This window comes from Blautia sp. HCP3S3_H10_2, from assembly GCF_052122375.1.
Classification (GTDB): domain Bacteria; phylum Bacillota; class Clostridia; order Lachnospirales; family Lachnospiraceae; genus Blautia_A.
Genome location: NZ_JBQKCL010000019.1, coordinates 1 through 57,671 on the forward strand (window position 1 = coordinate 1; position 57,671 = coordinate 57,671).

The 57,671-nt window shown below is 42.9% G+C and carries 49 protein-coding genes and 1 other annotated feature (1 of these 50 running past the window's edge); of the genes, 44 read left to right on the forward strand and 5 right to left on the reverse strand.

Going from position 1 to position 57,671, the window contains the following annotated elements:
• Positions 1 to 478: 478 nt before the first annotated feature.
• The 18 genes from ACTQWB_RS16825 to ACTQWB_RS16910 all read left to right on the forward strand — a co-directional run bounded on the left by ACTQWB_RS16825 (position 479) and on the right by ACTQWB_RS16910 (position 25,780).
• Positions 479 to 1,891 (forward strand): MATE family efflux transporter, encoded by a 1,413-nt coding sequence (locus tag ACTQWB_RS16825; protein ID WP_441502645.1) that lies wholly within the window; start codon positions 479 to 481, stop codon positions 1,889 to 1,891.
• A gap of 116 nt (positions 1,892 to 2,007) precedes the next feature.
• Complete coding sequence (locus ACTQWB_RS16830) at positions 2,008 to 3,582, forward strand: diguanylate cyclase domain-containing protein (protein WP_441502644.1); 1,575 nt, start codon at positions 2,008 to 2,010, stop codon at positions 3,580 to 3,582.
• A gap of 64 nt (positions 3,583 to 3,646) precedes the next feature.
• Complete coding sequence (locus ACTQWB_RS16835) at positions 3,647 to 3,895, forward strand: kinase (protein WP_441502643.1); 249 nt, start codon at positions 3,647 to 3,649, stop codon at positions 3,893 to 3,895.
• Between the two features lie 43 nt (positions 3,896 to 3,938).
• On the forward strand, positions 3,939 to 4,127 hold the full coding sequence (locus ACTQWB_RS16840) for a DUF6472 family protein (RefSeq protein ID WP_294669490.1): 189 nt from the start codon (positions 3,939 to 3,941) through the stop codon (positions 4,125 to 4,127).
• Between the two features lie 66 nt (positions 4,128 to 4,193).
• Positions 4,194 to 4,329, forward strand: a sequence feature (ribosomal protein L10 leader region).
• A 30-nt stretch (positions 4,330 to 4,359) separates the two neighbouring features.
• On the forward strand, positions 4,360 to 4,875 hold the full coding sequence (gene rplJ / locus ACTQWB_RS16845) for a 50S ribosomal protein L10 (protein WP_441502642.1): 516 nt from the start codon (positions 4,360 to 4,362) through the stop codon (positions 4,873 to 4,875).
• A gap of 67 nt (positions 4,876 to 4,942) precedes the next feature.
• A complete protein-coding gene (gene rplL, locus ACTQWB_RS16850; RefSeq protein ID WP_118583314.1) occupies positions 4,943 to 5,314 on the forward strand; it encodes a 50S ribosomal protein L7/L12 in 372 nt (123 codons plus the stop codon).
• Positions 5,315 to 5,449: 135 nt separating this feature from the next.
• Entirely contained in the window at positions 5,450 to 7,705 is a 2,256-nt protein-coding gene (locus ACTQWB_RS16855) for a right-handed parallel beta-helix repeat-containing protein (protein ID WP_441502641.1), read from the forward strand.
• A gap of 173 nt (positions 7,706 to 7,878) precedes the next feature.
• A complete protein-coding gene (rpoB, locus tag ACTQWB_RS16860; protein ID WP_441502640.1) occupies positions 7,879 to 11,733 on the forward strand; it encodes a DNA-directed RNA polymerase subunit beta in 3,855 nt (1,284 codons plus the stop codon).
• A 17-nt stretch (positions 11,734 to 11,750) separates the two neighbouring features.
• On the forward strand, positions 11,751 to 15,476 hold the full coding sequence (rpoC, locus tag ACTQWB_RS16865) for a DNA-directed RNA polymerase subunit beta' (protein ID WP_441502639.1): 3,726 nt from the start codon (positions 11,751 to 11,753) through the stop codon (positions 15,474 to 15,476).
• 678 nt (positions 15,477 to 16,154) lie between these two features.
• Positions 16,155 to 17,390: a glutathione S-transferase C-terminal domain-containing protein gene (locus ACTQWB_RS16870; protein WP_441502638.1), complete on the forward strand. Its 1,236-nt coding sequence runs from the start codon at positions 16,155 to 16,157 to the stop codon at positions 17,388 to 17,390.
• Positions 17,391 to 17,428: 38 nt separating this feature from the next.
• On the forward strand, positions 17,429 to 18,286 hold the full coding sequence (locus ACTQWB_RS16875; protein WP_441502637.1) for a transporter substrate-binding domain-containing protein: 858 nt from the start codon (positions 17,429 to 17,431) through the stop codon (positions 18,284 to 18,286).
• A 107-nt stretch (positions 18,287 to 18,393) separates the two neighbouring features.
• Positions 18,394 to 18,912 carry a GNAT family N-acetyltransferase gene (locus tag ACTQWB_RS16880; RefSeq protein ID WP_441502636.1) on the forward strand — a complete coding sequence of 173 codons (519 nt, stop codon included), beginning with the start codon at positions 18,394 to 18,396 and terminating at the stop codon, positions 18,910 to 18,912.
• Positions 18,913 to 18,984: 72 nt separating this feature from the next.
• Entirely contained in the window at positions 18,985 to 19,737 is a 753-nt protein-coding gene (locus ACTQWB_RS16885; protein ID WP_441502635.1) for an amino acid ABC transporter permease, read from the forward strand.
• Positions 19,724 to 20,482: an amino acid ABC transporter ATP-binding protein gene (locus tag ACTQWB_RS16890; RefSeq protein WP_441502634.1), complete on the forward strand. Its 759-nt coding sequence runs from the start codon at positions 19,724 to 19,726 to the stop codon at positions 20,480 to 20,482. The genes ACTQWB_RS16885 and ACTQWB_RS16890 overlap by 14 nt, the downstream gene beginning before the upstream one ends.
• A 113-nt stretch (positions 20,483 to 20,595) precedes the next feature.
• Positions 20,596 to 21,705, forward strand: a complete 1,110-nt coding sequence (locus ACTQWB_RS16895) for a M20/M25/M40 family metallo-hydrolase (RefSeq protein ID WP_441502633.1) — start codon at positions 20,596 to 20,598, stop codon at positions 21,703 to 21,705.
• Positions 21,706 to 21,924: 219 nt separating this feature from the next.
• Complete coding sequence (locus ACTQWB_RS16900; protein WP_441502632.1) at positions 21,925 to 23,721, forward strand: serine/threonine-protein kinase; 1,797 nt, start codon at positions 21,925 to 21,927, stop codon at positions 23,719 to 23,721.
• Positions 23,714 to 24,529, forward strand: coding sequence for a PP2C family protein-serine/threonine phosphatase (locus ACTQWB_RS16905; RefSeq protein ID WP_441502631.1), 816 nt, complete (start codon positions 23,714 to 23,716; stop codon positions 24,527 to 24,529). Before ACTQWB_RS16900 ends, ACTQWB_RS16905 begins: the two co-directional genes overlap by 8 nt.
• Positions 24,530 to 24,538: 9 nt before the next feature.
• Positions 24,539 to 25,780 carry a hypothetical protein gene (locus ACTQWB_RS16910; protein WP_441502630.1) on the forward strand — a complete coding sequence of 414 codons (1,242 nt, stop codon included), beginning with the start codon at positions 24,539 to 24,541 and terminating at the stop codon, positions 25,778 to 25,780.
• 217 nt (positions 25,781 to 25,997) lie between these two features.
• Here the strand turns inward: ACTQWB_RS16910 and ACTQWB_RS16915 are convergent, their stop codons facing one another.
• Together ACTQWB_RS16915 and ACTQWB_RS16920 are read right to left on the reverse strand one after the other, a co-directional pair.
• Positions 25,998 to 27,299: a serine hydrolase gene (locus ACTQWB_RS16915; RefSeq protein ID WP_441502629.1), complete on the reverse strand. Its 1,302-nt coding sequence runs from the start codon at positions 27,297 to 27,299 to the stop codon at positions 25,998 to 26,000.
• 64 nt (positions 27,300 to 27,363) lie between these two features.
• Positions 27,364 to 28,155, reverse strand: a complete 792-nt coding sequence (locus ACTQWB_RS16920; RefSeq protein ID WP_441502628.1) for an N-acetylmuramoyl-L-alanine amidase — start codon at positions 28,153 to 28,155, stop codon at positions 27,364 to 27,366.
• A 427-nt stretch (positions 28,156 to 28,582) separates the two neighbouring features.
• Here ACTQWB_RS16920 and rpsL point away from each other — a divergent pair, with 427 nt between their 5' ends.
• From rpsL to ACTQWB_RS16980, 12 genes are all read left to right on the forward strand, one after another.
• Entirely contained in the window at positions 28,583 to 29,002 is a 420-nt protein-coding gene (gene rpsL, locus ACTQWB_RS16925; RefSeq protein WP_117854826.1) for a 30S ribosomal protein S12, read from the forward strand.
• 158 nt (positions 29,003 to 29,160) lie between these two features.
• Positions 29,161 to 29,631: a 30S ribosomal protein S7 gene (gene rpsG, locus ACTQWB_RS16930; RefSeq protein WP_207664929.1), complete on the forward strand. Its 471-nt coding sequence runs from the start codon at positions 29,161 to 29,163 to the stop codon at positions 29,629 to 29,631.
• 17 nt (positions 29,632 to 29,648) lie between these two features.
• Positions 29,649 to 31,772: an elongation factor G gene (gene fusA / locus ACTQWB_RS16935; protein WP_441502627.1), complete on the forward strand. Its 2,124-nt coding sequence runs from the start codon at positions 29,649 to 29,651 to the stop codon at positions 31,770 to 31,772.
• A 155-nt stretch (positions 31,773 to 31,927) separates the two neighbouring features.
• On the forward strand, positions 31,928 to 33,121 hold the full coding sequence (gene tuf / locus ACTQWB_RS16940) for an elongation factor Tu (RefSeq protein ID WP_118583298.1): 1,194 nt from the start codon (positions 31,928 to 31,930) through the stop codon (positions 33,119 to 33,121).
• Between the two features lie 544 nt (positions 33,122 to 33,665).
• The gene (locus ACTQWB_RS16945) at positions 33,666 to 34,628 is read left to right on the forward strand and encodes an Rpn family recombination-promoting nuclease/putative transposase (RefSeq protein WP_441502626.1); all 963 of its coding nucleotides are present in this window, start codon (positions 33,666 to 33,668) and stop codon (positions 34,626 to 34,628) included.
• 392 nt (positions 34,629 to 35,020) lie between these two features.
• Positions 35,021 to 35,653: a GyrI-like domain-containing protein gene (locus ACTQWB_RS16950; RefSeq protein ID WP_441502625.1), complete on the forward strand. Its 633-nt coding sequence runs from the start codon at positions 35,021 to 35,023 to the stop codon at positions 35,651 to 35,653.
• Positions 35,654 to 35,714: 61 nt separating this feature from the next.
• Complete coding sequence (locus tag ACTQWB_RS16955; protein ID WP_441502624.1) at positions 35,715 to 36,122, forward strand: GNAT family N-acetyltransferase; 408 nt, start codon at positions 35,715 to 35,717, stop codon at positions 36,120 to 36,122.
• 494 nt (positions 36,123 to 36,616) lie between these two features.
• Entirely contained in the window at positions 36,617 to 37,912 is a 1,296-nt protein-coding gene (ltrA, locus tag ACTQWB_RS16960; RefSeq protein ID WP_441502623.1) for a group II intron reverse transcriptase/maturase, read from the forward strand.
• Positions 37,913 to 38,138: 226 nt separating this feature from the next.
• Positions 38,139 to 39,086 carry a helix-turn-helix domain-containing protein gene (locus tag ACTQWB_RS16965; RefSeq protein WP_441502622.1) on the forward strand — a complete coding sequence of 316 codons (948 nt, stop codon included), beginning with the start codon at positions 38,139 to 38,141 and terminating at the stop codon, positions 39,084 to 39,086.
• 762 nt (positions 39,087 to 39,848) lie between these two features.
• Positions 39,849 to 40,316 carry a GNAT family N-acetyltransferase gene (locus ACTQWB_RS16970; protein ID WP_441502621.1) on the forward strand — a complete coding sequence of 156 codons (468 nt, stop codon included), beginning with the start codon at positions 39,849 to 39,851 and terminating at the stop codon, positions 40,314 to 40,316.
• A 169-nt stretch (positions 40,317 to 40,485) separates the two neighbouring features.
• Entirely contained in the window at positions 40,486 to 42,231 is a 1,746-nt protein-coding gene (locus ACTQWB_RS16975) for a nucleotide exchange factor GrpE (RefSeq protein WP_441502620.1), read from the forward strand.
• Between the two features lie 44 nt (positions 42,232 to 42,275).
• Positions 42,276 to 42,791, forward strand: coding sequence for a cysteine hydrolase family protein (locus ACTQWB_RS16980; protein WP_441502619.1), 516 nt, complete (start codon positions 42,276 to 42,278; stop codon positions 42,789 to 42,791).
• Positions 42,792 to 43,019: 228 nt separating this feature from the next.
• On the opposite strand, the gene ACTQWB_RS16985 is transcribed toward ACTQWB_RS16980, so the two are convergent.
• The 3 genes from ACTQWB_RS16985 to ACTQWB_RS16995 form a co-directional block, all read right to left on the reverse strand.
• Positions 43,020 to 43,532 carry a hypothetical protein gene (locus ACTQWB_RS16985; protein ID WP_441502618.1) on the reverse strand — a complete coding sequence of 171 codons (513 nt, stop codon included), beginning with the start codon at positions 43,530 to 43,532 and terminating at the stop codon, positions 43,020 to 43,022.
• 70 nt (positions 43,533 to 43,602) lie between these two features.
• Complete coding sequence (locus tag ACTQWB_RS16990; protein ID WP_441502617.1) at positions 43,603 to 44,082, reverse strand: RNA polymerase sigma factor; 480 nt, start codon at positions 44,080 to 44,082, stop codon at positions 43,603 to 43,605.
• A gap of 260 nt (positions 44,083 to 44,342) precedes the next feature.
• Positions 44,343 to 44,801: a MerR family transcriptional regulator gene (locus ACTQWB_RS16995; RefSeq protein ID WP_441502616.1), complete on the reverse strand. Its 459-nt coding sequence runs from the start codon at positions 44,799 to 44,801 to the stop codon at positions 44,343 to 44,345.
• Positions 44,802 to 44,985: 184 nt separating this feature from the next.
• Between ACTQWB_RS16995 and ACTQWB_RS17000 the strand changes: the two genes are divergently transcribed.
• The 14 genes from ACTQWB_RS17000 to ACTQWB_RS17065 all read left to right on the forward strand — a co-directional run.
• On the forward strand, positions 44,986 to 45,429 hold the full coding sequence (locus ACTQWB_RS17000; protein WP_441502615.1) for an SseB family protein: 444 nt from the start codon (positions 44,986 to 44,988) through the stop codon (positions 45,427 to 45,429).
• 158 nt (positions 45,430 to 45,587) lie between these two features.
• Complete coding sequence (locus tag ACTQWB_RS17005) at positions 45,588 to 46,229, forward strand: DUF5052 family protein (protein ID WP_441502614.1); 642 nt, start codon at positions 45,588 to 45,590, stop codon at positions 46,227 to 46,229.
• 325 nt (positions 46,230 to 46,554) lie between these two features.
• The gene (locus ACTQWB_RS17010; RefSeq protein WP_441502613.1) at positions 46,555 to 47,532 is read left to right on the forward strand and encodes a hypothetical protein; all 978 of its coding nucleotides are present in this window, start codon (positions 46,555 to 46,557) and stop codon (positions 47,530 to 47,532) included.
• A gap of 107 nt (positions 47,533 to 47,639) precedes the next feature.
• On the forward strand, positions 47,640 to 47,870 hold the full coding sequence (locus tag ACTQWB_RS17015; RefSeq protein WP_441502612.1) for a helix-turn-helix domain-containing protein: 231 nt from the start codon (positions 47,640 to 47,642) through the stop codon (positions 47,868 to 47,870).
• Positions 47,860 to 48,834, forward strand: coding sequence for a hypothetical protein (locus tag ACTQWB_RS17020; protein ID WP_441502611.1), 975 nt, complete (start codon positions 47,860 to 47,862; stop codon positions 48,832 to 48,834). The genes ACTQWB_RS17015 and ACTQWB_RS17020 overlap by 11 nt, the downstream gene beginning before the upstream one ends.
• Before the next feature lie 121 nt (positions 48,835 to 48,955).
• Positions 48,956 to 49,684, forward strand: a complete 729-nt coding sequence (locus ACTQWB_RS17025) for a GDSL-type esterase/lipase family protein (protein WP_441502610.1) — start codon at positions 48,956 to 48,958, stop codon at positions 49,682 to 49,684.
• Between the two features lie 358 nt (positions 49,685 to 50,042).
• Entirely contained in the window at positions 50,043 to 51,635 is a 1,593-nt protein-coding gene (locus tag ACTQWB_RS17030; RefSeq protein WP_441502609.1) for a peptide ABC transporter substrate-binding protein, read from the forward strand.
• Between the two features lie 99 nt (positions 51,636 to 51,734).
• A complete protein-coding gene (locus tag ACTQWB_RS17035; RefSeq protein ID WP_441502608.1) occupies positions 51,735 to 52,769 on the forward strand; it encodes an ABC transporter permease in 1,035 nt (344 codons plus the stop codon).
• Between the two features lie 2 nt (positions 52,770 to 52,771).
• Positions 52,772 to 53,695 (forward strand): ABC transporter permease, encoded by a 924-nt coding sequence (locus ACTQWB_RS17040; protein WP_441502607.1) that lies wholly within the window; start codon positions 52,772 to 52,774, stop codon positions 53,693 to 53,695.
• Positions 53,696 to 53,703: 8 nt separating this feature from the next.
• Positions 53,704 to 54,702, forward strand: a complete 999-nt coding sequence (locus tag ACTQWB_RS17045; protein WP_441502606.1) for an ABC transporter ATP-binding protein — start codon at positions 53,704 to 53,706, stop codon at positions 54,700 to 54,702.
• Positions 54,692 to 55,669, forward strand: coding sequence for an ABC transporter ATP-binding protein (locus ACTQWB_RS17050; protein WP_441502605.1), 978 nt, complete (start codon positions 54,692 to 54,694; stop codon positions 55,667 to 55,669). The genes ACTQWB_RS17045 and ACTQWB_RS17050 overlap by 11 nt, the downstream gene beginning before the upstream one ends.
• 55 nt (positions 55,670 to 55,724) lie before the next feature.
• Positions 55,725 to 56,486, forward strand: coding sequence for a DeoR/GlpR family DNA-binding transcription regulator (locus ACTQWB_RS17055; protein WP_441502604.1), 762 nt, complete (start codon positions 55,725 to 55,727; stop codon positions 56,484 to 56,486).
• A 118-nt stretch (positions 56,487 to 56,604) separates the two neighbouring features.
• A complete protein-coding gene (locus ACTQWB_RS17060; RefSeq protein WP_441502603.1) occupies positions 56,605 to 57,354 on the forward strand; it encodes a copper homeostasis protein CutC in 750 nt (249 codons plus the stop codon).
• Between the two features lie 82 nt (positions 57,355 to 57,436).
• On the forward strand, positions 57,437 to 57,671 hold the beginning of the coding sequence (locus ACTQWB_RS17065; RefSeq protein WP_441502602.1) for a transglutaminase domain-containing protein. 2,258 nt of this gene lie beyond the right edge of the window; only the first 235 of its 2,493 coding nucleotides appear in the window; its start codon is at positions 57,437 to 57,439; its stop codon lies beyond the right edge, outside the window.

Consider the following 57,671-nt stretch of genomic DNA (forward strand, 5'->3'; position numbering starts at 1 on the left):
GTGCAGTAATGCACGGAGCTGACTGTTACTAATAGGGTGAGGGCTTGACCAAAAAGCGAGGAAGCGGTCAAGACAGGAAAGAAGCGGACGGAAGCAAGCTTGCTTGTGGACAGAAGCGGATTGACTGGCTTGAACATTTGCGAAGCAAAAGGCACTGAACGACAAAGTCGCGAAGTGACCGCTGGACTTCCAAGCGGACGCATGGTAAAATGATTCCATTAGGATGTAAGCATGTATGTAGTTTTGAAGGTACAGTAATGAAGACGGTAGCCGGTTGGTTATCGTTTTTTTATTATTTACTCTACCTTTTTAAAGGGTATTCTGTTAATATGATGAAGGAATACATCAGAGTCTGTTTGAAAAATCATAAAAGTCTTTTTCAAACATATTCAATAGTTTTCAGAAAATCCCCCAAAAAGCTGACCCAGCAGACGGAAAAAGGATCTGGAGGTCATATTTTAGAATAGGAAGAAATAAAATGAACTTAACGAAAAAAAGATTTCCTGGATCAGAACAGGGAACAAAAGAGATGCTGCCAGTCATTTTTTCCCTGGCGTGGCCAACTATGCTGGAACAGCTGATGCAGACTGCTGTGCAGTACATGGATACTGGTATGGTCGGAGTGCTTGGAACAAGTGCCACAGCAGCAGTCGGTGCCACAAGTACGGTAAACTGGCTGATTGGAAGCACGATTTCAGCGATCAGTGTAGGTTTTCTTGCGTATATATCCCAGGCAATGGGAGCTGGAAGAAAAGAACAGGCAAGAAAAGCCTCTGGACAGGCGGTGATGACTGTTTTAATTGTTGGAATTTTATTTACACTTCTGACAATGGGACTAAGCAGCAAGGTACCAGTATGGATGCAGGTAGATCCTTCTATAAGAAAAATGGCTGCATCCTACTTCTTGATTTTATATTCACCTATGCTTTTTAGAACGGCCAATATTATTTTCGGAACAGTTTTACGGGCTGTAGGTGATACGAAAACACCTATGCAGGTCGGTGTAGCCTTTAATATTATCAACATCGTGCTGAACTTTTTTCTTATTTATTCCACAAGAACAATAAGCGTCTGTGGAAAAACACTGGTGATTCCTGGTGCAGGATGGGGAGTACAGGGGGCTGCAGCGGCAAGTGCAATTGCCTATACGATAGGAGGAATTGCCATTACATATAAATTGTGGAAACATGTGGAAATTTCTCCTAAAGGACAAAGCTTTCTGCCAGATGCTGCTGTGCTTCGTCCTTGTCTGAAGGTGGCGATTCCCAATATGTTTCAGAGATTTGCCACATCCCTTGGTTATGTAGCGTTTGCTTCTATGATCAATTCTCTTGGTGAAACAGCTACAGCAGCCCATACGATCGCGAACACAGTGGAGTCTGCCTTTTATATTCCGGGATATGGGATGCAGACTGCAGCTGCTACACTTGCGGGAAATGCATTAGGTGCCAATGACAATAAGAAACTGAATAGTCTGGCGAAAGCAATTCTACCTCTGGAAGTAGGCCTGATGATTATTTCTGGAAGCCTGTTGTTTATTTTTGCGCCAGTACTGATAAGATTGTTTTCATCAGATATCCAGGTAATCAGACTGGGAAGCACAGTGCTTCGTATGGTAGCTGTTTCTGAGCCTTTTTATGGAGTGCCTATTGTAATAGAAGGAATGATGCAGGGAGTTGGAAAAACGGTTACGCCTTTTGTATTCAATGTGGCAGGAATGTGGGGAGTCCGGATCCTTGGTACTTTCCTATGCATTCATTTACTGGGAATGGGGCTTATTTCTGCATGGGCATGTATGATTGGGCATAATATGCTGCTGTTCGTTTTGTTTACTATGCACTATATCAGTGGAAAATGGAACCCGATGAATAAACAAAAAGCACAAGCTTGACAGTGTGGCTGACAGGCACTATACTAAAAATAGTAGCAATTATTTGGCAGATTGATGAAAATTTGTCAAATGACTTTCGGTAAAAAATATTTTGCTTGGAGTGGACGTCAGGTAATATGAAGAATAATGTGAATGATAATCCAGAAAACCGAATGAAACGACAGTGGCTTGCAATTGTTGCAGTCTGTCTTGTGGTAATGACTTTCCTGACTGTGTTTCTTATGAACAGATATAGGACGAAGACAGAAAAAGTTTTTGCGGAACTGATGGAAGAATCCCTGTTATCTTCACATTCGGAAGCTGTGACAGAAATAGAGGGTTATCTGAATGAATCAGAGGATCAGGAAGATATAGAAGCTGCCTGGGAGAAGCTGGATAAAGATGAGAGCAACATTTTTCATTATATATGTAATTCTGAGGGAGAAATTCTGGCTGGAGATATGATAATTTTTGATATTAAGTATACGGTCGCCACAGAATTACGTTCAGTTCATGTAAAAGATAAGAAAATCGCGGAAGTAGAGGAAGAACTTAAGAATCTGACTTCAGGAGAACCGTATCTGTTTTCTCAATTAGAGAAATCAGATGTATATCTGGTAGCATCTAAATTAGAAGGCCGTGATTGCATTCTGGTTTCCGGATACCGTTCCGGTAAAATGCAGAATTATAAATCAGTACTTATTAAAGGAAATCGCATGCTTATTTTCGTACTGCTTGGCTGTGTTGCTATTATGGTTGTTCTGACTGCACGGTTATATCTGAAGCAGCAGAAGCGGGTTATGAAGGGACAGGCAAGATACGATATTTTATCAGAGTTTTCAGATACAGTATTATTTGAATATGACTGTCTGGACAAGACTTTGGTATTTACACCTAATATTACTACTTTATTTGGCCTGAAAGAAATTGGACCGATTCATCCATTTGAGGAGAATTCTGATTTTACAATGGTACATCCCGATGATGTAGGAAAGGTCAAGAATCTATTATCTACAATCGGTGAAGATAAGGACGAAATCGATGATTTCGTAATTCGTTTTAAGGATAAGAATGGAAATTACCGTTGGGTGCGCTGGATGGGCCGGCTGGTAAGAGGCCGTCTTGGTACCCCACAGGCATTTCTTGGAAAAATATCGGACGTGCAGGATGAAATGACCAAAGAGCAGGATCTTCGTGAGAAAGCTTCTATAGACGGGCTTACCGGGGCTCTTAACCGTAAGTTTGCAGAACAGAAGATTAATGAGCTTATGCAGAATAAGGATTGCAAAGGGTATCTGTTTATGCTTGATATTGATGATTTCAAGACAGTAAATGATACAATGGGACATGCAATCGGAGATCTTGCACTGATCACTTTGGTAAAATATCTGAAAGAGCATTTCAGAAGAGATGATATTGTGGCAAGACTTGGCGGAGATGAATTTATTGTATTTATGACCAATACAGAGCAGGCGGCTGTAGCAGAGGCGAAAGGTCAGGAGATTCTGAACATTCTGGCAGAATCTGAGACCACACCGCATTTTACCGTAAGCATTGGCGCGGCAGCTTATCCAGCAGCAGGAAAGGATTACGAAAGCCTGTACCTTGCAGCTGATCATGCGATGTATGTTTCCAAAAAGTCTGGAAAGAACAGAATTCATGTAGATGATGGCATAACAGAAGCGGCACCTGAACATAAAATTGATAGCTGACGGTTTGTGCGTAACCGAAGCATATAGACAACAAGGCATAATGACGAAAAGAAAGGTGAGAAAAATGCGGTTACAGATTGTACAGGATGCATTAAAAAAGAAAAACATTAAATACGAGTATACAGAAATTGATGGATGTGGAAGTCTTGATTTTCTGTTTCGTGGACTGAAATTCCATGTATGGGAGTACGAGGATCGCGTCTGGGGAGCTGAGACCAATATTTATGAAGCCGGGCGCAGCCAGGATATCGAAGGTGATTATGAAGAAGTAATCACAAAAGAAATCCTGTCATGGCCAGATATGATGCAATAAAAGATATAATGCAATAAATCTGTAGGAAGGCTGACTATATAAGATGAAAAAGAAGCAAGGCGCAAATTGCGAATATTGTGTCAATTATTCTTATGATGATGATTATGAATGCTATACCTGTGAAATGAATCTGGACGAAGATGAAATGTACCGGTTTATTACAGGAACTTATCATGACTGCCCGTATTTCCGGATGGGAGATGAGTACCGTGTAGTGCGGAAACAGATGTAAAAAAATAGGTGAAAAAATAGTATAAATAATCGAAAAAACTATTGACAAAGAAAAAAGAACATGGTATCTTATTATAGAACGCTGCCGAAGACAGTAGGTGCCGTAAGGCATAAGGATTAAAACGCCTACCGAGGACTAAGTATTCTTATTAAGAATTACGTTAAGCCTTGCTGTCTTACAGCAAGGCTTTTTTTGGCGGTATATCAAATTCTATAAGGAGGTGTACCATTTCATGGCAAAAGTAGAACTGAAACAACCAATCGTAGAAGAAATCGCTAACAACATTAAAGACGCACAGGCAGTCGTACTTGTTGATTACAGTGGTCTTACAGTTGAGCAGGATACTATTTTACGTAAAGAGTTAAGAGAGTCCGGCGTACAGTACAAGGTTTACAAGAATACTTTAATGCGTCGTGCATTCGAAGGTACTCCATGTGCAGATCTTGACAAGCACTTACATGGAACAAACGCTATTGCAATTTCTGCAACAGACGCTACTGCTCCTGCAAGAATCCTTGCTAAATTTGCAAAACAGTATCCGGCACTTGAGTTAGTTGCAGGTATTGTTGAGGGTAACTACAACGATCAGGCAGGAATCCAGGCACTGTCCCAGATCCCGTCCAGAGAAGAACTTCTTGGCAAATTGCTTGGAAGTATCCAGTCTCCTATCACCAACTTTGCTCGTGTTCTTAATCAGATCGCAGAGCAGGGCCAGGGCGCAGAGGCTGAGGCACCAGCAGCAGAATAATCTGATTATCTGTAGCTGAATCCAATTACCGATTTTACAAAAATATTAAAAATGGAGGAAAATTATAATGGCAAAGTTAACAACAGCTGAGTTTATCGAAGCAATCAAAGAGTTATCTGTATTAGAGTTAAATGATTTAGTAAAAGCTTGCGAGGAAGAGTTCGGTGTATCCGCAGCAGCAGGCGTTGTTGTAGCAGCAGCAGGTGCTGGTGAAGCAGCAGAAGAGAAAGATGAGTTTGACGTAGAGCTTACAGAAGTAGGTCCTAACAAAGTTAAAGTTATCAAAGTTGTTCGTGAGATCACAGGCTTAGGTCTTAAAGAAGCTAAAGAAGTTGTTGATGGTGCTCCGAAAATGGTTAAAGAGGGCGCTTCCAAAGCAGAGGCTGAGGATATCAAAACTAAACTTGAGGCTGAAGGCGCTAAAGTTACTCTTAAATAATTTAGGTGTATTTAAGCGAACCATGCTCCCCGCAGAAGTCTGTCGTGCAGGCCACTGCGGGGGTTTTTTTGTGTAACAGGAAATTCCGTTAGAGTTTCCTGCAATCAGGATTCTTTTTATGCAAGGAGATTCTGAATGAATATAAAAATATTTTTGACTGTAACATTACTGGGAGTGTCTTTATATCTGGGAGGCAGTTCTGTTATATATGCTGAATCAGCAGAAAATGTGACGGAGAATTTTGAAGACAGCTTTTCAGATTGCGATATTGAGCCAGAAATGGAAGAGGATGAGACTGGCTTCTATGGCGGAACAGATGAGGTGGGATTTTTTTCAGCAGATGAGTCTGATAATGATTTTGAAGAGGAGCCAGAAGAAACTCCGCTTACACCTGTACCTTCTGGTAATGAACAGCAGATTCTGGCGGCTATTCCAGAAGGCGCTGCAGTGGTGACTTTAGATGTGGCTGATGGAAGTGATATTACCGAAACTTTGGATACAGTGCTTCACTTTATGGGGCAGAGAGCTACAGATGAAACTCCTTGTACGGTAATCATTCCTCCGGGAAGCTATCTGATTTCCGGAACTATCCATATGTACAGCAATCTTACTCTTTATGCAGAAGGAGCTGTGCTGACGAAATCCTGCACAGATAAGCATGTAGTCCTCAGACTGGGAGATGACATACTTTCTGCCGGAGGTTATGATGGATATCACAATATCACCATTGAAGGCGGAACCTGGGATCTGAATTATCCGGTTGTCGAAGATAAGGAAGGTACAGGCGGGGTTGTAGGCTTCAGGATTGGACATGCCAGACACGTAACTGTGAAGAACGTAACATTTCTAAACAATTTGAAATCTCATTTTCTTGAGCTGGCAGGTACGGAAGATGTAACTGTGACTGGCTGTATATTTCGGGGATATTGGCAGGAATATGAAGGCGGCGGACAGGAATGCATTCAGCTGGATGCATGTCTGGACTATATTTTTCCAGGATATCAGCCCTTTGATGGAGCAGTCTGTGAGAATGTCAGGATTACGGATAACGTTTTTGAGAATGTGTTTGCAGGAGTGGGCAGTCACAGCATGATCTACGACAGACCATACCGGAACATCGTGATTCAGGGGAATACCTTTCGAAATGTGAAAAAGAGAGCTGTCTGGTGCCTGAATTACGTGAATTCTGCTGTGGAGGACAATATAATAGAGAATGCAGGCGGTGGAGTGCTTGTGAGCTGCATGTATTTTCCGAATACCCATCTTATACAGGGAACTGTTGCAGGAATGGAAGAAAACCACCAGAGTGCGGGCATTTCCGTGAAAAATAATCAGATTTCTATTTCTTCAGTGAGCCAGATCAATGGAAACACATGGAGAGGATATGGAATTGAAGTCCAGGGAGCCTGGGTAAGTGACAGCTCAAAGGCACAGGCTAAGGGAATTCCGGCAGGTATTTATAAGGAAAACGGTGTTGCAGTAAAGGGAAATATGATCACAGGGACTGGAAATGGAATTCGCCTTTATCTTGCTGATGGCTGTACAGTGGAAGATAATCAGATGAAGCTGCAAAAAACTGCATCCTTTTCTAACATGGGAATTTATCTGTCTGCTTCTTCTAAAAATGTGATAAAAGATAATCAGGTATCAGGTTGTAAAAATGTAGGAATCTACGCTTATGACGGAGGAAAGCTGGGGACTCCGTCCACACAGAACCATGTCCTGGAAAATGTGATTTCAGGTATTGGCGGCGATGGAATTCTTATAGAAAATGGCTCTGACGGGTGTGAAGTAAGCCGGAACCGTATATCCTCCGGAAAAAAGAACGGAATTGTTCTCTGGGGCAGCGAGGACTGTCAGATCACAGCTAATCAGGTGAAAGGCTGTATGCTGGACGGAATACATGTGGAAAATATTGGAAATGCTGTTATAAAATCTAACAGGGTTACGAATGTGAATGGCAGAGGGATACAAGTGATCGCAAGTCAGACCGGAAAACTTTATGGAAATATGGTTACTGGCAGCAAAAAATGCGGTTTATATGTAAGCAGATCAAAGATTTCCGGAAACAAAAAGAACCATCTGGAGAATAATGGCAGTACTTATGCAATTTATGCGAAAAACAGCACTGGAATCATTTCCGTGAAAATGCCCACTGCGTCTAAGATCACCAGAAAGTCAGTGAAGATTACAGGCAAAGCGGCGGGGGGAAAGAAGCTTACAATTTATGCAGTAAGCAGAAAAAAGAATAAAAAAATCGGCACAGGAAGCATCAATTCCAAAAAGAAATATAATATTTCTATCAAAAAACAGAAAAAAGGAACGAAGCTTCTCTTTGTATTATCGGATAAATATGGAAACCTTTCTTATAGTAAGAGAAAAGTAAAATAAATTATAATTATTCAGCAATTACAAATAAAAAAACAACAGAAAAATGCTTGACAGGCTTTTTTTGTTGTGCTATAGTGAAGAATGCTATATTATGGCAAGATATGCCTACTATGCTTTTGCAGCAAAGCAGGCTGATGTTGTAATAAATAAAATAAAACAGGGGTGAAACGTCAATGGAAAAAAACAGAATTCGTTCTGTAAAAACTGGAAAAAGCATGCGAATGAGCTACCAGAGACAAAAAGAAGTCCTGGAAATGCCGAACTTGATCGAGGTCCAGAAGGATTCTTACCAGTGGTTTCTCGACGAAGGATTGAATGAAGTATTCGACGATATTTCTCCAATCGCAGACTACGGCGGAAAGCTCAGTCTTGAATTCATCGGCTTCACATTTGATGAAAAAGAGGCTAAATACACCATCGAGCAGTGTAAAGAACGTGACGTAACTTATGCCGCACCTTTGAAGGTTCGAGTGAGACTGATTAACAAGGAAACAGAAGAAATCAAGGAACACGAGATTTTCATGGGAGACCTGCCGATCATGACTGCGACAGGAACTTTCGTCATTAACGGTGCTGAGCGTGTTATTGTCAGCCAGTTAGTACGTTCCCCTGGAATCTATTATGCCATTGCACACGATAAAATCGGTAAAAGACTGTTTTCCTGTACAGTAATTCCTAACAGAGGAGCATGGCTGGAATATGAGACCGACTCCAATGATGTATTCTATGTACGTGTGGACAGAACCCGTAAGGTTCCGATCACTGTACTGATCCGTGCACTTGGTGTTGGCTCCAATGCAGAGATCATCGATCTGTTTGGTGAAGAACCGAAGATCCTTGCAAGTTTTACAAAAGATACTTCTACGAATTACGAAGAAGGTCTTCTGGAACTGTATAAGAAAATCCGTCCAGGTGAGCCGCTTGCTGTTGAGAGCGCAGAGAGCCTGATCAATGCGATGTTCTTTGATCCGAGAAGATATGATCTTGCCAAGGTCGGACGTTATAAATTTAATAAGAAACTTCATTTTAATAAACGAATTGTTGGCCATAAACTGGCTGACGATGTAGTGGAAGACTCCACAGGAGAGATCCTGGCAGAGGCTGGCACCATCGTTACCAGAGAACTGGCAGATGCCATTCAGAATGCTGCAGTTCCATTTGTATGGATCCAGGGCGAAGAAGACCGCAGAATTAAAGTTCTTTCCAACTTAATGGTAGATATGCATCATTATCTGCCAGAAATCGAGAACCTGGAGGAGCTTGGTGTTACAGAGTTAGTATACTACCCTGTACTCGAAAAAATTCTGGAAGAAAATGACACACTTGAGGACAGAATTGCTGCTATCCGCAGAGATATCCATGATCTGATTCCAAAGCATATTACAAGAGAAGATATTTTTGCTTCTATTAACTACAATATGCATCTGGAATACGGCATTGGAAATGATGACGATATCGACCATCTGGGCAATCGTCGTATCCGTGCGGTTGGTGAGCTGCTTCAGAACCAGTACCGTATCGGTCTTTCCAGACTTGAGCGTGTGGTTCGTGAAAGAATGACAACACAGGATGTGGAGACAATCTCCCCACAGACCCTGATCAATATCAAGCCTGTAACAGCTGCTGTAAAAGAATTCTTTGGTTCTTCCCAGCTGTCACAGTTCATGGATCAGAACAACCCGCTTGGTGAGCTGACCCATAAGAGACGTCTTTCCGCACTTGGACCTGGCGGTCTGTCACGAGACAGAGCCGGATTCGAGGTTCGAGACGTTCACTATTCCCATTACGGAAGAATGTGCCCGATCGAGACCCCTGAGGGTCCTAACATCGGTCTGATCAACTCTCTTGCATCTTATGCGAAGCTGAATCAGTACGGATTTGTTGAGGCACCATACCGTAAGATCGATAAAACAGATCCTATGAATCCTCGTGTAACCGACGAGGTTGTTTACATGACAGCAGATGAAGAGGATAATTACCATGTAGCACAGGCGAATGAGGCGCTTGACGAAGAGGGACATTTCGTTCGTAAGAACGTTTCCGGTCGTTACCGTGAAGAGACTCAGGAGTATGAGCGTCAGATGTTTGATTACATGGACGTATCTCCTAAGATGGTATTCTCTGTTGCTACAGCCCTGATCCCATTCCTTCAGAACGATGATGCGAACCGTGCGCTGATGGGATCTAACATGCAGCGTCAGGCCGTTCCGCTTCTTACTACAGAAGCACCAGTTGTTGGTACCGGAATGGAAGCAAAGACAGCTGTTGACTCCGGTGTTTGTGTAGTTGCAAGAAAGTCTGGTACTGTACTTCGCTCTACATCTACCGATATCAGCATCAAGAATGATGACGGAACAAGAGATGATTATCATCTTACCAAGTTCCTCCGCAGTAACCAGAGTAACTGCTACAACCAGCGCCCGATCGTTAACCAGGGTGAACATGTTGAAGCTGGTGATGTTATCGCAGATGGCCCGTCTACATCCCAGGGAGAGCTTGCCCTTGGTAAGAACCCTCTGATCGGATTTATGACCTGGGAAGGTTATAACTACGAGGATGCTGTACTGTTAAGTGAGAAACTTGTACAGAACGATGTTTATACATCTGTTCACATTGAAGAATATGAAGCTGAGTCCCGTGATACCAAGTTAGGACCGGAAGAGATTACCCGTGACGTTCCTGGCGTTGGTGATGACTCACTGAAAGATCTTGATGAGCGCGGAATCATCCGTATCGGTGCTGAGGTTCGTTCAGGTGATATCCTTGTAGGTAAAGTAACTCCTAAGGGAGAGACTGAGCTTACAGCAGAGGAGAGACTCCTTCGTGCAATCTTTGGTGAGAAGGCACGTGAAGTACGTGACACTTCCCTTAAAGTACCGCACGGTGAGTATGGTATCGTTGTAGATGCCAAGGTGTTCACAAGAGAAAATGGTGACGAGCTGTCTCCAGGAGTAAACCAGTCTGTACGTATTTATATTGCACAGAAGAGAAAAATCTCCGTTGGTGATAAGATGGCTGGTCGTCATGGTAACAAGGGTGTCGTTTCCCGTGTACTTCCGGTTGAGGATATGCCATTCCTTCCGAACGGACGTCCGCTGGATATCGTGCTGAACCCTCTGGGTGTACCTTCCCGTATGAACATCGGACAGGTCCTGGAGATTCACTTGAGTCTTGCTGCCAAGGCACTTGGCTTTAACATTTCCACACCGGTATTCGATGGCGCAAACGAGAATGATATCCAGGATACACTGGAGCTTGCAAATGACTATGTAAATACAGAGGATTTTGAAGAGTTCCGTGAGAAATACAAAGATATTCTGGCACCTGATGTTATGCAGTATCTGGATGAGAACAAAGCCCACAGAGCACTGTGGAAGGGAGTTCCGATCTCCAGAGATGGTAAGGTACAGCTCCGTGATGGACGTACCGGCGAGTTCTTCGACGGCCCGACCACAATCGGACACATGCATTATCTGAAGCTGCATCATCTGGTTGATGATAAGATCCATGCCCGTTCCACAGGTCCTTACTCTCTGGTTACACAGCAGCCTCTGGGTGGTAAAGCCCAATTCGGTGGACAGCGTTTCGGAGAGATGGAGGTTTGGGCTCTGGAGGCATATGGTGCATCCTATACACTCCAGGAAATCCTGACAGTTAAATCCGATGATGTAGTCGGTCGTGTGAAGACTTATGAAGCAATCATCAAGGGCGACAATATTCCTGAGCCTGGTATTCCGGAATCCTTTAAGGTTCTTCTTAAAGAGCTCCAGTCCCTGGCACTGGATGTACGTGTGCTCAAAGATGACCAGACAGAAGTTCAGATCATGGAGAATGTAGATTACGGCGAAACCGATCTTCGTGCAGTTATCGAGGGAGATTCCCGTGGACACAGAAGAGAGGAATCTTTCAGCAAACACGGCTATACCAAGCAGGAGTTTGATGGAGAGGAACTTGTTGATGTGGACGAGGATGACGAAGAGGATTATGAATCCGAAATCGATGATTCCTACGATGACAGCGAAGAATAGAAAGGGGAAAAGAATACATGGCAGAATCAACCAATACCAATGAAACATATCAGCCAATGACTTTTGATGCCATTAAAATCGGACTGGCGTCCCCGGAAAAGATCAGAGAGTGGTCAAGAGGTGAGGTTTTAAAACCAGAAACCATCAACTACCGTACCTTGAAACCGGAGAAAGACGGACTTTTCTGTGAAAGAATTTTCGGACCGAGCAAGGACTGGGAGTGCCACTGTGGTAAATATAAGAAAATCCGCTTTAAAGGTGTTGTCTGCGACAGATGTGGCGTTGAGGTTACCAAATCTTCTGTTCGTAGAGAGCGTATGGGACATATCGAGCTTGCTGCTCCTGTTTCCCATATCTGGTATTTCAAGGGTATTCCGTCCCGTATGGGACTTATCCTGGATCTGACTCCAAGAACACTGGAGAAAGTCCTTTACTTTGCAAACTATATCGTACTGGATCCGGCAGACTCCGGACTCCAGTACAAACAGATCCTTACTGAGAGAGAATATCAGGATGCACGTGAGTCATACGGAAATAATTTCCGTGTAGGCATGGGTGCGGAAGCTATCAAGGAACTGCTTATGGCAATCGATCTTGAGAAGGATTCTGCTGAATTAAAGGCAGAGCTGGTTAAGGCAACAGGCCAGAAGCGTGCAAGAATTATCAAACGTCTTGAGGTTGTTGAGTCTTTCCGTGAGTCAGGAAACCGTCCTGAGTGGATGATCCTGGATGTTGTTCCTGTAATTCCGCCAGATCTTCGTCCTATGGTACAGCTGGATGGTGGACGTTTCGCAACATCTGACCTGAATGATCTGTACAGAAGAATCATTAATCGTAACAATCGTCTGAAAAGACTGCTGGAGCTTGGCGCTCCGGATATCATTGTCCGCAATGAGAAACGTATGCTTCAGGAAGCAGTTGACGCCCTGATCGACAATGGCCGTCGTGGCCGTCCGGTAACAGGTCCTGGAAACAGAGCCCTGAAATCCCTTTCCGATATGTTGAAAGGTAAATCCGGTCGTTTCCGTCAGAACCTTCTTGGTAAGCGAGTTGACTATTCCGGACGTTCCGTTATCGTTGTAGGACCTGAGCTGAAGATTTACCAGTGTGGTCTGCCGAAAGAGATGGCTATCGAGCTGTTTAAGCCTTTCGTTATGAAAGAACTGGTAGCAAATGGTACCTCTCACAATATTAAAAATGCCAAGAAGATGGTAGAGAAGCTTGAGCCAGCTGTATGGGATGTGCTGGAAGATGTTATCAAAGAACATCCGGTTATGCTGAACCGTGCACCTACACTGCATCGTCTGGGTATCCAGGCGTTTGAGCCAATCCTTGTAGAAGGTAAGGCAATTAAGCTTCATCCACTTGTTTGTACCGCATTCAACGCTGACTTCGATGGTGACCAGATGGCTGTCCATCTTCCACTTTCTCAGGAAGCACAGGCAGAGTGCCGATTCCTGCTTCTGTCTCCGAACAACCTGCTGAAACCTTCTGATGGTGGTCCTGTTGCCGTTCCTTCACAGGATATGGTCCTTGGTATCTATTACCTGACACAGGAAAGACCTGGAAACAAGGGAGAAGGCAAGTTCTTCAAGAGTGTGAACGAGGCAATTCTGGCATATGAGAACCAGGTAATCACATTGCAGTCCAAGATTCTTGTCCGCTGCAGCAAGGTTATGCCAGATGGAAGCACAATGACAGGCAATGTACAGTCTACACTGGGACGTTTCCTGTTTAATGAGATCCTGCCGCAGGATCTTGGATTTGTTGACAGAAGTGTTCCTGGAAATGAGCTTCTTCTTGAGGTTGACTTCCTGGTTGGTAAGAAACAGCTGAAACAGATCCTTGAAAAAGTAATCAATACTCATGGAGCAACAAAGACAGCCGAGGTTCTGGATGATATCAAGGCTATGGGTTATAAGTATTCTACAAGAGCTGCCATGACCGTATCTATTTCTGATATGACCGTGCCGCCGCAGAAGCCTGAGATGATCAAGGCTGCACAGGATACTGTAGATAAGATCACCAAGAACTACAAACGTGGTCTTATTACTGAGGAAGAGCGTTATAAAGAGGTTGTTGATACCTGGAAGAAGACTGATGATGAGCTTACTCATGCACTTCTGACAGGACTTGATAAGTATAACAACATCTTCATGATGGCTGACTCTGGTGCCCGTGGATCTGATAAGCAGATCAAACAGCTTGCAGGTATGCGTGGATTGATGGCTGATACAACCGGACATACCATCGAGCTTCCTATTAAGTCAAACTTCCGTGAAGGTCTGGACGTACTGGAATACTTCATGTCTGCGCATGGAGCACGTAAAGGACTTTCCGATACAGCTCTTCGTACAGCCGATTCCGGATACCTGACAAGACGTCTTGTTGATGTATCCCAGGATCTGATCGTACGTGAGATGGACTGCTGTGAGAACAGAGCAGAGATTTCCGGTATGTATGTTAAGAGCTTTATGGATGGCAAGGAGGAGATTGAGAGCCTTCAGGATCGTATCACAGGCCGTTTCTCCTGCGAGACCATTAAGAATAAAGAGGGCGAAGTCCTTGTAAAAGCAAACCATATGATCACTCCGAAGCGTGCTGCCCGTATTATGAAAGAGGGCGTGGATAACATTACCGGAGGTGCTGTAGAACAGGTTAAGATCCGTACCATCCTGAGCTGTAAGTGCAAGGTTGGTGTGTGTGCGAAGTGTTATGGTGCCAACATGGCTACTGGTGAGCCGGTACAGGTTGGTGAGTCTATCGGTATCATCGCTGCACAGTCTATCGGTGAGCCTGGTACACAGCTGACCATGCGTACTTTCCATACTGGTGGTGTTGCCGGTGGAGATATCACACAGGGTCTTCCTCGTGTCGAGGAGCTTTTCGAGGCAAGAAAGCCGAAAGGACTTGCTGTTATCACTGAAATCAAAGGTGTCGCTACGATCAACGATACCAAGAAGAAGAGAGAGATCATTGTAACAGATCCAGAGACTGGTGATTCCAAGACCTACCTGATCCCATACGGTTCCCGTATCAAGATCATGGATGGCCAGGTTATGGAAGCCGGTGATGAACTTACAGAAGGTAGTGTAAACCCGCATGATATCCTTAGAATCAAAGGTGTCCGTGCTGTTCAGGATTACATGCTCCGTGAAGTTCAGCGTGTATACCGTCTCCAGGGTGTTGAGATCAATGATAAGCATATCGAGGTTATCGTTCACCAGATGCTGAAGAAGATCCGTATCGAAGATAACGGAGATTCCGAATTCCTGCCAGGAACACTTGTTGACTTCCTTGAGTATGAGGAAGTAAATGAGAAACTGGAAGCAGAGGGATTACGTCCGGCTGTTGGTAAACAGGGAATGCTTGGTATCACCAAGGCATCTCTTGCAACAGATTCCTTCTTATCTGCCGCTTCCTTCCAGGAGACCACTAAGGTTCTGACAGAAGCTGCAATCAAGGGTAAGGTTGACCATCTGATCGGTCTGAAAGAGAACGTAATCATCGGTAAACTGATCCCGGCTGGTACAGGTATGAAGTGCTACAGTGATGTAGAACTTGATACAGGAATGCCAGAGGAGCCAGAAGAAATCGAATTCGAAGAAATGGATGATGACCAGGAAGTTCTGGATGTAGCAGAAGAATCTGAAGAGCTGGAGAATGAAGAGACTCCGGAAGAGACAGAGGATGCTGAGGAAACATTCGAGGACGAAGATTCCGCTGACGATAGCGAAGAATAATATCTTCTATTGACAGATATAAGAGAAAAATGGTTGCGAAGAATCGTAATCATAAATGAAATAGGGACTCCCCCAGAGAGACGAAATGTTTCTTTGGGGGAGCTTTTTTAGATTTTCTACATATAATCCAAAATTGCTATAGCTTATACCTATAGCCAGTTCTATGAAACTGCAATCCCCAAAATCACAATTAAGGGTTGCATATTCCGAAAGTCTGCTCTATAATAACAACATCAAGAGAAACATATAAAACATATCAAGTTACTAGGAAAGGAGAAACCAGAATGACAGTATCAATTAGAACAATGGAAATGTGTTGCAGCATAAAGATGAAGAAAGAGACCATGTGTTGTTGCTGTTGTTGTGTCTCCATGATGAAAGAATAAAATTAAATCAGTTTTATATACATATGCGTTAATACCATAAGACGAACAAAGAATTTTTTGAAGCAGGTATCCGGATATGAGCCTGTTATTTTTTTACCCATTTTGTAACTGTTCAGAGCCAAGCGGATTTTTGTGCAAAAGGGTGAATCATGCTTGCATGAATGAACACTTTTGCACAAAAATCCATTTGGCGGATACGCCACACCGACGAAATGCAAAGCATTTTGGAGGTTGGCTCTGAATAGTTACTTTTTATAAAAATGAAAATTCAGAATACACGGAGGAAAATAAAATGAGTGGATGTGGATGCAGTTTTTCAGCAGTAGAAGATGTGAAAGAAGAAGTAAAATATACAGATGAACTTGCGGAACAGTTTGCAAAGGAAGTTGGAGTTGATCCAAGACCAAATGAAACCTTAGTAGAAATTGACGAGCGTGGTGCTTTTATCAGACAGCCAAATGCATTTATCCAGCCCTTTGGAGATGAAGAGGGAGATTTAAAGGCAGAGGCGAATCGCTACGGAATCTACTGGGCCACCGGATGTAACTGGTCAAACAGACCAATTATCGTAAGGGATCTTCTGGGACTTCAGGATGTGATCTCAGATACCAGGGTGACACATTCCGGAGAGACAAACAAATATGGACATGCATTTGGAGATCAGCCAGGATTTAAGGATCCGAAAACAGGAGCTTATTTCCTCAGCGAGTTTTATAAGAGAGCGAACCCGGATTTCAAAGGAAGAGCCACAACCCCAACACTGGTAGACATCAAAGAAAAGAAAGCAGTGAACAATGATTATCACCGGCTGACGAATTACATTGAAGTTCAGTTCCGTCCATTCCAGCCAAAGGATGCGCCAGACCTTTATCCGAAAAAATTCCGCAAGGAAATCGATGAATTTAACGACTGGCTGTTCCCACATGTGAACAATGGACATTACCGCATGGCGTTTTGCCAGTCACCGGAGGCATATGATGAAGCTTATGAAGATTTTTATGAATCACTTGAAAAACTGGACAAGAGGCTGGAGACAAACCGTTTCCTCTTCGGAGATTACATTACAGACAGCGATGTCCGCGCTTATGTTACCCTGGTACGCTGGGATGTAAGCTATTTCCACAACATAGGACCGGTGAAAAAGCCGATCCGTGATTACAAAAATATCTGGGGTTACTTAAGAGAGCTCTATGCGATCCCTGCTTTCCGTCATGGAAGTGATCCACAGGTATTGGCACTGGATGGCCCGAGAAAGAAACTTGGAGAAGTTCTTTTCCGCGGATATAATGACAGAATCCTTTTAAAAGTAGATTTTGAAAAAGTCTGGGCAACAGATGGTGAGAGAAGAAAATTAAGCAAAACACCAGATGAAGTATTCCTTCGTCATCCGGAAGGAGAGACATACGAAGATTACGCCGGACCGATTTCCAAGACAATCTGGAACAGACCGAAATGGGAAGACAGAAATCCGAAGAATGGAATCCTGTCCGTGGATGCTTCTATCAATCCACTGAAGGGTCTTTTATAAAAAATATACAGTATAAAATCAAAGTGAGGAAAACGATTATGAAAAATTTAAATAAAATCACAGCTGCTTTGTTGACAGGTATCCTGGCAGCAAGTCTGACAGGCGGTGTTGTAAGCGTATTTGCAGATTCAGATGTAACAGTAATAAAAGGTGTTACAAGTGGTTCCCTGGCTCCTTATTTTTATGTAGGAGATGACAATCAGCTTACAGGCGTGGACATTGATATTGCGAATGAGATTTTTAACCGTCTTCCACAGTATGAGCTTCAGATCGATACAGCAGATGCCCTTCAGGGAGTGATCAGCGGCCAGTATGATATTGCAATCAACAACTATGGATACACCGATGAGAGAGCAGAATCCTATTATTTCTCTTTCCCATACAAAACAAGCTTCAACGAATACATCCAGAGAGCAGATGATGAACCTCTTACATCTCTTCAGGATCTGGCTGACAGAGGCTATAAGATTGAACTGACAGCAGGCAGTCTTACAGCCAATGCGCTGGAAAACTGGAATAAGGAGAATCCGGATCATCAGATCGAAATCATCTATGACAATACCAATTTCCAGGTTCGTTATCAGAATATTGTAGATGGAAAGACAGACGTAGCCATTGATGATGGTCCGTTGATCGATAACCTTCTTCCAAACTTTGGACTTGAGGGACAGCTGGTAGCAAATCCAATTGATGAGGAAACAGAGGATTTCCTTTTCCCACAGAATAATACCTACTTCCTCTTCGGAAAAAATGAGGAAGGTGCAGCACTCCGTGATGATGTGGATGCAGTGCTCAAAGAGATGAAAGAGGACGGTACACTGGCTGAGATCACCGAGAAATATCTGGGAAGAGACACAAGCCCGGATGAGAAATATTTCGAAGAGACAATTAATTAAGAATGAGAAAAAATGTTAATTCACGGAAATGATTTTTACCGGAAAAACAGAAGAGTTTTGCATTAAAAAAATATGGAATAAACTTAAGATTTAGAAGGAGAAACGTCATGGTGGAAATTTACCGTATTGAAAAAGGGGCAGAAGCCTGGAAATATAAAGCTTATGATTATGTGAGGACGGATGCCTTTTGTGTGGGACAGAACATTCCCATTGAGATCGAGTTTTCACATGACGAAAAAGAAGAGGAGCTACAGGCGGTGCTTCTGGTAGAAGACCATAAGCCTGTGGCTGGCTGCCGAATCGCTTTTCCTGACGAGAAGACCGGCAAGATCGAACGTGTCTGTGTTGTCAGAGAGAAACAAAAAGGCGGTTACGGCAGAATCCTCATCGGGGAAGCCGAAAATTGGCTGAAAGAATATGGCGTGAATCACATTGTGATCAACAGCCAGGACCGTGCTGCTGGTTTCTATGAGAAGGTGGGATACAAGCTGAATCCAGATGTAAGCCCGGATGTGTACGATACGCATCATAAAGAAGAGAAAGAAACTAAACCGGATCTGCCAAAAGCGCAAAAATCTCCGATCAGTCTGGGTTTTACATGTGTGCTGGTTGAGAAATATTTATAACGCAGAGACAAAAGGTTAGAAATAGTTACAATATGTTTTTCTTACAGAAATATAACTTGCAGGAGAAAAATCATGGGAAAATTATTTGACGTATCACTGGTATTTACTTCGATTCCGGAATTACTGGAAAAATTACCGATCACCCTGGAGCTGGCTGTGCTTTCCATGCTTCTTGGATTGCTTCTGGGACTTGTGATGGCGATCATTAAAATGAAAAAGATCAAAGTGCTGACACAGATTACCAACCTTCTGATTTCTCTCCTTCGGGGAACACCTGTAATCGTGCAGCTGTATGTGGCATTCTTCGGAATCCCGATGTTTTTTAAGGTAATCAACCAGAAATTTGGAACGGATCTTGCAGTTGCTGACATTCCGGGAATTGCATATGCAATGGTGGCATTGGGACTTAATCAGGCTGGCTTTATGGCAGAAATCATCAGATCCGCACTTCAGTCAGTAGATAACGGACAGATCGAAGCAGCGCATGCTCTGGGAATGACATATGCACAGGCATTGCGACGGATCATTCTTCCGGAAGCCATTGAAGTTGCCCTTCCCACACTTGGAAATTCCCTGATCAGTATTATTAAAGGAACTTCGCTGGCATTTACCTGTGCAGTTGTGGAAATTACAGCACAGGGCCAGATCATTGCAGGAAGAACATACCGTTATTTCGAAGTATATGTATCCCTGGCAATTATTTACTGGGTAATAACCCTGATCATTGAGCAGGGAATCCGCATTATTGAAAATAAGATCCGTATTCCGGATCAGGTAGAACTGGTAAACGTAGCAGAGGAGGATAACAAAAATGATAAAAATTGATCATTTATCCAAAAAATTTAATGATAATGTTGTCCTGGATGACATCAGCCTGGAAATCAAAGAAGGCGATGTGGTAGGAATCATTGGTCCCTCCGGAACAGGAAAATCTACACTTCTCCGCTACGTAAACCGTCTGGAGACTCCGGAAAAAGGAACTGTGACGATCGGGGACAAAGTCATCGATCTTTCTGTAAAAAAACCAAAAGATCTGTTATACTTAAGGCAGAATACAGGAATGGTATTTCAGAGATTCAATCTTTTCGAGAAAAAGACAGCACTTGAAAACGTAATGGAAGGGCTGATCGTGGTTAAAAAGATGCCGAAAGAGCAGGCACGTGAAATTGCAGTAGAACAGCTGAAGCTGGTTGGAATGGCACCCTGGGCAAATCATTATCCCAAACATCTTTCCGGTGGACAGCAGCAGCGTGTGGCCCTGGCACGAGCCCTTGCAATGAAGCCACAGATCCTGCTTCTGGATGAGCCGACCTCAGCACTTGATCCAGAGCTGGTAGGCGAGGTACTGGATGTGATCCGTAAAGTTGCAGCTCAGGGATATACCATGCTTCTGGTATCCCATGAGATGAATTTTATCCGCCACGTGTCAAACAGAGTGATTTTTCTGGACAAAGGCCATGTGGTAGAGGACGGAACACCGAAGGAAGTCTTTGAACATCCCCAGAATCCAAGAACGCAGGAATTCTTCCGTAAGATGAATATTATGGCTCAGCCGGAATATATGATCTGATACCCAAGGAATCGAAAGGAAATATGTGACTGCTTAAATTCAGCTTGAACAGTCAGGAAAAATATAAAGGAGATAAAACAGCTGTTTGTGATACAGCTGTTTTTGCAGTTGATATGAGAACGAATGAAAAAATAGCAGAAGTATTTGGTAAACTGGTATCTATTGATTCCCCTTCGCTAAAAGAACGTGAGATGGCAGACCACCTGAAAAAATTATTTGGAGAGATCGGAATCCAGCTTGAAGAAGATCACACTCAGGAGATAACCGGTTCTAATGCCGGAAATCTTTTTGCAAGGCTGGAAGGTGAAGCTGGATCAGAACCTCTTCTTTTCGGAGTTCACATGGATACGGTAGAACCATCCAGAGGAAAGAAAGCCATTTTTCATCAGGATGGAACCGTCACAAGTGATGGAACGACTGTTCTTGGGGCGGATGATCTGGCTGGTGTTACAGCTATTTATGAAGCTGTCCTTTATCTGATGGAATATAAGATTCCGCACAGGACTGTTGAAATTCTTATCACAACCGGAGAAGAATTATACTGCAAAGGTGCCAATGCCTTTGATTATAGTAAGGTACGCGCAAAAGAAGCATATGCATTGGACCTTAGTGGGAAAATCGGGGCAGCAGCTTATGCAGCGCCTACTTTGATCTCTTTTTCAGCCACTGTGCAGGGAAAAGCAGCTCACGCCGGATTTTACCCGGAAAAAGGCATCAACAGTATCCAGGCAGCAGCTAAAGCAATCGCCCGTCTTTCCCAGGGAAGGATTGATGAAAATACGACTGCTAATGTAGGTCTGTTTTCCGGTGGAACAGGAACCAACATTGTGTCCGAATCCTGTACCATAGGAGGAGAAATCCGAAGCCTGAATCATGAAAAGGCAATGAAAATCCTGAATGAATATCACCAGATTTTCAAGGAGGAAGCCGGAAGGATTGGAGCGGCTTTAAAATGGGAAGAAAAGCTGAATATCATTGCATATGAAACAGCACTTGGTGGAAAAACTGCTGAAAATTACCGCAGGGCGGTGGAAAAAGCAGGACTTACAGCAGAATTTGAGAAAACCTTTGGGGGAAGTGACAACAATGTATTTGCCCAGCATGGAATTGAGGGGCTGGTAATCGCAACCTCTATGAACCAGGTGCATAGCTGCGGCGAATACTGCAGTATTCCGGAAATCCGACAGGTGTCGGAAATCCTGGTGAATCTGTGTGCGTTATAACGATTGGAATTGCGATGGGAATCCTGCCTGGCAGGATTCTTTTGGCTTATATCTCTGTTTATATAAATGAAAGCCTGCAGCCTGAAAATCCGGATTGCCGCCGGGATTTTGGCGGTAAAATATGGATAGGGGAAAATACAGCCGGGACTATCATTTGTGATAGAATTCCTGTATAATAATTTTTATAAACACTCTTTCGGGGAGGAGGAACATACGGGTATGGACAAAGATGTTCCGGTTTCCGTCTGGCCAGAATGGGAACTTGTAGAAAAAATAGGGGAAGGCTCCTTTGGAAAAGTATATAAAGCGAAGCGGACAGAGCATGGCCGCTCTTTTTACTCCGCGATCAAGATCATATCAATACCAGGTAATAAAGGGGAGCTGGACAGCGTACGTTCAGAGATGAATGATGAGCAGTCTACCAGGGAGTATTTTCGGAATATGGTAGAGGACTGCATTCAGGAAATATATACAATGGAGCATTTTTGCGGAAATTCCCATGTGGTCTCATTCGAGGATTTCAAGGTAGTGGAGTACCTAGATGAGATTGGCTGGGACATTTCCATCAGAATGGAATATCTTACCAGCTTTATGGACTACTGCACAGGCAAAGAACTCACGGAGAAGGAAGTGATCAAGCTTGGCTGCGATCTTGCAATGGCGCTGATCTATTGCCGTAAGCTGAATATCATCCACCGGGATGTGAAGCCGGAGAATATTTTCGTGTCCAGATTTGGGGATTTTAAGCTGGGAGACTTTGGAATTGCCAGGGAACAGGTGCATACCATGAGTAATATGTCCAAGAAGGGCACTTATTCCTATATGGCGCCTGAGATATACAAGGGGGAGAAGTACGACAGCAGTATCGATATTTATTCCCTTGGAATCGTATTGTATAAACTGATGAATCAGAACAGGCTGCCATTTCTTTCCCTGGATAAGCAGCTGATTACATACCGGGATAAGGAGAATGCACTGGCGCGAAGGATGGCGGGGGATAAGCTGCCCGCACCGGCGAATGCAAGTGCTGCTTTTGCCCATATTATCCTGAAAGCCTGTGCATATGATCCGAAGAAGCGTTACAGGAAGCCGGAGGATATGCTCCGGGATCTGGAGAGCTTACGGCTGGCACCTGTGAATGCGGCAAAAGAATGGGAGAAATCCCAGTGGGAGCTTGCAAATTCCAGTGAGCTTGAGCGTGACCAGAGAAGATATGCTCCGCAGGAGACTGAGCAGGACGATATGGAGAGAACCCATATCGCAGAATCCCCACAGATTGAGAAAGCAGTACGGGATGAGGTTGCGAGGGGGAGCAGAGTAGACTCTGAAGATGCTTCGAAAGCAAAAGTTTCGAAATCGAAATCTTTAAAGGAAAACTCTTCAAAAGAAAAGTACTTAAAAGAAAAATCCTACGGAAATTCGTCTGCTGTTTCGAAGTGGGAGAAAAATGAACACTGGAATCAGGATAGGAGAATTTCTCCATGGACAGTGTCCCTTACAGTTGTAGCTTTGGCAGCATGTATTATCATCGGGGGCTACATGAAGCTGATCCATGATGAAGACCGTAAGGCCCAGAATTCCGGGAAGCTTATGGAGGCACTGGAAGCCAATGATAACAGTACTGCCCAGATCGATGAATTTTCCACTGCGATCCAGACAATTAAGGAACAGGCGAATACGATCGTAAGCGAACTGCCTGACTGTAAGGAAGTTGGCAAGGAGGGAGACCGCCTGCGTTATTACGACAGTAATGGGAAACTGGTGGAGGCATTGATCTATCCGGAGACTTCGGAGGATGGAGTGTACGAGGAATACTATTACTGGGATGAACGGTTGTTTTTTGCCTACGTATGGACTGGCAATAAAGAAGAACTGTATTATTATGATAAGCGTGGGAAACTGATCCGCTGGATCGATACAGACGGAACTGTCCATGACAAAGAAAATGACAGCACAGAGTATACCAAGCGTGGAGAGAAATACTGGAAAAATGCATTGGAGCAGCTGGATGAATAGAATGACATATCATATTAACTATGCTTATACCTGCCATACAGGGAAAGTGCGACTAAATAATGAAGATAATTTCTGGTGCTGTGGCAGGCTTTTGCCGGCGGATAACCAGGGAATAGAGGAAATCTGTGCCGGAGTCCGGCTGCGGGAAAGTCTTCCGGTACTGGCTGTTTTTGACGGCATGGGTGGGGAGAGCCAAGGCGAGATGGCAGCCTGGCTGGCTGCGGATACATTATCCCGTTTTTTTAAGGAAAACAAGGGGATACTCCGTAAAGAACCAGGGCGTTTTCTTGCAGAAGCCTGCAGGGATATGAATCAGGCCGTGTGCAGCTATGAACGGGAACAACGAATTTTTGCTATGGGAACAACGGCAGCCATGATCGCTTTTGGAAAAAAGAAGACTGCTATTTGTAATCTGGGAGACAGCCGGATTTACAAGCTGTCTGGCGAAAAGTTTTCCCAGATATCCAATGATCATGTGCTGAAAAGCTATATGTTTGGAAAAGCGCCTTTGACCCAGTTCCTTGGAGTGGAAGAAACAGAGATGGAGCTTGAGCCTGCCATAGAAACGTTTCCCTATGTAGAAGGCGAACGGTATCTGCTTTGCTCTGACGGTGTGACGGACATGTTGACAGATTCTGAAATCGAAGAGATTATGAAGATGGATATTCCTGTCGAAGATAATGTGAGACTTCTTCGTGACAAGGTGTTGGAGAAAGGGGCCAGAGATAATACAACGATTATTATGTGTGAAGTGAAGCCTGACAGGCGCCCGCTTAGGACCTGGCTCAGGCAAAAAGAGAATAAATGAAGGTGATTTATGATGAGAAACCGAATGCAGGATCTTGATTTTGAACAGACGGTAGCTTTTGACTCTGTAAAAGATTTTGAGTTTACAAGAAGAGCTGCCCAGAGATTCCGTCAGGTTGTCAGCCTGGATGGATTTGAAGATGAGGATGCGGATGTAATTTTCCACTATTTATATAAAGAAATGGAGCTGGTTTCCTTTGGAGATCATCTGAAGCGGTATATATATGAACGGGCAGGTATTGAGGAGCCTTTCGCAGAAGTGCCGCAGGAGGTTTTCAGGGATATTGCGGTAGATTCTTTTAAGGAGACCTATACGCCGAAATCTATGAATCCGACCTCAACCAAGCTTCCGGCACTTGTGAATAACTGGCTTACCCAGGCTTCGGTGAAAAGGGAGACGGTATTTCTGCTGGGATTCGGACTTCGTATGAGTGCGGAGGATGTGTCGGATTTCCTTACCAGAGTGCTGAAAGAGCAGGATTTTGATTTCCATAATCCGGAAGAAGTGATTTACTGGTATTGTTATATGAAGCAGCTTCCATATAGCAAAGCGGAAGAGTATAAAGAAGCATACAAATCCATGGAGCCGGCTGCAGATAAAGAAAAAATCCAGGAAGTGATCAGCGGGGAATTTAATATTGATACAGAAGAGAAGCTTCTTAAATATCTGGCATGTCTGAAAGCTGGCTGGGATGATCCTATGAATGAGAAAAGCCAGGCATTTCAGGAGTTCCTGGGTCTTCTGGAGCATGCAAAGAGGATTATTGCAGCAATGTACCAGAAGGACGAGGAAGAGAAAGGCAGAAATAAGATCTGGAAGCCAGAGAATATTACCCCTTCCGATCTGGAAAAAGTAATCTGTAATGGTATTCCCATTAATAAGATGGGCAATCTGAAGAAAATGTCAGCTTCCATTCTGGCGAAGCATTTCAGCCAGAAAAGATTCAGCAGACAGAGGATTACGAATATTTTGAACCATAAATTCCCTGTGGAGCGTTTTGATTTGCTTACGTTGGAGTTTTTTATCGTGTCTCAGGAGATGGAGGATGATGATCCTTACGACCGGTATCATCATTTTATAGAGGAAGCACAGCAGATTCTGAAAAAATGTGGAATGAGCGAGATCTATATTGTAAATCCATATGAGTGTTTCCTTCTCATGTGTCTTCTTACAGATTGTCCGCTGGCTGTTTTCTCAGAAATCTGGGAAATGTCCTACGAGGAGAATACAGAAAAGGGAAAAGCAGAGTAATCCGGATACATCGGAAGATATTTGAATGGTTACGGAAATTTAAAAGCCATGATAGAGGGAATGTACATATTTCAGCAAGTGGGAATATGTACTTCACTGCTATCATGGCTTTATTATTTATGCAATAGGAAATTCTGTTGGAATCTCCTATTACATAAAAAGCCCTGCCGGGCAGGATTCTTCCTTGTAATAGAAGCTGTTTGAAAATGTTTCTGTCTTAGTCATTATAGTACAGATAAATACTCCGGCTAAGTCGGGCAATGGTGTTCTGGGCATCACCTGCGCTGGAGAGATTCTGGGAAAGGAAGCAGAGAACCAGATCATTTTGTCCTGAGGTATTATAAAGGATTCCGGCATCATTTTCTACGTCAGAAAGCTCGCCGGTTTTATGCGCAACACTGACTCCTTCTGGCAGGGCTGCTGGAATCTTATTATTTCTCTGCTGCTGTTTCAGAAGAGCGTACATATCGTCAGCATGGGAAAGCCCAGATGTGGCAGCAGTACCGGAACAAATCTGGTAGATTTCTTTCAGAAATTTTCCACAGTCATATGCCGAAGTGTAATTATCTCCAAATTCATTGCTTGCAAGAAGAAGACGGCCCATAGAGGTACTGGTATAGCCATGAGCCTGGCAGAAGCTGTTTACCTTCTGCATGCCGGCTGCACTGTCTCCGCCGCCAAGACAGGATACCAGACTGTTGGCTGCCTCATTGTCACTGACGGTGATCATCGGTGTCAGATAAGAATTCAGGGTATCGGCTCCATATTGCTGGGAAAGGGAGTCATAGTTCTCATATACAGCCCCCATGATAAACAGCTTGATCAGGCTGGCTGCCTGCATAGGAATATTGTTAATGGTGGCTTCCGAACCGCCTGCAAGATCACAGATGTAAACACTCCAGGAGCCATTTCCGGCAGGAAGCTGTACAGTGATCTGCGCTGTCAGTGTATCCATTTTTTCATCAGACTTGTTGGCAAAAGCGGAATCTCCATGAGAAGGAGAGATCATTCCGTTATCGGCAGGGGTATTTGAAGGAGTACCTGGGGAATCAGCAGACTGGGAAGAGTCAGAAGCATCTTTTGAATCTGCTTCGGCTGTGTGGGAAGAATCTGTCCCTTCTATGCCGGCCTCAGATGCCTGCGCAGGACCTGCTGGTTCAGATGTCGCTTCTGGTGTCTGGTAAGGAACGGTTGCCTCTTCTTGTTCCGGAAGAACTTGTACAGGCCCCATACTTTCGCCTGCTTTAAGATCTTTTTCGAAAAGCTCATCGCCGGAAATAAATTCCTCATTGGAAGTGTCCGTATCAGTGCCTTCGTCACCAGATATAAATCCAGCTTCATCGCTGGCTGTAGGATTCTGTTGCTGGGAGGAAGAATTATTTTTTGACAGGATATTTTTGGAAAAAACGCCATTTTCCCGGAAAGACAAATAAAGAATGATAATAATAAGGATCACAGCAATTATGCTGAGAAAAAGCAACAGATAAGAAGATGCTGGTTTCTTTTTCTTATTTTTCATAAAGGCTCCTTTCAGTTTGGAAAATAAAGGTTTGCTCTTGTTGATTCAAGCTGGAAACCATAGGTTATGCGGGATCGTTTTCGGCAAAATAAGAATCAATTCCATCTGCGATTCCAGAAGCCATGGTATCCTGAAAATCAGAATCGCACATTTTCAGATCATCGGATTCATTGGTCATGAAACCCATTTCGATTATGGTTACAGGAACAGTGCTCCAGTTGATACCGGTCATATTATCTGCATATGTTATTCCCAGATTTTCAAAGCCGGTTGCATCGCAATAAGAGTTTAGAATGCATGTGGAAAGCTTATTGGACGCATCGAAGAGCTGTGGAACATATGGATTAGAAGCAGACGGACAAATAGTAAGAGCGCCGGAAACAGAGGAAGAATCCACACCATTGGCATGAATGCGTACATATATTTCAGCTCCTTGTTCAGCTACATATTCGGCGCGTTCTTTATTGCTGATCGCTGTATCGTTATCTGTACGTGTAAGGATGGTCTGATACCCGCGATCCTCCAGCATCTTCTGTAATTTCAGGGAAACGTCAAGATTCAGCTGATATTCAGGAAGACCGGAAAAAGAACCTTCTGTGCCCGTGGAGGCTTTCGCTTTCATTTCTGTGGAACCAGGACCAAGAGGCTCCAGATCACTCATGTCTACGCCTGGCCCCTGGTGACCTGGATCAATCCCTATTATGTGCGTGGCTGCGGATGCTTCTGAATAATTGTCAGAAGCCTGGGCATAAATTGTATGTGTCTGAGAAAAAGTGACGCCGGACAGAACGAAAAAAGAAGAGGCAAGTACCCCCAGAACTGCCGGAAAATCATGAAGTATTTTTTGAAATTGCATGTACACATTCTCCTGAATTTTCTATGTTGCATTTAGAAAAGCTGAGTCTATTTGGTAACTGTTCAGAGCCAACGTCCAAAATGTTCCGCATTTAGCTCTGAACAGTTATATCTATTATAATAATGTGTGGAAGGGAATGCAATGTAAAGTTGGGTTTTCCAGTGAATGTATGATTCCAGTGCATTATATGATTTGTGTACATTATAATAGGAAGAAACATCTTTTTGATTCACCGTGATAAATTGTAAAAACCTTGAAAAAATAAGGAAAAATTACAGAAAAACACCTTGACAGAGATATGCAGACAGGATATAATCAAAAAGCGTGCGAAATAAGGCATTTTTTTCCGCGCTTACTAAGATAATAGCAACCGCAAGGAAACCCCATAGAAGAATCTATGGAGAAATAAATCGGGAGGTGAAATGGAATGCCAACATTCAACCAGTTAGTAAGAAAAGGACGCCAGACAGCTGTTAAGAAATCTACAGCTCCGGCTCTGCAGAGAACTTATAACTCTTTAAGAAAGAAAGCAGTTGAGCAGTCTGCACCACAGAAACGTGGCGTTTGCACAGCTGTTAAAACAGCTACTCCTAAGAAGCCTAACTCAGCTCTTAGAAAGATCGCCAGAGTTCGTCTTTCCAACGGAATCGAAGTAACAAGCTACATCCCAGGAGAAGGTCACAACCTTCAGGAGCATAGCGTTGTTCTTATCCGTGGAGGAAGGGTTAAGGACTTACCAGGTACCAGATACCACATCATCAGAGGTACTCTTGATACCGCAGGTGTTGCTAACAGAAAACAGGCCCGTTCTAAATACGGCGCTAAGAGACCGAAAGTTAAAAAATAATCCATCCGTATTGCTGCGGAGACTATAGAGATTTGTACGGTATTCCATATACCCTGTCGGTTGCGGGTTAAATATAGGACCATTACCAGTGCGAACATGCAATAGTTTACTGCGTGAGTACCGATGAGATAATCAGGATGATTAAGGAGGGAAGTAACGTGCCACGTAAAGGACATACTCAGAAAAGAGACGTTCTGGCAGACCCGATGTACAACAATAAAGTTGTTACAAAGCTTATCAATAACATCATGTTAGACGGTAAGAAAGGTGTTGCACAGAAAATTGTTTACGGAGCATTCGCCAGAATGGAAGAAAAATCTGGCAAGCCAGCAATTGAAGTATTTGAAGAGGCAATGAACAACGTAATGCCTCAGCTTGAAGTTAAAGCAAGACGTATCGGTGGAGCTACTTATCAGGTTCCGATCGAGGTAAGAGCTGACAGACGTCAGGCTCTGGCTCTTCGCTGGATCACCATGTTCTCCCGCAAGAGAGGCGAGAAGACCATGGAAGAGAAACTGGCTAACGAGCTTATGGATGCAGCCAATAACACCGGAGCATCTGTAAAGAGGAAAGAAGACATGCACAAGATGGCTGAAGCAAATAAAGCATTTGCTCACTATCGCTTCTAATCAAGGAGGAAAATCCATTGGCTGGAAAAGAAGGTAGAGAATACCCGCTCGAGAGAACCAGAAACATTGGTATTATGGCTCATATCGATGCAGGTAAGACAACTCTTACAGAACGAATTCTGTACTATACAGGTGTCAACTACAAGATTGGTGATACACATGAAGGTACTGCTACCATGGACTGGATGGAGCAGGAGCAGGAGCGTGGTATCACAATCACATCCGCTGCAACAACATGTCACTGGACACTGGAAGAGAACTGCAAACCGAAGCCAGGCGCTTTGGAGCATCGTATCAACATCATTGATACACCAGGCCACGTAGACTTTACTGTTGAGGTTGAGCGTTCCCTTCGTGTACTGGATGGCGCTGTCGGCGTATTCTGTGCAAAGGGTGGTGTTGAGCCACAGTCTGAGAACGTTTGGCGTCAGGCTGATACCTACAATGTACCACGTATGGCATTCATCAATAAGATGGACATCCTTGGTGCAAACTTCTACGGCGCAGTAGAGCAGATCAAGACTCGTCTTGGTAAAAACGCAATCTGCCTGCAGCTGCCAATCGGAAAAGAAGATGACTTCAAAGGAATCATCGACTTATTCGAAATGAAAGCTTACATCTACAATGACGAGAAGGGGGATGATATCACTATCACCGATATCCCGGAAGACATGAAAGAGGATGCTGAGCTTTATCATACAGAACTGATCGAGAAGATCTGTGAGCTGGACGACGATCTCATGATGGAATATCTTGAGGGCGAAGAGCCAAGCACAGACAGACTGAAAGCAGCCCTGAGAAAAGGTACATGCGAGTGTACAGCTGTTCCGGTATGCTGCGGTTCTGCATATAGAAACAAAGGTGTTCAGAAACTTCTGGACGCTATCCTGGAGTACATGCCTGCTCCAACAGATATCCCGCCAATCGATGGTGTTGACATGGATGGAAACCCGACTGTGAGACATTCTTCTGATGAAGAGCCGTTCTCCGCTCTGGCATTCAAGATCATGACAGACCCATTCGTTGGAAAACTTGCATATTTCCGTGTATATTCAGGAACAATGAATTCCGGATCTTATGTATATAACTCTACAAAGGGCAAAAAAGAGCGTGTTGGCCGTATCCTTCAGATGCATGCTAACAAGCGTATGGAGCTGGATAAGGTTTACTCCGGTGATATCGCTGCAGCTATCGGATTCAAATTCACCACAACTGGTGATACAATCTGTGACGAGCAGCATCCGGTAATCCTTGAGTCCATGGAGTTCCCGGAACCAGTTATCGAGCTGGCTATCGAGCCTAAGACAAAAGCAGGACAGGGCAAACTGGGGGAAGCTCTTGCAAAACTTGCAGAAGAGGACCCGACCTTCCGTGCACATACAGATCAGGAAACAGGACAGACCATTATCGCTGGTATGGGTGAACTTCACCTTGAGATCATAGTTGACCGTCTTCTTCGTGAGTTCCACGTAGAGGCTAACGTTGGTGCTCCTCAGGTAGCTTACAAAGAGACAATCACCAAACCTGTTGATGTAGACAGCAAGTATGCTAAACAGTCTGGTGGTCGTGGACAGTATGGTCACTGTAAAGTTAAATTCGAGCCTATGGATGCCAACGGCGAAGAACTGTACAAGTTTGAGTCTACTGTTGTCGGCGGTGCTATTCCGAAGGAATATATCCCGGCTGTAGGAGAAGGTATCGAAGAGGCTATGAAGGCTGGTATCCTTGGTGGATATCCGGTTGTTGGTGTACATGCAAATGTATACGATGGATCTTATCATGAAGTCGATTCTTCTGAGATGGCATTCCACATTGCAGGTTCTCTTGCATTCAAGGATGCTATGCAGAAGGCTGCTCCAATCCTTCTTGAGCCTATCATGAAGGTTGAGGTAACCACACCAGAGGATTACATGGGTGATGTTATCGGTGATATCAACTCCCGTCGTGGTCGTATCGAAGGTATGGATGATGTCGGCGGAGGTAAGATGATCCGTGGATATGTTCCGCTTTCCGAAATGTTCGGATACGCAACAGATCTTCGTTCCAGAACTCAGGGACGTGGTAACTACTCCATGTTCTTCGAGAAATACGAGCCAGTTCCAAAGAGTGTTCAGGAAAAAGTTCTGGCAAAGAAAGACTGATTTAACTACAAGTTGAATTAGGATTTCATATAAAACAATAAAAAGCTTGCAAATATCCTTGATTTGCAATATAATCAAGGATAGCAAGTTTAAAACCGATATGGCGCTCTATTTTAATAGAGAATGAGCCAACTAATCAAGGAGGACATTTTAAAATGGCAAAGGCTAAGTTTGAGAGAACAAAACCGCATTGTAACATTGGTACCATCGGACACGTTGACCATGGTAAAACAACTTTAACTGCAGCTATCACAAAAGTACTTTCTGAGAGAGTTGCTGGTAACGTAGCTACAGATTTCGCTAACATTGATAAAGCTCCAGAGGAAAGAGAGCGTGGTATCACAATCTCTACAGCACACGTTGAGTATGAGACAGAGCATAGACACTATGCACACGTTGACTGCCCAGGCCATGCTGACTACGTTAAGAACATGATCACTGGTGCAGCTCAGATGGATGGTGCTATCCTTGTTGTTGCTGCTACAGATGGTGTTATGGCTCAGACAAAAGAGCACATCCTTCTTTCCCGTCAGGTAGGTGTTCCTTACATCGTTGTATTCATGAACAAATGTGATATGGTTGACGATGACGAGCTTCTTGAGCTGGTTGAGATGGAGATCCGTGAGCTTCTTTCCGAGTATGACTTCCCAGGAGATGATATCCCGGTAATCAGAGGATCTGCTCTTAAAGCTCTTGAGGATCCGAGCAGCGAGTGGGGCGATAAGATCATGGAGCTTATGGATGCAGTAGATAGCTACATTCCAGACCCACAGCGTGACACAGATAAACCATTCGTTATGCCTGTAGAGGACGTATTTTCCATCACAGGACGTGGAACAGTTGCTACTGGTAGAGTAGAGGCTGGTGTTCTTCACGTATCTGATGAGGTTGAGATCGTTGGTATCAAAGAAGAGACTCGTAAAGTTGTTGTAACTGGTATCGAGATGTTCCGTAAACTTCTTGATGAGGCTCAGGCTGGTGATAACATCGGTGCACTTCTTCGTGGTGTTCAGAGAAACGAGATCGAGCGTGGACAGGTTCTTGCTAAACCAGGAACAATCACATGCCATACAAAATTCACAGCTCAGGTTTACGTTCTGACAAAAGATGAGGGTGGCCGTCATACACCATTCTTCAACAATTATCGTCCACAGTTCTACTTCAGAACAACAGACGTTACAGGTGTTATCAACCTTCCAGAAGGAACAGAGATGTGCATGCCTGGAGATAACATCGAGATGACAATCGAACTGATCCACCCAATCGCTATGAGCCAGGGTCTTACATTCGCTATCCGTGAAGGTGGACGTACTGTAGGATCAGGACGTGTTGCTACAGTTATCGAGTAATCTTCGATTAACAATGAGCAGTGCAAATTCGTAGAATAATATTCGGTGGGAGCTTGCTCACACAAGGATATTATTTGGAGAATTTATAGGGCGAATGCCCGACCGAGATGAAGCGAAGCGGAATCGAGGTGCACTGCGGAGTATATATAAATTTGGTATCGTAAGATACCGTGTGTCCAAGCGTAAGATACCCCAGAAACCTTGTGTTTCTGGGGTTTTTCTGTTATATGAATAAAACAAAAGTATTATATTTTGTGAGAGGGTAGAAAGATAATTCGCAAGAGGAAAAGTTCGCTTTTTATAAAAGTGAATAGTTCTGGTTCTACTTTGGCTCTAAATTAAAAAGCAGGCTTACATGAAAACACATATCATGTAAGTCTGCTTATTTTGTTTCAGTAAAAAGAGAGTGTAAAAATGCCTCTAACAGTTGGCGTTGTTCAGGCTTTAGTCTCCGTATTTTTTACTCGTTTAAGAACTGATTATGGAAATATAGATTGGGATATGGTATATTGATTATAGAAAATGTGTGGGAGGTGTTTTAAACTTGGAAAAAAATAAAGTAAAACCGGATACCATACTAAAGAACTTTTGGAAAGATAACGCTCATTTTGCGGATTTATTTAATGCAGCTCTGTTTGATGGAGCACAGGTATTAAATCCTGCTGATCTTTCGGAAGTAGATACAGATGTTTCATCGTTGATAAAATTTAATGGACATGCTGAGACAGTCCAGAAAGTACTGGATGTAGTAAAGAAAACAGCTTATGGAGTTGATTTTGTACTCTGGGGATTAGAAAATCAGGCTAAAATTCATTATGCGATGCCGCTCAGACATATGCTGGGAGATTCTCTTTCCTATTTAAAAGAATATAATGAAATTGCAGCCCGGAATAAGATGGATAAGGATTTTCAATCATCGGATGAATTTTTTTCCAATTTCAAGAAAACGGATCGTCTTCATCCTGTAGTAAGTTTATGTGTGTACTATGGTGAAAACGAATGGGATGGTCCATTTTGTCTGAGCGATATGTTAGAGATACCAGAAAAGCTAAACCCCTTTATATCTGATTATAAGATGAATTTGCTGCAATTAAGAAAGAGCGGATTCTTACACTTTAGAAACTCAGATGTAAATGTTGTATTTGATGTGAGCCGGGCTATCTATGAACGTGATTTTGAAAAAATAAATACCTTGTATAAAAATCAAGAGATCTCGGCAGAACTTGGAGTTGTAATTGGAGCAATTACAGAATCACAGAAACTAATTGACCATGCTTTGCAATCAGAAAGAAGAGGAGGTCAGATCAATATGTGCAGTGCATTAGAAGAACTGGTAAACGAGGGCGTCGAAAGGGGTAGGCAGGAAGGAATCAGAGAAGGAATCTCTGCTAATATTAAGGTTTGCAAAAGATTCAACATGAGTAAGAGCGATGTTGTTCAGAGTATAATGAAAGACTTTTCTGTATCTGAAAAAGATGCAGCAGAGTATGTGGAAATGTACTGGTAGGGACTGAAGTATATAGATTGAGAGAAGAATGGCTGACCTTGTTTTGACCCTATAATTTTGAAAAAACATAATTTTATAGAGCTTTTTCCACCCAAAAATGTATGCCCAAAATAGTGTAAATAAAGGAAAAATGACGGAATAAAAACCTTCTTAAATCTGTGAAGGTGGACGTACTGTTGGATCAGGACGTGTTGCTACAGTTATCGAGTAATTTTAGCATAACATCTTAATATAAATATAGAGTACCGCAAGGTACATTGTGTCCAAGCGTAAGATAGGGGCTGTCGGGAATTATCTATTTCCCGACAGCCTCTTTGGCAATCTAAGAATAGAGTTTTGAGGCAGAATGTGATAGAATGTAAGAAACAAATCGGAATTTGACGGAGGTAGTTATGGCTTTTGATTTTAAGAAAGAGTATAAAGAATTTTATATGCCGAAGAAAAAACCAGAGATTGTAAATGTCCCGAAGGCTAATTATATTGCGGTCAGAGGTAAAGGCAATCCGAATGAAGAAGGCGGTGCATATCAGCAGGCAATCAGTGTTCTATATGCTGTTGCATACACATTAAAAATGAGTTACAAGACCGATTATAAAATAGAAGGTTTCTTTGAATATGTTGTTCCTCCATTGGAAGGTTTTTGGTGGCAGGATGATGTCGAGGATGTAGATTATACAAATAAATCTGCTTTTAACTGGATTTCTGTTATTCGTTTGCCTGATTTCATTTCTAAAGCCGATTTTGACTGGGCGGTAGAAACAGCAACGAAAAAGAAAAAACTCGATTGTTCGTCAGCAGAGTATCTTACGATTGATGAAGGATTATGCGTTCAAATTATGCATATAGGTTCTTTTGATGATGAGCCGGCCACCGTTGCTCTTATGGATACTTATTTAGAACAAAATGGGTATATTAACGATATTAACAAAGATAGATTGCACCACGAGATTTATATGTCTGATGCGAGAAGGGTTGCTCCAGAGAAATGGAAAACTGTAATTAGGCATCCGATTAAGAAAGCGTAAAAACGAAATTTGTGAGGATAAAAGGCGACTTAGAAAGTACAGAACTTCTGACTGTGGGCATTTGGCAGAGTTGTTTTATCATACTGTTCATAGTGTAAATGCCAAAGATTATACAAAAGAACAATTAGATGTCTGGGCAACCGGTATAGTGGATTTGAAAGAATGGGATGAATCATTATTAAAGCATCATACGGTAGTCGCAGTTGAGAATAATGAAATCATTGGTTTCGGTGATATTGATGACTCCGGCTACTTGGATAGATTGTTTGTTCATCAAGACCACCAAGGTGAAGGAATTGCATCTGCAATTTGTGATGAACTGGAATATTCGGTGGGCGGAAGGAAGATTACTACCCATTCGTCTATTACTGCCAGAGCATTCTTTGAACATCGAGGATATAGCGTTATCCAGGAACAGACAGTTATTAGAAATGGAATATTGCTAACAAATTATATTATGGAGAAATAGACAAATTCCAGTTGTGCGCCCAGCTAAGGGTGTGTAGTCAAGCTGGCGGGAATCCGGTTTATCCAAGGTCTAGCCAACCAGATAATAGCGAGTCTTGGGATGATGTCGGTAACAGCATTTGACAAGCGTAGACAGCAAGAAAGCAGGGTTGAATAGTGATTGAGCTTCGAAACGTTAACTTCAGTCGGTCGACGTCTTAACTGGTGCGGAAGACAATATCATGTAATACGATATGGCGAGTATTATGTGGCACTGCGGAGTCAGAGAACCAATCATGTTTTACATTGTGAATACACATCAACTGGGGAGAACCTACCGTTTCTCGAAAAAGAGTATGAAGTCACAACTGAAAACGGAGGACTTCAAATGAATGGCAGGTAGTCGGACAATCTCATAGTACTGTAGAAACCGGGTAATACCGATAGAGGGAAGGGGATTGCATAGTAAAGGTCTTACTGAGGACACATTATCCGTACTCAGGGACGGAGAAAATAATGGAAACGAAATTAGTAAGAATAGCTGAGATATCGGCAACATCAAAACATCCTATATTTACATCAGTGTACCACTTGATAAATGAAGATATGCTAAAGCAATGTCATAAGGAATTAGATGGGAGCAAAGCAGTCGGAATTGACAAGGTCACCAAAGATGAGTATGGGAAGAACCTTGATAGAAATATCAAGGATTTAGTACAAAGGCTGAAAAATAAATCCTTTAAGCCACTTCCATCGCTGAGGGTATATATTCCTAAAGCAAATGGAAAGAAAAGACCATTAGGGATAGCTTCTTATGAGGATAAGATTGTACAAATGGCAGTGAAGAAAATATTGGGTGCTATTTATGAGCCAAGATTCCTAAACTGTATGTATGGATTCAGACCGAACAGAGGTTGTCACGAAGCAATAAAAGAGGTATATCAGCGGATAAGTTATGGGAAAATCAGCTATATCGTAGATGCTGACATCAAAGGGTTCTTCGACCATATTGACCATGAGTGGATGATGAAGTTCCTCGAATGGAACATACAAGATAAGAACTTACTGTGGCTGATACGCAAATATCTTAAAGCAGGAATAATGGAACAAGGTAAATTTGAACCAACAGAGGAAGGTTCGGCACAAGGCTCCGTAATGAGTCCGATGCTTGCGAATATATACATGCATCATGTGCTGACGCTGTGGTTCAAACTTGTAGTGAAGAAGGAAATGCAGGGAGAGTGTTTTCTTGTCAACTTTGCGGATGATTTTGCTGCAGGATTTCAATATAAGTCAGAAGCTGAAAGATACTATAAAGAGTTAAAAGAACGAATGGAAAAGTTTGGTCTGGAACTTGAGAGTAGTAAAAGCAGACTGATTGAATTTGGAAGATTTGCAGAGCAGAATCGCAGGGAAAGAGGAGAACATAAACCGGAAACATTTGACTTTCTGGGATTTACTTTCTACTGTAGCAAAAACCGAAAAGGAGGTTTCGCACCAAAAGTACAGACTTCAAGAAAGAAGTTTGAGCAAAAGGTCAGAGCCTATAAGAATTGGATTTATGATAATCGAAATCGACCGATGCGAGAGATAATCAAGGAATTGAATGTTAAGCTAATCGGACACTATCGGTACTATGGTGTTACATGGAATTTCCGAAAGATAACAACATTTTTACATAGAGTTCAGCAGTTTCTGTTTAAAGCCATGAATCGGAGAGGTTGTAGACGGGCATACACATGGAATGGATTTGTGGAAATGCTCAAGTATTATCCATTAGCAAAGCCTAAAACGTACTATTGCTTATATTAAAGTGAATGTTACTATGAGGAGCCGTATGCGGGAAAGCCGCACGTACGGATCTGTGAGGGGCTAAGATTGAGAGGTCTTAGTCTACTCGACTGAAAAATATCAGAGTAAAGGTGTTTTTGATCATCTTAGACAGGCAATGTCTGGTGGAAAATTAGAGAATTCTCGTTTTATGTCGTGGTAATTTTGGTATATGTTGGTAAGCTGTAAGTGAAAGAGAGGTAAAGACATGGATACAAAAAAGATTGGAGCTTTTTTAAAACAATGTCGTAAAGAGAAAAATCTTACACAAGAACAGCTTGCTGAGGTATTGGGAGTATCTGCAAGAACAGTTTCCAGATGGGAAACAGGGACAAATATGCCGGATCTCAGTATGCTTGTTGAAATTGCTGAATATTACGAAATTGAAATGAAAGAGCTCCTGGATGGAGAAAGGAGCCAGACTATGAATAAAGAGATGAAAGAAACATTAGACAGGGTAGCTGATTATGAAAATTGGGTAAAACAAAAAGCTTTAAAAGCTGGAAATCTTGCTTTTGCATCTATGTTCCTGATTAGTGTCGGAGTTATTATCATACAACTTTTATTGACAGTAAACCTTCGATTTGTATTAGGAGAAACGTTTATTGCCCTGGTAGGTGGAATTGTATATGCGTTTATCATGGTACATAATGGTATCTGGGATAAAGGTTTATCTGCCAGAGAAGCATTATGGAGAGATTTTCTTACCAGCGTAATCTGTGCAGGAATTTTCTCAGTATTTTATGGTATTTGCCTGAGAAGAATGGGGGCAAGTGAAAAGCAAACGATACATTTTGCTTTGTTCTTTTTAGGAGGAATTACAATTGTAGCATTTATTGTTCTTAGAGTATTATCATATTTTAACCAGAATGGACGACGAAATGTTGTTAAAGAGAGAAAGAATTTAAAAACAATGACAAGTTGTACAAAAATCTACAATGCTAAAGACATAGTAGAAGCAGGAAAGATTATAGAACTATTAAAAGAACATGGAATTACTGCTTTTTCACAGGAAGCGAGTGCCAATGTTGCTATGCATGGTATGTCTGGATTTGGGATATATGGTGTGGATGTGTTTGTGGAAACGGACGAGGCAGAAAAGGCAATGCAGATTCTTGAAGATATGGATGCGTCCATAAGCAAAGAAAAATTTTGACATTTTCATAGATGCGTGATAATATGATTATAGAAAAAGAGTGCTACCGATAGACGGTTAGTCCGATAAATGTTTAGCAAAAATTGCCGCCTAGTTTACCAGACCGGGGCGGCTATTTTTGTGGCTTATTATTATCCTTGCCAAAGGTATATCCAAGACCAAAGCAGGTTAAGCCGAAGCTTACCACAGCTATGAAGTCAACAATACTCATGGCTTAGCCCTCCTTTCCAGTGGATTCCCTTTCGGGTTTCTATGTAATCAGAGGGTCACAGTCCCTCTGTTGAAGGACTAACCGCCTACCGTTATGGTAGCACCCATGTTTCGATTATAACAGTCAGGACAGGAATCCGCAACCGGAAGTTGTCTGTGCATAAAAATGGAGCTGTGATACCATTTTGATACTAAAAAGTAAAGAGAATAAAAATATAACGCAGAAAATCCGTAATACAGGACAATAAGGACACGAAAAATTACAGAAAATAATGAGATTTTAAGAAACTCATAAACGTGAAGGTGAACGTACTGTTGGATCAGGACGTGTTGCTACAGTTATCGAGTAATCACTGACTACAGATAACTATATAAATTTGGTATCGTAAGATACCGTGTGTCCAAGCGTAAGATGCCCCGGAACCGTAAGGTTTCCGGGGTTTTTCTGTTGCTTTTCTGTTGTTGCTCTTTGGTAATTTGAGAATAGCTTTTGGGGATAGAACATGGTAAAATGAAAACATATATTTAGGTGTTTTTGATAGGGAAAAGGGTATGAATGAATTGGTATATAGAAATTTATCAGAAAAATCAAAGCGGCAAATATGTGCATGGAAATATGGCGGAGAATATGCTTTATATAATCTCCCTGATTATGAAGAAATGAAAGTTCTACAGATTGGATTCATGAATCCCAAACATGAAAAGAATTATTATGGTTTTTGGGATGAAAGTATATTGGTAGGCTTTGTTAATATATTGGAGGAAAAAGAAGAGGTATTTATTGGAATTGGAGTAAATCCTGAGCTGTGTGGTAAACATTATGGTCAGCGGATGTTGCTGATTACTTATGAAATTTCCAAAACGTTATATCCTGATAAGCCGCTGTACTTGGAAGTCCGTACATGGAATGAAAGAGCAATAAAATGTTACGAAAAAGCAGGGTTCAGAATTGATGGTCAGGCATATGAATTGACAACCGGAATTGGTACTGGAACATTCTACAGAATGATAAGGGAATAAGCTGATTTCCAGTTTAACAAATATTTTGAAGCAGAAAGTGTCGTTGAACTATCTTAGACGGGCAATGCAGGTGATTGAAGATATGGATGCGTCTATAAACAAATAAATTTTTGACATTTCTATAGATACATGCTAATCTGAGTATAAAAAGAGCTCTAAGAGGAAAAAAATGGATCATACTGTGGGAAAAATATGGAGAGCCGCATACGCAGAAGAGGTTCTGAAAAAATCCAGAGAATATAATGCTGAGGAGATTCCTTTACCTCCTAATGAGGTGCTTGGAGTCTATTTGGATACGGAAGTTCTCCATGTACGGATATTTATGAATGGAAAAACAAGACCGGTTATCAGTATTCCGGCATACTATGTTTTGGATGAATTTGATGAAATTCTTACTGGCAGCCGTGCAGTTGTTTACACAAAATTGCATGATGATGTTAACCTGAACTCCGTGCTGGAATTTATGCAGGAAAATGATCGTGGCAGCTATTCTACACTGGGAGATGCCGGAATAAATCACTGCATTGCTCTGATGAAAGAATTGAAAAGAAATCTTGCCCAAACGGCATTGGCACAAATTAAGTACTGCGTTCTGACTACTTCTGTACCGGAGATCGTAACCCGGAGAAATGTGCAGACAGCCATGGAGAATGTGGGATTTCAAGTGATAAGGTCCATGAGTGTTGTAGAAGCCTGTGCCTTGTCGAAGGTATATTTAGTGACACAGAAGCAGAGAATGCTGGTGCGTGTGATAGCAAATCATGAGAGACAGAATCTGACTGCCGAATGTGCAGATGATGTTTTGGAGAGCCTGGAATATACATTTGGAAATACACTGCCGGATGCAACACCAGATATGGTGAACTACTATATGAGTGATGCAAAATCGCGCACAGATTTGGGAAGAGAATCCGATAATTATGAGGAGCTTGCTGTGGCAGCAGCCAGTGGAGCAGCAGTCCAGGGAACCTATCTTATAGGCGAAACCCCAAGGCGAATTCTGCCATGTCCAATTTTCCCATGGAAGATAGGACTGGAAATTGTAACAAGACAGGGAGAAAAAGGTTGTCCATTAACATGGCTGAGTGAGAAGCCAGAGAATATTGCGCTAGGAACCAAGCTTGTTAATATTTCATTGGAATCGGGAATCCGTAAGAAACTATTGAATTTATATTTAGGGAGCAATCATTCAAAAGAACTTATTCGGCAATGGGATACCGAAAAGATCTTCCGGGAATTTCCAGAGAATACCAGGCAGTTTGAAGTATGGACAGAAATAGGATTCGCAAGTACTTCGCTTACTTTGATCTTTCAGGCAGAAGGAAAAAAGGTGGCGCTTGATCTGAACCAATACGCGAAAGTGAAAATAAATCCCATTCCAATCACAACAGCATATGTGCCATCACAGATTATACGAGAGGTACAGTGTGCGGCAGAAGCATTCTGCCAGGAGGCAGAAAGAGCAGAAGAGATGGACATGGATTCTGCAATCGGAAAGGGAATTCAAATGATTGTCAGGCAGGTGCAGGAAGTACTAAAAGAATGTAATCCTGGGAATACAAAGATAAGCGTTGCTGCGTTTATTGAGAAAATATTGTCTGTGAAAGACAATGTGGAATACGGATTGACAGGAGCCGAAAGAACCACAAAACGCATGGAATATCTAAACGAAAAATTACTTCTGACACGTTTATGTACAAAATTGCGGGATAATTTATATAAACTGAATATCACACCAATCGAGTCGAATGGGCTTGGGTTTGATCCCCATATTCATGAAGCGGTACATATCGAGGAGACAGATGCGGTTGAGGAAGATTTGGTTGTCCGTGTGGTACAGAATGGATATTTCTTTGGGGAAAAGTTGTACCGCCCGGCAAGGGTAGTTGTTTCAAAAAGAATAACGGGGATTTAGAAAAATGATTTTAAACACGCTCTAGGATTTAACAGGAGAAAAAGATGGATATTTTAGTTGTGATCGATATGCAGAATGATTTTATTGACGGAGCACTTGGCACACCGGAAGCAGAGGCAATCGTGCCAAATGTGGTGGACCGAGTGAAGAATTTCAATGGTCTTGTGCTTGCGACCAGAGATACACATGGTGGAGATTATCTTCAGACGCAGGAGGGCAGGAAGCTGCCAGTGGAACACTGCATCCGAGGAACTTATGGCTGGGAGATCCGTGAGGAAATCGCCGAGCTTCTGGAGTCAGGCCCTATTGATAAGCCAACCTTTGGAAGCGAAACTCTGGGAAAAGTCCTGAAGGAATTCAACAAAACAGAGACCATTGACAGTATTACACTGGTTGGTTTGTGTACTGATATCTGTGTCATTTCCAATGCGATGCTTCTGAAAGCATTTCTGCCAGAAGTGCCGATTCTTGTGGACGCGAACTGCTGCGCAGGTGTAACTCCCAAAAGCCATGAGCTGGCACTGGAAGCTATGAAGGCTTGCCAGATTGAAATCATCTAAGCACTATAATGTAACTGTTCAGACCAACGAAAGGCGAAGCATTTTGGAGGTTGACTATGAACGGTTATAATAGGATTAAAATTGCAGCAGCCAGGTATTCTATCCCTGGCTGCTGTTTCCGTATTTTGTTATAGCAGATTGACTTATGGCGTCATAGAAGAATCTAATGTGTAGCTTTTTTCTCATAGTCTCACTTTATGGTGAGACTATATCCGCTGAAATATCCATTTAGTTAAACTCATCCGGCTCCACATATTTATCACTGGAATAACTGTATCCATTATGGTATTTCACAGTGAGATACAGAGGTTTGTTTCCATCATCGATTTTGACGAAGCAGATATTCTGTTCATTAAATTTATCTGTAATTTCTATGCTCTGGTTGTGATAATAAACCCACACGCTGCCGTCGTCTTCATATTCTACTTCAGGGGAATCCATTTCTTCCATAAGTTCTTCGGCGGTCAGAGGCCGTTGGGTTCCGTCTGGGTTAATGGCAACACCACCGCCATCAGACTGCTTCAGATTTCCATCTTCATCATAGTATTCCATGCTATAAGTTCCGTCATCGGAAAAATCAAGTGTAGCGGTAGTCTGGTCGCCATGGATCCAAAGCTGGATGGTGCGTTGGATTCCGCCCACATTTGCGGCATATGCGGTACCGGTACCGCCAAGGATAATGCAGCATGCGATTACCGCAGCGGCTGTTTTTATTTTTGTTCTTTTCTGTAATTTTGCCATATTTTCTACCTCCTGGAATGAGCGCTTCGAGGTCTGCAGTGCTGAAAATGCTTTTTTATATTTTTCATGATTAGTCATTTTCCCATTCCTCCTTTAATGAATCCTTCAGCAAAGCCCTTCCACGGGAAAGACGTACCTTCACGTTGCTTTCGGAAAGCTTCAGAATGCCGGCGATTTCCCGTATGGAATAATCTTCGTAATAAAATAAGTGGATGACAATACGGTACTTGTCCGGAAGCTTCATAACTTCCTCAAACAGATTCCTGGATTGTGTATCTGGAAAAGAGAGGGTTTCCATGTAGTCTTCCAGGGAGCATTTATTTTTCTTCCAGAAAGTCCGGGTTATATTTTTTGCCTTATTGATTACTACGCGAAGGAGCCATGCACGGATATGCTGCTCATTTTCAAATTCTTTTCTGCTGGTGTAATACTGAACAAAGGTTTCCTGAACAACATCCTCTGCATCCATCTGGTTCTGGCAGATGTTAAAAGCTGCGGCATAGAGATTGTTCTGGTACTGCTCCATCAGTAATTGTACAGGTTGTCTCATGAGAACTCCTTTTGCTGCTTAATCGGGTAAAACAGCAGTATTGATCATCTTTATTTTCGGTACCTTCACTAATAATACAAATGAAAGTGGGAAAAGGTTACAAAAAATCTATATGAATGATCTTTTATTGCATAAGAAATGTAAAGTATGGTAAGATGGAGAAAATAAGAAGGAAATTTATGATGAGCTGATAAAAGGAAAGCCTGCTAAAGGAAAAGGCGTGTGGGTCAGACCAGAGCCTGTTTGAAAAAGGCACCAGCTTAATCGACTACCGGTACCTTTACAAGATCTTTTTTTACCTTACGGAACTGTGGCGGAAGCTCATCCACAGACATAGACTGGGGAATCTGGACAGTACCTGCTTCTTTGGCGGTTTCATAATACCAGCATTTATAGTCCAGTACATCCATAGTACGCTGAAGTGCTTCCATCTGTGCCTGGAGGAGTTCCCTCTGGCGGTAAAAAAGCTGGAGCCTTTCTTCAATGGTGCTGTCGCCTTCCATGGCGAGATGGATATACTGCCGGATATCTTTAAGGGACATGCCTGCTTTTTTCAGGCAGCCAATCATCTGCAGCCATTCATAATCCTTTTCGTGAAACATGCGGATTCCGCTGGAAGAGCGCTCCACAAAGGGAAGAAGCCCTTCTTTATCATAGTAACGCAAAGTGGAGCTGGGAACACCCAGCAGCTTCGCCATTTCACCGACTGTGTACGTCATCGTTTATTCCTCCCTTGGTAAAAGTTCGTGCCGCTATCAATGGGAAAATTATATCATAAATTATGCATGATGGCAAAATAGATAAAAGGATGATGGACAAAGGTAAAATATAGAGAAAGACAAGCAAACCCTATATAACAAAATCAAGGAGAAAATTCAGAAAATCTGAATGAAACGAAAAATTATGGATAATCAAAAAAATATGAAAAAGACTTCCGATAAAATCGACGAGGGGCTTCTTGGAAATGAGAGAATCGAGGAAGCCATTCTGGCACTTCAACAGCAGCCGACTCAGGAGCTTCTGGCGCACGCTTTAACCGTAGTGCGAAGAAGAATGCGGGAAAACGGGCAGGTAATCATTGCAGTTGAGCCAAATGCAGCGGCAGGACAGATGAAGCTGCAGGCTGTGAAAACGACAGACGGAAACAGCTGGTGGGCTGTTTTTACCAGCTTTGATGAGGAACTGAAAGGCAGTGGGAGTGTGATGTCTACCTTTATGAGCGATATTGGGAAAGTATTGGAGGCTGCATTATCAGAAGAAGAAATCAGCGGCGTGATCATCAATCCCTGGAACAGGACATTGATGCTGGATAAAACGCTGATTAAAATTATATTGGGAAATGCATGAGGCAGGAAGCTGGATATCTGAAAAATGTCTGGAAAAAGTGAAATGTAGATCGTGTTTGAAAAACATTCCTGCAACATTCCTGCAATCTGTATGTCTCAGAAATGCCAATTAGCAAAGCTAAAGTAGTATGATTATAAATTTATCAGGAGGAAGTTTGTATGCGAAAGAAAAAGATAGCCGCTATGCTGCTAAGTGTAACCCTGCTAATAAGTGCAACTGCTCTGCTTTCTGGTTGTTCGATAGGAGGACTGGATTCCGTGATCAATGAACTTCACGGCTCTCTGGTAGGAAACAGCTATACCATTGATACCTACGATAATTATGGAAACAAAACTCTGGAGACAACAGGAAAGAAGATCAGTATTACTGGAAATAAAATAGAAACTATCAGTTATGATGAAAGTGGAAAGGCAATCAAGGGATATGACCTTTCTTCTGTAATTACCATCACCATAGATGGAAAAGAAATTGAAAGCTGTGGAGACACCTGTATTTTTATGCAGGATGGCCTGAACCCGGAGGTGGACTTTACGGAAGAGGCAATCCAGAGCAGCAGTTCTGGGATAACAGATAGTGCAGCAGTTGCCCGTTATGTGAATAAATACAAAAATTACTTTGGGAAATCCCGGATCGTGGTAATCAAATCCCAGCTGGGGCAGCCGATTACGGCATTTTCCGGAGATAATGTGTACTGGGAGATTCCGGAAGACTTACCGAAGATGACCAAGCTGATGATCGACGGGAAGGCACTTTACATACACCGGGCAAATTATCAGATTATTGACAGCAAATTGTTGTAGGGAAGGTCAACGGAATACAGTAGAAAGAGAGGAGCAGAAACTTTTTCGGAGTATTCTGTAAGTTGTATTTAGAGAAAAAATAGTCGCCTTGGAATTTTGCTTAGATGATGAGCAGAATCCAAGACGACTATTTTATTTATGAGAATTATTGACAAACGATAATTTTGAATTATAATAAAATTATAGAATTATTGTTTTACGATAATTTAAAGGACATTTCTGCAAATTGTGGCGTACATTATGCAGAAAGCTTTTTGAGAACATGCTCTGTCACATGGAAAATCAGAAAATAAAAGTACGTCCATTATCAAAAGGAGGTTTCCTCATGAAAGAAAAGCATCTTTTCACCCTTTTATCTGTAGAAGCTGCGGCTTGTGTGCTTTTTTGTATTTTACAGCGAAGTGCGTCTGCTTTGTTTACTACGATTGCTGCATTTCCTTTTGAGCAGATGGGCGTCGGATTGAGAATATTGTCGCTTTCCGGTGCAGTAGGAAATGGGGCAGCCATTCTTCTGTATCTGGTAATAAGCCTTATCCCGGCTATTGTCTGGTTTTTACTGAAGTGGAAAAAGAAATCAGAACCAATTGATTTTCTGCTTTTTCTTTTAAGTGTGTTTCTTTTTATTCTTATGTATTACATGATAAATCCTGGGCTTTTGAACAGCGGAGTTCCTGGAACGGGCAAATGGTCTCTGGGAAGCACTTTTTACTCTGTACTTTTGGGGTATCTTCTCATCCGGGCGCTGCTTCATTATGAAAATGCGGGAACCGGTCAGCTTCAAAAAGGCTTGTGGCTGCTTCTTGGCACTGTGAATATTATTCTGGTGTATGGGATCTTCGGCCAGGAGCTTGGACGGCTGCTTCAGAGTCTGGAAGCGGTACAGAAGGGAAATACAGGAGTGCAGCTGGAGGGGGGATTTTTCACTTTTTCAAATCTGACTGTTACTTATGTGTTCCTGTTTCTTCATTTTATTGTCCGTATTGTGCCGTATGTGTTAAATATAATTGTGGTCTTTCTTGCGAGAATGCTTCTGGCAGCAATGAGAGAAGATCTGTATCAGGAAGAATGCATAGACACTGCCGGGAAACTGGGCAAATTCTGCATGTGGACGCTTATCGTGACGATTGGTCTGGATGGCGGTTTTAACATGCTTCAGCTCTTTTTCCAGAACCGGCTTTATCAGATGGAATATGCTGTCAATATACCGGTATTTTCACTGGCGTTTGTACTGGCGGTGCTGTTGTTTGCCAGATATATCCGTGAAATGCAGAAGCTGAAAGCAGATAATGATCTTTTTATTTGAAAAATGTAGAGTGTCCTCAAAAACTGTTTCAGCAATCTGCGCCCATTGTGAGGTATATTTTGCAGAAAGCTTTTCAAACGGCTCTACTTTGGGAAAGGAAAATATTTATGGCAATTAAGGTATGCCTGGAAGAGGTTCTGAAGGAACGTGGGATGACGTCCAAGGAACTGTGCCGTCTGGTAAATATTACCGAGGCAAATCTTTCTGTCCTTCGAAGCGGAAAGGCAAAAGGAGTACGATTCCATACGATCAACAGAATCTGTTACTATTTGCAGTGTGATGTAGGTGATATATTGAAGTTTGACGGAAATCTGGAGGAGGATGAAAATGAAGAATAGAAAATCAGTGCGGCATACATATCTGGCTGGAGTTGCAATGATTCTTATGGCATGTTTTTCCGGCGGATGTACTCTGGCAGTTCCAGATGCAGGGACAGAGGGACAGGGCGATCAGCTGATCGGAGCATTTATCACTTCAGAATATCTGGATCTTTATGATATGGAAGGATATCTTAATGACCACGCTTCTTCTCTTATGCGAAATGATAGCATTACAATTGGGAGTGACGAGAGATACGAGGGAAAACTTATGGCAACTGTGGATAAAGGAGAGGGGAAGCCTTCGTCTGAGTGGAAAATTTCTTTTGGAAATATCAAAGGAGAATATATGCTGATGCCAGTTACCAGAGATGCGGATGGAAATACTTCAGTCGGAAATCTGTGCTCGGAGAGTATCTGCGATTCTTATTTGAATTATAATGTCACAGATGAAGGAGAAGAACAGGAAGTAAAGGGGAAGGTTTACCAGATTCCATCTGAAACAGAACAGATTTATTATGTGAATCCGGTATATCAAAAGGAAAACGGAGAAATTTATGCAATGTCCGGAAATGGTTATTCCAATGGAAGTGAGACTACGGAAGGAGATACAATAGCTGCCACACTTTCTGGGGAAGCTGTATTTACGGAAAATGGAAAAAGCCAGAAGAAAACCAGCACTGTGACAATTCAGTTTGCTTCCATGTACAAGCCGGTGCGGACTATTCTTTATCAGATGAATGATGCAAACCAGGTATTGAAGCAAGTGGCTTATAAGCCTTCTGCTATCCCCGATACGTTAAAAGTGGAGCCGGGTACGGCATATATTATAGAAGAAACCCACAAGGAGAAGCCGGATGGCAAAATAATAACAGCCAGAACGCTTCTGAATCTGCAGCAGGATGGGGAAGAAAACGTTTATCTGGAAACCTGGTATCCTCTTTCTAATGGGCTGATCAGTAAGAAGGAGGTGGAAATTCAATAGCTATAAGAAAATCCTATAACCAGATATTATTTATCTGTATTGGACGTTGAATCAGAAGACTGGTATTATAATAATGAAAATAAAACACAGTTAATTGATAGGAATAACGGAGATAATACAGATGAAACAGATTTTATGCTTTGGAGATTCGAATACATGGGGATATGACGGAGAGAGTAAGAAACGTCTTCCCTGGGGAAAAAGGTGGACAAGTCTTCTGCAGGAGAAGTTTGATGTGGAAAGCCAGAAATATGATATTGCGGAAGAAACAGAGAAAAATATAGACTCTGTGGATAAAACCAGTGATAAAGCACATGGAGAAGAAAAAAAGATAAATAAAGAAAATGTCCGCATTATAGAAGAAGGGCTATGCGGCAGAACCACTATATTTGAGGATCCGTTACGGGATGGCCGCAGAGGAACCGCACTTTTGCCCACCTTATTAGAAACCCATGATGGCGTAGACACTGTAGTCCTTATGCTGGGAACAAATGACTGCAAGACTGTTTTCGGTGCATCCGCAGAAGTGATCGGAAAAGGAATTGCCCGTCTTTTGGAGCAGATCCAGGCTTATGCTCCAGATGCAAAGGTGCTTCTGATCTCACCTATTTATCTGGGAGAAAAAGTATGGCAGGAGGGCTATGACCAGGAATTTTCCCAGGATTCTGTGCAGGTATCCAAAGATCTGGAAAAGGTATATGAGCGGATCGCCAGGGAGAAGCATGTGGAATTTATGCGGGCGGCATCCTATGTGAAATGCTGTGATGCAGATCAGGAGCATATGAATGCAGCGGGTCATGTGGTATTTGCAAAGGCGGTTTATGAGAAACTGATGCAGCTGGCCGCGTAGAATGCGGCCATTATTTACCAAAGCAGGCGATACAGAACCAGAAGAGCTTCCGCTATTGGATATAAATATAGAAAGACCAGATACAGCAAAAATAACGGTTGTGCCTGGTCTTTTTTTATGAATATTAATGTATGACTTGTGCAAAAAGCATACATAATTGCCCCAAAATCAATTCCAAATAATAGAAAGTAATAATAAATAATAAAAAATAATTGACAACACTACAACACTTTGCTATACTGAATTCATCAAAAAGTGAGCAGAAGGACATTTTTTATTTATGCAAAGGCGCATGAAACTACATCGTGACTATGTTGCAGAATAGAAAATGTTTTTTTACTATGAAAGGAGAAAAAATATGAAAATGATGAAAGCAGCAGTAGCACTTGGCATGGCACTCACCATGACCGTTACAGGCGCATCAGCAGTATTCGCAGAGGGCGAGACACTCAGCGTTGCTACTGATTTCGAGATCAAGACACTTGTACCGTGGGCAGCATCCGAAGAGAATGCATTCCTGGTACTGAACCAGGCAGAAGAAGGTCTGTTCCGTATGGACGAGAACAACCAGCCTCAGCCGGCTCTTTGCGATACTTATGAGGTATCCGATGACAAGCTTACATACACCTTCCACTTAAGAGACGGAATCCAGTGGAGCAATGGTGAGCCTGTAACAGCAGCTGATTTCGTATACGCATGGCTGAAACAGATGAGCAGTGATGCAACTAACGGCTACAGCTTCATTATGACAGACTACATCGTAAACGGTCAGGAGTACAATGAGGGAAGCGTTGAGGCTTCTGAAGTAGGCGTAAAAGCAGTTGACGACCAGACACTGGAAGTTCAGCTGAAGAGCCCGACACCATATTTCCTGAACCTTACTACAATGGATATGTTCTTCCCGGTTAACGAAGCATTCTGCGAAGAGCAGGGCACAAACTTCGCTCTTTCTCCAGATAACATGCTTTACTGCGGACCATATGTAATCACAGATTACGATCCGGCTGTAGGTGTTACCTTCGCTAAGAATGACAACTACTGGGACAAAGACAATGTAGCAATCGAGGATGCACAGGTTCGTGTAATCAAAGATGCAGCAGCAGCTTTAAGTGCATACCAGGCTGGCGAGCTTTCCCAGGTTAAGCTTGATTCTGCTAACGTAGCAGCATACAAAGATGATCCTGAATTCAGCCAGGAGATCGACTTCCGTACAAGCTATGTACAGTTCAACCTTACAGATGACGTAATGAGCAATGTAAACATGAGAAAAGCTATTTCTCTTGCAATGAACAGAAGCGCTCTTACAGATAACATCCTTGCTGATGGTTCTGCACCAGGATTTGGTCTTGTAGCAGACGGCATGAGCGGTGACGGAGAGAAGACATTCCGTGAACTGAACGGAGATGTTTCCCCATATGATCCGGAGCAGGCAAAAGAGTACTATGACAAAGCTGTTGAGGAGCTTGGAAGCGCACCTTCAGAGGTTACTCTTCTTGTAGCTGATGACTCTGTTTCCAAATCTGTTGCAACGTTCATTCAGAGTGAGCTTGTTACAACACTTGGACTTAACGTAGTGATCGACACTAAGACTGTACAGGGACGTGGAGAGCTGATGGATGCAAATAACTATCAGTTCGCAGTAACTGCATGGGGCGCTGACTATGATGATGCTATGACATACCTTGACCTGTGGACAAATGGTACTCCATACCGTGGAAACTACAATGATGATGATTACAATGCACTGATTTCCGATGCTAAGACTCAGACAGATGATGCAGTTCGTCTTGACGATATGCTCAAAGCTGAGAAGAAACTGGTTGAGGAAGACGCAGTTGTAGCCCCGGTATACCACAGAGGCTCCGCAGTTCTGACAAAATCCAATGTCAAGAATCTGATCAGCCATCCGATCGGTGTTCCGCTTGAGTTCAAATTTGCTTCTTTTGAATAATCGTAAATTGTAAGTAAGATTTCCTTGAAATTGCCAGACCGTGTTGCCAGAGCCTGATCCTGCGTTTTCAGCAGGAGGCATTTGTGGAGACTGGCCTGGATGACTCATAGGAAAACAAGTAACGGACCGTATACGGAAGTGGCTGTCACAGCAATCGGTATACGGTCTGTTTTTACAGAAAGAAAAGGTGATGTCATGCTGAAATATGTATTAAAGCGATTGGGGTACATTCTGGTTACCTTGTGGGTAATCGTGACCTGTACCTTCTTCATGATGAAAAATCTTCCTGGTACACCTTTTGACGCTGAGCGTTTTAGTATCATGACACCTCAGCAGCAGGAACGTGTGCTGGAAATGTATGGATTAAATGATTCTCTTCCAATGCAGTATGTGAAATATATTAAGAACATGCTGAAGGGAGATTTAGGTACTTCTTTTACTTATGTAAACCAGGATGTCTCTAAAGTAATCACAGGACGTCTTGGACCATCTGCTCTGATTGGTATCCAGGCAGTACTGATCGGACTTGCAATCGGACTGATTCTCGGAATCCTGGCTGCCTGGAAGCACAATAGCGGAATTGATTATTTTACCATGATACTGGCAGTGCTTGGTGTCTCGGTGCCGAACTTCGTCGCTGCGGCTCTTCTCCAGTATTACATTGGTCTGAAATGGGGCGTTCTCCCGGTTGGTTTCTGGACCGGATGGAATTGTTCTGTTCTGCCGTCCATTGCGCTTTCGTTCAGTGCAACAGCTATGGTAGCACGTTTTATGCGTACCGAAATGCTGGATGTACTGGATCAGGATTACATCGTAACTGCAAGAGCGAAAGGCCTCAGTCAGATGAAGGTTCTTATGCGTCATGCAGTCCGTAACTCCATTCTTCCGGTTGTAACAATCCTTGGACCTATCGTAGTAAACCTTATGACAGGTTCCCTTGCTGTAGAGAATATCTTCAGTATCCCTGGTATCGGAAGTCTTTTCGTAGACTGTATCAAAGCAAACGACTACCCTGTAATTATGGGTATTACGATTTTCTATGCAGCATTCTATATGCTGGTTGTATTACTTGTTGACCTGGCTTATTCTCTTATTGATCCGAGAATCCGTCTTGCCAAAGGAAAGGAGAGCTGATCGTGGATAAATCAAAAATTGACCGCAGCATGTATCAGAAAGCGAAAGTAGAAGCCTCCGAGAAAGAGCATATTGCAGCTCCTGCTTCCACAATGCTGGCAGATGCATGGATCCGTCTGAAAAAGAACAAGGCAGCAGTTGTAGCATTATTTATTTTGATCGGAATTATCCTGCTTGCCATTTTTGCTCCGATCTTCAGTAAATATTCATTCAGAGATACTGATTATAACAATGTATATGGACTTCCAAGTGCAGCGCATATCTTCGGCGCTGACCAGTTTGGCCGTGACCTCTGGGTCCGTACCTGGATGGGAACCAGAATTTCCCTTATGATCGCATTGGTAGCTGCGATCCTTGACCTTGTAGTTGGTGTACTTTACGGTGCTGTTTCCGCTCTTTTCGGCGGCAAAGTTGACGCTATCATGCAGCGTATTATCGAAGTACTGGTAGGTATTCCAAGCCTTATTATCGTAATTCTTTTCCTGATGGCATTCCCGGCAGGTGTAGGAACCATTATCGCCGCCCTCTCCATTACCGGATGGGTAAACATGGCCAGACTGGTCCGTGCCGAGATCCTGAAACTGAAAAACCAGGAATTCGTACTGGCATCCCAGGTTCTTGGAACCAGCAGCTTCAATATCATTATGAAGGATCTGATCCCGAATACTGTCAGCGTTATCGTAATCAACGTTATGTTTACAATCCCAAGTGCCATCTTTACGGAAGCGTTCTTAAGCTTCATCGGTATTGGTCTGGCAGAGCCGCAGGCTTCCCTTGGAGTATTGATCAATGGTGGTTATCAGGTACTGCGTAACTATCCACATGTACTGATTTTCCCGGCTATCGTTATCGTACTGATTATGGTATGTTTCAGTATTCTGGGCGACGGACTTCGTGATGCCCTTGATCCACAGATGAGAAAGTAGGTACAGCTATGGGAAAAATATTAGAAGTTAAGAATCTTACGGTCCACATCAAGACGCACAAAGGCGTTGTACAGGCAGTGCGTGGCGTGGATTTTTACCTGAATGAGCAGGAGACCCTTGCAGTAGTTGGAGAGTCCGGTTCCGGAAAATCCATTACGATGAAGGGCGTTATGGGAATCCTCCCTAAGAACGGAAAAGTAGTAGAAGGAAGTGTAATGTTTGAGGGCAAGGACCTGACCAAATATACAGAGCGTCAGATGCAGCAGGTCAGAGGAAGTGAGATCGCCATGATCTTCCAGGACCCAATGACCTCCCTGAACCCGACTATGAAAATCGGCAAACAGATTGAAGAGATGCTGAAAGAGCACCGTAAGGATATGAGCAAGGCTGACCGTAAGGCAAGAGCCATCGAGCTTCTTTCCCTGGTTGGAATCTCCAATCCGGAGGCACGTTATGATCAGTATCCACACCAGTTATCCGGTGGTATGAGACAGCGTGTTGTGATCGCGATTGCTCTTGCATGCGATCCGAAGGTTCTGATCGCAGATGAGCCGACGACAGCACTTGACGTAACCATCCAGGCACAGATCCTGGATCTGATGCGAGACCTTCAGAAAAAGATCAAAACATCCATTATCATCATCACACATAATCTTGGTGTTGTGGCAAATATTGCAGACCGTGTAGCAGTTATGTACGGTGGTAAGCTGGTTGAGACCGGTGATGTGGCAGATATTTTCCACAATCCGTGTCACGAGTATACCAAAGGCCTTCTTCGTTCCATTCCAAAGGCGCACGAAAAAGGCGGCGAGCTTCAGGCGATTCCGGGAACCCCTCCGGATCTGATGGATCCGCCGAAGGGATGTCCTTTCGCAGCAAGATGCCAGGAGACGATGATCGTCTGCCAGGAATATATGCCGGATTATACCGAGTGCGGCAAGAATCACAAATCAGCATGCTGGATGCTGGATGAAATGGCACAGGAGGTAAAGGCTGATGAAAAATAATGATAAGCAGGTACTTCTTGATGTAAAGAACCTGAAGAAATACTTTGATGTGGGAAATAAAAAAATCCTGAAAGCCGTTGATGACGTTTCCCTTCAGATTTATAAAGGGGAGACTCTTGGCCTGGTTGGAGAATCCGGATGTGGTAAATCCACATTTGGAAGAACCGTGATTCACCTTTACGAGCCCACAGAAGGAACCGTAACCTTCGATGGCACCCAAATTGACAAAAACCTGGATTCTAAGCAGAGACATGAGCTTTGCAGAAGAATGCAGATGATCTTCCAGGATCCATATGCTTCCCTGAATCCGCGAAGAAAGATCCTGGATATCGTAGCTGAGGGAATTGATGCTCATGGCCTGGCTGCAAACAAAAAAGAGCGTAATAAAAAAGTAATTGAACTTCTTGAGACAGTTGGTCTTCAGGCAGAGCATGCAGACCGTTTCCCTCATGAGTTCTCCGGCGGACAGCGTCAGCGTGTTGGTATCGCCCGTGCGCTTGCAGTAAATCCGGACTTTATCGTATGTGATGAGCCGATTTCTGCACTGGACGTTTCTATCCAGGCACAGGTAATCAACCTTCTGGAGCAGCTTCAGAGAGAACGTGGACTGACCTACCTGTTTATTGCCCATGATCTTTCTATGGTTAAGCATATCAGTGACCGTATCGGTGTTATGTATCTTGGTTCTCTGGTAGAGCTTGCTGACAGTGAAGAGCTTTTTGAAAATCCGATGCATCCATATACCAAGGCACTTCTTTCTGCGATTCCGATCCCGGATCCGGATATTGAGAAGAACCGTCAGAGAATCATGCTGGAGGGAACTCTTCCGAACCCGATCGGACTTGGGGATGAGTGTAAGTTCTGCAGCCGTTGTCCGGTATGCCAGGAGGGCTGCCATAAGAGCCAGCCGAAGCTGGTAGAGGTGAAGCCAGGACATTTTGTTGCCTGTAGCCAGTGCACGAAGTAATAGATAGATTTATAAAACTTTTGCAAAAAGGCAGTAGGAAAGAGGAGGAAGAAGGATGTTCATAGAAGAACGGCAGCAAGCCATTGAGAAAGTCCTTCGGGAACAGGGAAAGGTCCGTGTCCGTGAACTGAGCGAAATGTTTCAGGTTACAGAGGACTGTATCCGTAAAGATCTGAAAACTCTTGAAAATGCTGGCAAACTAAAAAGAACTTACGGTGGCGCTATTCTTTCCCAGGACTACCCGCTGGAAAGAGATGTTATTGACAGAAGAAATTATCATGTGGACCGGAAGATGGTGATCGCAGCCAAGGCAATGACGCTGATCAAAGAGCGGGAAGCCATTTTCCTGGATATTTCCACGACCAATATTGAACTTGCCAAGCTGCTTGCGAAGTCAAAAATGCAGCTTACAGTTGTAAGCAACATGATCGATATCCTGCAGCTGCTTGCGGCAAATCCCAAGATCACGGCAATTGGAACCGGTGGAATCATGTATCCCACGGTAAATGGATTTCTTGGTTCCGCAGCTATCCAGGTGATCCGGAAGTACAGCTTCGACCGGGCATTTATGGGAAGCTGTGGAATAGATATGATGGACCATACGGTTACCACGCTCGGAGTGGAGGATGGTCTGACTAAGAAAGCTGCTATTGAGAGCAGCCGTCATAAATACGCTGTGATGGAACGGGAAAAATTCTATTTTAATGAATCTTATAAATTTGCACAGCTTGATGAGCTGGATGGAATTATCACGGATGAAGTTCCGGATCAGTCTGTCCAGGATATGCTGGATTCCCTTGGGGTAACACTATATTAGAATATATGAAGCTGTGCAAATGGATTACTGTTCGCTGTAACGCAGAATTACCTTCCCTTCTGACCTGATTGTGGGAAATAATGCGATAGTGGATCGTAATGCGAAAGGAAAAGAGAACATGAGTAAGTTTACTTTGGAGGTATGTGCAGATTCCGTGGAATCTGTACTTGCTGCCCAGAAAGGCGGAGCAGACCGTATTGAGCTTTGCGGAAACGTGGTAATTGGAGGAACAACTCCTTCCGAAAGTCTTTACCGCGAGATCCGGAAGCATAGCGACATTAAGATCCATGCGCTGATCCGTCCGCGATTTGGTGATTTTTGTTATACAGAATATGAATTTAATATTATTCGTGCAGAAGTGAAAAGATTCCGTGAACTTGGAGCTCAGGGCGTGGTGATCGGTATGCTGAAGCCGGATGGTTCCCTGGATATGGAACACATGAAAATGCTTATGGAAGAAGCAGATGGGATGTCTGTAACCTTGCACCGGGCTTTTGATGTGTGCAAAGATCCAATGGAAGCTCTTGAGCAGGCGGTTTCACTTGGAATTAATACGATTCTTACATCTGGACAGAAGAACAACTGTGTAGAAGGCACACCACTTCTGGCAGAGCTTGTAAAGAAAAGTGCCGGACGCATCCACATTATGGCTGGTGCCGGAGTGAATGCAGAAGCGGTTTCTTCTATTTATGAAAAAACAGGAATTACAGATTACCATATGACGGGCAAAATTGTACTGGAAAGCGAAATGCAATACCGCAAAGAGGGCGTAAACATGGGATTACCGTCCTTAAGCGAATTTGAGATTTTCAGGACAAGTGAGCAGGAAGTGCGAAAAGCCCGCAATGTATTAAACAGCTATTGCTGATACGTTTAGGGAAACGCTCTTTCACAAAAAAGAACCGCTTTTTGGTGAAAGGGCGTTTACTATGAAAGTGGAGGATAAATAAATGTTTCTTCAGAATAGTCAGAAGAAAATCGAAGAAGAATTTTTGAAATTAACAGAGAAGCTGGGAAATGACAAAGAGCCTTTGCAAACAATCTGCAGCAAGCTGGCAGATTGTGACCGCGATCTGGGGCTTGCCATGAAATATCTGTATGTGACAGCACCATACAGCGACCTGGTGAATTACTCTTTTGAAGATATAAAAGATTTCGCAGCACATGGGCTGTTTTTGTATAATA

Bases quoted from the DNA above. Each gene is read 5' to 3' on its own strand.
- ACTQWB_RS16825 (WP_441502645.1), top strand. From the start codon at position 479: ATGAACTTAACGAAAAAAAGATTTCCTGGATCAGAACAGGGAACAAAA.
- ACTQWB_RS16830 (WP_441502644.1), top strand. From the start codon at position 2,008: ATGAAGAATAATGTGAATGATAATCCAGAAAACCGAATGAAACGACAG.
- ACTQWB_RS16835 (WP_441502643.1), top strand. From the start codon at position 3,647: ATGCGGTTACAGATTGTACAGGATGCATTAAAAAAGAAAAACATTAAA.
- ACTQWB_RS16840 (WP_294669490.1), top strand. From the start codon at position 3,939: ATGAAAAAGAAGCAAGGCGCAAATTGCGAATATTGTGTCAATTATTCT.
- rplJ (WP_441502642.1), top strand. From the start codon at position 4,360: ATGGCAAAAGTAGAACTGAAACAACCAATCGTAGAAGAAATCGCTAAC.
- rplL (WP_118583314.1), top strand. From the start codon at position 4,943: ATGGCAAAGTTAACAACAGCTGAGTTTATCGAAGCAATCAAAGAGTTA.
- ACTQWB_RS16855 (WP_441502641.1), top strand. From the start codon at position 5,450: ATGAATATAAAAATATTTTTGACTGTAACATTACTGGGAGTGTCTTTA.
- rpoB (WP_441502640.1), top strand. From the start codon at position 7,879: ATGGAAAAAAACAGAATTCGTTCTGTAAAAACTGGAAAAAGCATGCGA.
- rpoC (WP_441502639.1), top strand. From the start codon at position 11,751: ATGGCAGAATCAACCAATACCAATGAAACATATCAGCCAATGACTTTT.
- ACTQWB_RS16870 (WP_441502638.1), top strand. From the start codon at position 16,155: ATGAGTGGATGTGGATGCAGTTTTTCAGCAGTAGAAGATGTGAAAGAA.
- ACTQWB_RS16875 (WP_441502637.1), top strand. From the start codon at position 17,429: ATGAAAAATTTAAATAAAATCACAGCTGCTTTGTTGACAGGTATCCTG.
- ACTQWB_RS16880 (WP_441502636.1), top strand. From the start codon at position 18,394: ATGGTGGAAATTTACCGTATTGAAAAAGGGGCAGAAGCCTGGAAATAT.
- ACTQWB_RS16885 (WP_441502635.1), top strand. From the start codon at position 18,985: ATGGGAAAATTATTTGACGTATCACTGGTATTTACTTCGATTCCGGAA.
- ACTQWB_RS16890 (WP_441502634.1), top strand. From the start codon at position 19,724: ATGATAAAAATTGATCATTTATCCAAAAAATTTAATGATAATGTTGTC.
- ACTQWB_RS16895 (WP_441502633.1), top strand. From the start codon at position 20,596: ATGAGAACGAATGAAAAAATAGCAGAAGTATTTGGTAAACTGGTATCT.
- ACTQWB_RS16900 (WP_441502632.1), top strand. From the start codon at position 21,925: ATGGACAAAGATGTTCCGGTTTCCGTCTGGCCAGAATGGGAACTTGTA.
- ACTQWB_RS16905 (WP_441502631.1), top strand. From the start codon at position 23,714: ATGAATAGAATGACATATCATATTAACTATGCTTATACCTGCCATACA.
- ACTQWB_RS16910 (WP_441502630.1), top strand. From the start codon at position 24,539: ATGATGAGAAACCGAATGCAGGATCTTGATTTTGAACAGACGGTAGCT.
- ACTQWB_RS16915 (WP_441502629.1), bottom strand. From the start codon at position 27,299: ATGAAAAATAAGAAAAAGAAACCAGCATCTTCTTATCTGTTGCTTTTT.
- ACTQWB_RS16920 (WP_441502628.1), bottom strand. From the start codon at position 28,155: ATGCAATTTCAAAAAATACTTCATGATTTTCCGGCAGTTCTGGGGGTA.
- rpsL (WP_117854826.1), top strand. From the start codon at position 28,583: ATGCCAACATTCAACCAGTTAGTAAGAAAAGGACGCCAGACAGCTGTT.
- tuf (WP_118583298.1), top strand. From the start codon at position 31,928: ATGGCAAAGGCTAAGTTTGAGAGAACAAAACCGCATTGTAACATTGGT.
- ACTQWB_RS16950 (WP_441502625.1), top strand. From the start codon at position 35,021: ATGGCTTTTGATTTTAAGAAAGAGTATAAAGAATTTTATATGCCGAAG.
- ltrA (WP_441502623.1), top strand. From the start codon at position 36,617: ATGGAAACGAAATTAGTAAGAATAGCTGAGATATCGGCAACATCAAAA.
- ACTQWB_RS16965 (WP_441502622.1), top strand. From the start codon at position 38,139: ATGGATACAAAAAAGATTGGAGCTTTTTTAAAACAATGTCGTAAAGAG.
- ACTQWB_RS16970 (WP_441502621.1), top strand. From the start codon at position 39,849: ATGAATGAATTGGTATATAGAAATTTATCAGAAAAATCAAAGCGGCAA.
- ACTQWB_RS16975 (WP_441502620.1), top strand. From the start codon at position 40,486: ATGGATCATACTGTGGGAAAAATATGGAGAGCCGCATACGCAGAAGAG.
- ACTQWB_RS16980 (WP_441502619.1), top strand. From the start codon at position 42,276: ATGGATATTTTAGTTGTGATCGATATGCAGAATGATTTTATTGACGGA.
- ACTQWB_RS16985 (WP_441502618.1), bottom strand. From the start codon at position 43,532: ATGGCAAAATTACAGAAAAGAACAAAAATAAAAACAGCCGCTGCGGTA.
- ACTQWB_RS16990 (WP_441502617.1), bottom strand. From the start codon at position 44,082: ATGAGACAACCTGTACAATTACTGATGGAGCAGTACCAGAACAATCTC.
- ACTQWB_RS16995 (WP_441502616.1), bottom strand. From the start codon at position 44,801: ATGACGTACACAGTCGGTGAAATGGCGAAGCTGCTGGGTGTTCCCAGC.
- ACTQWB_RS17000 (WP_441502615.1), top strand. From the start codon at position 44,986: ATGGATAATCAAAAAAATATGAAAAAGACTTCCGATAAAATCGACGAG.
- ACTQWB_RS17005 (WP_441502614.1), top strand. From the start codon at position 45,588: ATGCGAAAGAAAAAGATAGCCGCTATGCTGCTAAGTGTAACCCTGCTA.
- ACTQWB_RS17010 (WP_441502613.1), top strand. From the start codon at position 46,555: ATGAAAGAAAAGCATCTTTTCACCCTTTTATCTGTAGAAGCTGCGGCT.
- ACTQWB_RS17015 (WP_441502612.1), top strand. From the start codon at position 47,640: ATGGCAATTAAGGTATGCCTGGAAGAGGTTCTGAAGGAACGTGGGATG.
- ACTQWB_RS17020 (WP_441502611.1), top strand. From the start codon at position 47,860: ATGAAGAATAGAAAATCAGTGCGGCATACATATCTGGCTGGAGTTGCA.
- ACTQWB_RS17025 (WP_441502610.1), top strand. From the start codon at position 48,956: ATGAAACAGATTTTATGCTTTGGAGATTCGAATACATGGGGATATGAC.
- ACTQWB_RS17030 (WP_441502609.1), top strand. From the start codon at position 50,043: ATGAAAATGATGAAAGCAGCAGTAGCACTTGGCATGGCACTCACCATG.
- ACTQWB_RS17035 (WP_441502608.1), top strand. From the start codon at position 51,735: ATGACTCATAGGAAAACAAGTAACGGACCGTATACGGAAGTGGCTGTC.
- ACTQWB_RS17045 (WP_441502606.1), top strand. From the start codon at position 53,704: ATGGGAAAAATATTAGAAGTTAAGAATCTTACGGTCCACATCAAGACG.
- ACTQWB_RS17050 (WP_441502605.1), top strand. From the start codon at position 54,692: ATGAAAAATAATGATAAGCAGGTACTTCTTGATGTAAAGAACCTGAAG.
- ACTQWB_RS17055 (WP_441502604.1), top strand. From the start codon at position 55,725: ATGTTCATAGAAGAACGGCAGCAAGCCATTGAGAAAGTCCTTCGGGAA.
- ACTQWB_RS17060 (WP_441502603.1), top strand. From the start codon at position 56,605: ATGAGTAAGTTTACTTTGGAGGTATGTGCAGATTCCGTGGAATCTGTA.